Annotated in this window: 47 protein-coding genes (1 of these 47 running past the window's edge); 27 read left to right on the top strand and 20 right to left on the bottom strand. The window is 41.6% G+C overall.

Features of this window, described 5'->3' with window-relative positions:
• From hemH to Q0017_RS03085, 4 genes are all read right to left on the bottom strand, one after another.
• On the bottom strand, nucleotides 1-82 hold the 5' end (the start) of the coding sequence (hemH, locus tag Q0017_RS03100) for a ferrochelatase (RefSeq protein WP_298142534.1). It extends 938 nt beyond the left edge of the window; the window shows 82 of its 1,020 coding nt (coding positions 1-82); its start codon is at nucleotides 80-82; its stop codon lies off the left edge, out of view.
• A gap of 63 nt (nucleotides 83-145) precedes the next feature.
• Complete coding sequence (locus Q0017_RS03095) at nucleotides 146-1,174, bottom strand: DUF4062 domain-containing protein (protein ID WP_298142531.1); 1,029 nt, start codon at nucleotides 1,172-1,174, stop codon at nucleotides 146-148.
• Nucleotides 1,175-1,214: 40 nt separating this feature from the next.
• Nucleotides 1,215-2,081, bottom strand: coding sequence for a glutamate racemase (gene murI, locus Q0017_RS03090; protein WP_298142528.1), 867 nt, complete (start codon nucleotides 2,079-2,081; stop codon nucleotides 1,215-1,217).
• Nucleotides 2,082-2,121: 40 nt separating this feature from the next.
• The gene (locus tag Q0017_RS03085; RefSeq protein ID WP_298142525.1) at nucleotides 2,122-2,733 is read right to left on the bottom strand and encodes a DUF1285 domain-containing protein; all 612 of its coding nucleotides are present in this window, start codon (nucleotides 2,731-2,733) and stop codon (nucleotides 2,122-2,124) included.
• Between the two features lie 185 nt (nucleotides 2,734-2,918).
• On the opposite strand from Q0017_RS03085, the gene Q0017_RS03080 reads away from it, so the two are divergent.
• Nucleotides 2,919-4,631: an electron transfer flavoprotein-ubiquinone oxidoreductase gene (locus tag Q0017_RS03080; protein ID WP_298142522.1), complete on the top strand. Its 1,713-nt coding sequence runs from the start codon at nucleotides 2,919-2,921 to the stop codon at nucleotides 4,629-4,631.
• A 133-nt stretch (nucleotides 4,632-4,764) separates the two neighbouring features.
• Here Q0017_RS03080 and Q0017_RS03075 read toward each other — a convergent pair whose 3' ends face one another.
• Both Q0017_RS03075 and tusA read right to left on the bottom strand, forming a co-directional pair.
• Nucleotides 4,765-5,556, bottom strand: a complete 792-nt coding sequence (locus Q0017_RS03075; RefSeq protein ID WP_298142518.1) for a hypothetical protein — start codon at nucleotides 5,554-5,556, stop codon at nucleotides 4,765-4,767.
• Nucleotides 5,557-5,616: 60 nt separating this feature from the next.
• Entirely contained in the window at nucleotides 5,617-5,868 is a 252-nt protein-coding gene (gene tusA, locus Q0017_RS03070; RefSeq protein ID WP_298142515.1) for a sulfurtransferase TusA, read from the bottom strand.
• Nucleotides 5,869-6,024: 156 nt separating this feature from the next.
• Here tusA and Q0017_RS03065 point away from each other — a divergent pair, with 156 nt between their 5' ends.
• Both Q0017_RS03065 and lnt read left to right on the top strand, forming a co-directional pair.
• Entirely contained in the window at nucleotides 6,025-6,864 is an 840-nt protein-coding gene (locus tag Q0017_RS03065) for an HlyC/CorC family transporter (RefSeq protein ID WP_298142513.1), read from the top strand.
• Entirely contained in the window at nucleotides 6,861-8,420 is a 1,560-nt protein-coding gene (lnt, locus tag Q0017_RS03060; RefSeq protein ID WP_298142510.1) for an apolipoprotein N-acyltransferase, read from the top strand. Before Q0017_RS03065 ends, lnt begins: the two co-directional genes overlap by 4 nt.
• A 33-nt stretch (nucleotides 8,421-8,453) precedes the next feature.
• Here the strand turns inward: lnt and Q0017_RS03055 are convergent, their stop codons facing one another.
• The 3 genes from Q0017_RS03055 to gspF form a co-directional block, all read right to left on the bottom strand.
• Nucleotides 8,454-8,789, bottom strand: a complete 336-nt coding sequence (locus Q0017_RS03055) for a hypothetical protein (RefSeq protein WP_298142507.1) — start codon at nucleotides 8,787-8,789, stop codon at nucleotides 8,454-8,456.
• Nucleotides 8,790-9,072: 283 nt separating this feature from the next.
• The gene (gene gspG, locus Q0017_RS03050) at nucleotides 9,073-9,537 is read right to left on the bottom strand and encodes a type II secretion system major pseudopilin GspG (RefSeq protein WP_298142504.1); all 465 of its coding nucleotides are present in this window, start codon (nucleotides 9,535-9,537) and stop codon (nucleotides 9,073-9,075) included.
• Between the two features lie 10 nt (nucleotides 9,538-9,547).
• Entirely contained in the window at nucleotides 9,548-10,753 is a 1,206-nt protein-coding gene (gene gspF / locus Q0017_RS03045) for a type II secretion system inner membrane protein GspF (RefSeq protein WP_298142501.1), read from the bottom strand.
• A gap of 154 nt (nucleotides 10,754-10,907) precedes the next feature.
• On the opposite strand from gspF, the gene Q0017_RS03040 reads away from it, so the two are divergent.
• The 5 genes from Q0017_RS03040 to Q0017_RS03020 all read left to right on the top strand — a co-directional run bounded on the left by Q0017_RS03040 (nucleotide 10,908) and on the right by Q0017_RS03020 (nucleotide 16,802).
• Entirely contained in the window at nucleotides 10,908-13,112 is a 2,205-nt protein-coding gene (locus Q0017_RS03040) for a primosomal protein N' (RefSeq protein WP_298142497.1), read from the top strand.
• A 37-nt stretch (nucleotides 13,113-13,149) separates the two neighbouring features.
• Nucleotides 13,150-14,970, top strand: a complete 1,821-nt coding sequence (locus Q0017_RS03035; protein ID WP_298142494.1) for a cation:proton antiporter — start codon at nucleotides 13,150-13,152, stop codon at nucleotides 14,968-14,970.
• 42 nt (nucleotides 14,971-15,012) lie between these two features.
• The gene (locus Q0017_RS03030) at nucleotides 15,013-15,888 is read left to right on the top strand and encodes an Hsp33 family molecular chaperone HslO (RefSeq protein WP_298142489.1); all 876 of its coding nucleotides are present in this window, start codon (nucleotides 15,013-15,015) and stop codon (nucleotides 15,886-15,888) included.
• 273 nt (nucleotides 15,889-16,161) lie between these two features.
• On the top strand, nucleotides 16,162-16,479 hold the full coding sequence (locus tag Q0017_RS03025; RefSeq protein ID WP_298142486.1) for a chaperone modulator CbpM: 318 nt from the start codon (nucleotides 16,162-16,164) through the stop codon (nucleotides 16,477-16,479).
• Between the two features lie 68 nt (nucleotides 16,480-16,547).
• On the top strand, nucleotides 16,548-16,802 hold the full coding sequence (locus Q0017_RS03020) for a DUF465 domain-containing protein (protein WP_298142483.1): 255 nt from the start codon (nucleotides 16,548-16,550) through the stop codon (nucleotides 16,800-16,802).
• 45 nt (nucleotides 16,803-16,847) lie between these two features.
• On the opposite strand, the gene pnp is transcribed toward Q0017_RS03020, so the two are convergent.
• Nucleotides 16,848-18,935 carry a polyribonucleotide nucleotidyltransferase gene (gene pnp / locus Q0017_RS03015; protein WP_298142573.1) on the bottom strand — a complete coding sequence of 696 codons (2,088 nt, stop codon included), beginning with the start codon at nucleotides 18,933-18,935 and terminating at the stop codon, nucleotides 16,848-16,850.
• A 237-nt stretch (nucleotides 18,936-19,172) separates the two neighbouring features.
• On the bottom strand, nucleotides 19,173-19,442 hold the full coding sequence (gene rpsO, locus Q0017_RS03010) for a 30S ribosomal protein S15 (protein WP_004692669.1): 270 nt from the start codon (nucleotides 19,440-19,442) through the stop codon (nucleotides 19,173-19,175).
• A gap of 37 nt (nucleotides 19,443-19,479) precedes the next feature.
• Here rpsO and Q0017_RS03005 point away from each other — a divergent pair, with 37 nt between their 5' ends.
• On the top strand, nucleotides 19,480-19,749 hold the full coding sequence (locus tag Q0017_RS03005; RefSeq protein WP_298142480.1) for a hypothetical protein: 270 nt from the start codon (nucleotides 19,480-19,482) through the stop codon (nucleotides 19,747-19,749).
• A gap of 326 nt (nucleotides 19,750-20,075) precedes the next feature.
• Here Q0017_RS03005 and recD read toward each other — a convergent pair whose 3' ends face one another.
• Genes recD through Q0017_RS02990 form a run of 3 tightly spaced genes read right to left on the bottom strand, consistent with a single transcriptional unit; the run spans nucleotide 20,076 to nucleotide 29,148 of the window.
• Nucleotides 20,076-21,773: an exodeoxyribonuclease V subunit alpha gene (gene recD / locus Q0017_RS03000; protein ID WP_298142477.1), complete on the bottom strand. Its 1,698-nt coding sequence runs from the start codon at nucleotides 21,771-21,773 to the stop codon at nucleotides 20,076-20,078.
• Nucleotides 21,770-25,495 carry a UvrD-helicase domain-containing protein gene (locus Q0017_RS02995; RefSeq protein ID WP_298142474.1) on the bottom strand — a complete coding sequence of 1,242 codons (3,726 nt, stop codon included), beginning with the start codon at nucleotides 25,493-25,495 and terminating at the stop codon, nucleotides 21,770-21,772. The genes recD and Q0017_RS02995 overlap by 4 nt, the downstream gene beginning before the upstream one ends.
• Nucleotides 25,492-29,148, bottom strand: a complete 3,657-nt coding sequence (locus tag Q0017_RS02990; protein WP_298142471.1) for an exodeoxyribonuclease V subunit gamma — start codon at nucleotides 29,146-29,148, stop codon at nucleotides 25,492-25,494. The genes Q0017_RS02995 and Q0017_RS02990 overlap by 4 nt, the downstream gene beginning before the upstream one ends.
• A gap of 159 nt (nucleotides 29,149-29,307) precedes the next feature.
• Between Q0017_RS02990 and Q0017_RS02985 the strand changes: the two genes are divergently transcribed.
• A complete protein-coding gene (locus tag Q0017_RS02985) occupies nucleotides 29,308-29,877 on the top strand; it encodes a hypothetical protein (protein WP_298142570.1) in 570 nt (189 codons plus the stop codon).
• Between the two features lie 30 nt (nucleotides 29,878-29,907).
• On the opposite strand, the gene Q0017_RS02980 is transcribed toward Q0017_RS02985, so the two are convergent.
• Entirely contained in the window at nucleotides 29,908-31,314 is a 1,407-nt protein-coding gene (locus Q0017_RS02980) for a phosphate--AMP phosphotransferase (protein WP_298142470.1), read from the bottom strand.
• Between the two features lie 158 nt (nucleotides 31,315-31,472).
• Between Q0017_RS02980 and Q0017_RS02975 the strand changes: the two genes are divergently transcribed.
• The 8 genes from Q0017_RS02975 (at nucleotide 31,473) to Q0017_RS02940 (ending at nucleotide 41,561) form a co-directional block, all read left to right on the top strand.
• Nucleotides 31,473-32,177 carry a hypothetical protein gene (locus Q0017_RS02975; protein WP_298142467.1) on the top strand — a complete coding sequence of 235 codons (705 nt, stop codon included), beginning with the start codon at nucleotides 31,473-31,475 and terminating at the stop codon, nucleotides 32,175-32,177.
• Nucleotides 32,178-32,343: 166 nt separating this feature from the next.
• On the top strand, nucleotides 32,344-33,261 hold the full coding sequence (ubiE, locus tag Q0017_RS02970) for a bifunctional demethylmenaquinone methyltransferase/2-methoxy-6-polyprenyl-1,4-benzoquinol methylase UbiE (RefSeq protein WP_298142463.1): 918 nt from the start codon (nucleotides 32,344-32,346) through the stop codon (nucleotides 33,259-33,261).
• 10 nt (nucleotides 33,262-33,271) lie between these two features.
• Nucleotides 33,272-33,922: a hypothetical protein gene (locus Q0017_RS02965; protein WP_298142460.1), complete on the top strand. Its 651-nt coding sequence runs from the start codon at nucleotides 33,272-33,274 to the stop codon at nucleotides 33,920-33,922.
• Nucleotides 33,923-33,940: 18 nt separating this feature from the next.
• Complete coding sequence (locus tag Q0017_RS02960) at nucleotides 33,941-35,560, top strand: AarF/UbiB family protein (RefSeq protein WP_298142457.1); 1,620 nt, start codon at nucleotides 33,941-33,943, stop codon at nucleotides 35,558-35,560.
• A 209-nt stretch (nucleotides 35,561-35,769) separates the two neighbouring features.
• Nucleotides 35,770-37,326: a hypothetical protein gene (locus Q0017_RS02955; protein ID WP_298142454.1), complete on the top strand. Its 1,557-nt coding sequence runs from the start codon at nucleotides 35,770-35,772 to the stop codon at nucleotides 37,324-37,326.
• A gap of 65 nt (nucleotides 37,327-37,391) precedes the next feature.
• Nucleotides 37,392-38,489, top strand: a complete 1,098-nt coding sequence (locus Q0017_RS02950) for a hypothetical protein (RefSeq protein ID WP_298142451.1) — start codon at nucleotides 37,392-37,394, stop codon at nucleotides 38,487-38,489.
• 236 nt (nucleotides 38,490-38,725) lie between these two features.
• On the top strand, nucleotides 38,726-40,408 hold the full coding sequence (locus Q0017_RS02945) for a hypothetical protein (protein ID WP_298142448.1): 1,683 nt from the start codon (nucleotides 38,726-38,728) through the stop codon (nucleotides 40,406-40,408).
• Nucleotides 40,409-40,487: 79 nt separating this feature from the next.
• Nucleotides 40,488-41,561: a patatin-like phospholipase family protein gene (locus tag Q0017_RS02940; RefSeq protein WP_298142445.1), complete on the top strand. Its 1,074-nt coding sequence runs from the start codon at nucleotides 40,488-40,490 to the stop codon at nucleotides 41,559-41,561.
• On the opposite strand, the gene Q0017_RS02935 is transcribed toward Q0017_RS02940, so the two are convergent.
• Nucleotides 41,556-41,852, bottom strand: coding sequence for a hypothetical protein (locus Q0017_RS02935; protein ID WP_298142443.1), 297 nt, complete (start codon nucleotides 41,850-41,852; stop codon nucleotides 41,556-41,558). The genes Q0017_RS02940 and Q0017_RS02935 overlap by 6 nt on opposite strands.
• Nucleotides 41,853-42,014: 162 nt before the next feature.
• Here Q0017_RS02935 and hisIE point away from each other — a divergent pair, with 162 nt between their 5' ends.
• The 9 genes from hisIE (at nucleotide 42,015) to Q0017_RS02890 (ending at nucleotide 52,220) form a co-directional block, all read left to right on the top strand.
• On the top strand, nucleotides 42,015-42,797 hold the full coding sequence (gene hisIE, locus Q0017_RS02930) for a bifunctional phosphoribosyl-AMP cyclohydrolase/phosphoribosyl-ATP diphosphatase HisIE (RefSeq protein WP_298142440.1): 783 nt from the start codon (nucleotides 42,015-42,017) through the stop codon (nucleotides 42,795-42,797).
• A gap of 9 nt (nucleotides 42,798-42,806) precedes the next feature.
• Nucleotides 42,807-44,291: an AAA family ATPase gene (locus tag Q0017_RS02925; RefSeq protein ID WP_298142438.1), complete on the top strand. Its 1,485-nt coding sequence runs from the start codon at nucleotides 42,807-42,809 to the stop codon at nucleotides 44,289-44,291.
• A 20-nt stretch (nucleotides 44,292-44,311) separates the two neighbouring features.
• Nucleotides 44,312-45,649, top strand: a complete 1,338-nt coding sequence (locus tag Q0017_RS02920; RefSeq protein WP_298142435.1) for an AAA family ATPase — start codon at nucleotides 44,312-44,314, stop codon at nucleotides 45,647-45,649.
• Between the two features lie 341 nt (nucleotides 45,650-45,990).
• Complete coding sequence (locus tag Q0017_RS02915) at nucleotides 45,991-48,831, top strand: monovalent cation/H+ antiporter subunit A (protein WP_298142431.1); 2,841 nt, start codon at nucleotides 45,991-45,993, stop codon at nucleotides 48,829-48,831.
• 1 nt (nucleotide 48,832) lies between these two features.
• Nucleotides 48,833-49,198 (top strand): Na+/H+ antiporter subunit C, encoded by a 366-nt coding sequence (locus tag Q0017_RS02910; protein ID WP_297426153.1) that lies wholly within the window; start codon nucleotides 48,833-48,835, stop codon nucleotides 49,196-49,198.
• Nucleotides 49,198-51,009 (top strand): monovalent cation/H+ antiporter subunit D, encoded by a 1,812-nt coding sequence (locus Q0017_RS02905; protein WP_298142429.1) that lies wholly within the window; start codon nucleotides 49,198-49,200, stop codon nucleotides 51,007-51,009. Before Q0017_RS02910 ends, Q0017_RS02905 begins: the two co-directional genes overlap by 1 nt.
• Nucleotides 51,009-51,527 carry a Na+/H+ antiporter subunit E gene (locus Q0017_RS02900; protein ID WP_298142427.1) on the top strand — a complete coding sequence of 173 codons (519 nt, stop codon included), beginning with the start codon at nucleotides 51,009-51,011 and terminating at the stop codon, nucleotides 51,525-51,527. The genes Q0017_RS02905 and Q0017_RS02900 overlap by 1 nt, the downstream gene beginning before the upstream one ends.
• Complete coding sequence (locus Q0017_RS02895; RefSeq protein WP_298142423.1) at nucleotides 51,524-51,802, top strand: monovalent cation/H+ antiporter subunit F; 279 nt, start codon at nucleotides 51,524-51,526, stop codon at nucleotides 51,800-51,802. Before Q0017_RS02900 ends, Q0017_RS02895 begins: the two co-directional genes overlap by 4 nt.
• 10 nt (nucleotides 51,803-51,812) lie before the next feature.
• Nucleotides 51,813-52,220, top strand: coding sequence for a Na+/H+ antiporter subunit G (locus tag Q0017_RS02890; protein WP_298142420.1), 408 nt, complete (start codon nucleotides 51,813-51,815; stop codon nucleotides 52,218-52,220).
• Between the two features lie 40 nt (nucleotides 52,221-52,260).
• Here Q0017_RS02890 and Q0017_RS02885 read toward each other — a convergent pair whose 3' ends face one another.
• The 4 genes from Q0017_RS02885 to rimP are packed head-to-tail and all read right to left on the bottom strand — an operon-like array spanning nucleotide 52,261 to nucleotide 57,387.
• On the bottom strand, nucleotides 52,261-52,665 hold the full coding sequence (locus Q0017_RS02885) for a ribosome-binding factor A (protein WP_298142417.1): 405 nt from the start codon (nucleotides 52,663-52,665) through the stop codon (nucleotides 52,261-52,263).
• Complete coding sequence (gene infB, locus Q0017_RS02880) at nucleotides 52,665-55,343, bottom strand: translation initiation factor IF-2 (RefSeq protein WP_298142413.1); 2,679 nt, start codon at nucleotides 55,341-55,343, stop codon at nucleotides 52,665-52,667. Before infB ends, Q0017_RS02885 begins: the two co-directional genes overlap by 1 nt.
• 8 nt (nucleotides 55,344-55,351) lie before the next feature.
• Nucleotides 55,352-56,836, bottom strand: a complete 1,485-nt coding sequence (gene nusA, locus Q0017_RS02875) for a transcription termination factor NusA (protein ID WP_298142410.1) — start codon at nucleotides 56,834-56,836, stop codon at nucleotides 55,352-55,354.
• Between the two features lie 29 nt (nucleotides 56,837-56,865).
• Nucleotides 56,866-57,387: a ribosome maturation factor RimP gene (gene rimP / locus Q0017_RS02870; RefSeq protein ID WP_298142407.1), complete on the bottom strand. Its 522-nt coding sequence runs from the start codon at nucleotides 57,385-57,387 to the stop codon at nucleotides 56,866-56,868.
• Nucleotides 57,388-57,671 lie beyond the last annotated feature (284 nt).

Raw genomic sequence — 57,671 nt, 5'->3', positions numbered from 1 at the left:
GCACCCCAGCAACACTGGCTTCGTCTGGCGTACCTAAATTGGCAACAATAATGCTCACTTTTGGTTTTTTTACCGACGTCATACAACTGGCACCTTCATCAATATGCGCTTACTTTAACAGCTTTTTTAAGCTTGACTGCATGGATTAATTCGAGGATTTTAATTGAGAAACACGATGACTATCGAGCAAACGACTCTCTACCAACTTTTGTGCTTTTGGGGTCATTTTCCACAATAAGCGTTGCCGCTCATCACGAATTTGTGGGCAAATCCATTCATTTCGGCGCATTTGCGCTTTAATACTATGCAAAGCGCGAATATTAATTTGCGCGCGTGCCACTGCATGTACCCGTGGCATTTGTAAACGTGCTTGATCAATTGCGGTATCGTTTAAATAATCATTTAAACGCTTATTAAAATACTCCTCAGGCATAGCACGGCTAAAGGTGTCACTTAAGGTCAATAGTAACTGCGCCCAACTGATTTTTTTAATGAGTTTAAGCTCTTTAAAATTACCATCTTGATAAGCATGAATACGATATTCAAATTCAAAATCATCATGCATAGCAACTCGTTGAATATTCAGTACAGGATCAGCTTCGCGCTTGCCTTGATCCACTTCAAGTTGCGTCAGTTGATGTTTCAGTTTTTCAATTTCATCTAATAGCTTTTGGGTTTCCTCTGGTCGCACCCAACCTTGTGCAGGATAACGCTCAAGCATTTGTGGCATTTGACGGCGTAGCACCAACTCTAAATCACGCAAGCTGCGGTAGTAAAAAACATGCTCATTTTCATTGCACACTTGCTGACGAAATTCATAAAATTTTTGCTGTGATTCAAGTTTTTCATCTATCAAAGCTGCGCCACGCGTTTCGGGGGCTTCATGTAAGATGGCAATAATTGGTTTTTGCTTACTTTTGGCATACAAATATTCAAGATGTAAGTAGCTCACTCCCGAAACTGACAATTCACCATATTGACTACCCAACACTAAAATCAGGTAATCACTTTCATCAATTTGACGACGCGCAAAAGCAGTCGTAACTGGCGTACGTTGTGCTAAACCCCACGAGAAAAATCCCATACCAATCAATGTTTGGCTTAATGTCATGCGCTCAGGTAGCATGTCAAGCCCTGATGTTGCAATAAACACCTGATAACGTTTGTCTTGCATGCCTATTCCCCAAGTCATTTATGTCTTTATCCAAAAGTACTTAATTTAAATTAGCAATCGTCCATGACATCTGTGTTGTCATTAAATGATTTAAAATTGGTTTTAAGCTTAACGCATTACCACCACTCACATAGCAATCAATTTTAACGCTGCTGTCTTGCATTTGAGCACATAACAAACCATTTTTAATTAATATCCTTGCCGTTTGCCGTGCCACAGCTAAACCTGAATCCACCAAGCTCAATTGTGTTTGAAACAGATGTTCAATGGCAGGTTTTAAAAATGGATAATGCGTACAGCCCAACACCAGATGATCTACCCCTTGTTGAATCAGTGGTGCTAAAAGTTTGTGTAATGTGTCTAAACATGCTGCGCTCATCTGCTGACCTGCCTCGACAAAAGGCACTAAATCTAGACAGGTCACCGCAACAACCTCGACCTGAGCAGGTTCTGCAAAACGTGTAATGACATCTTGAATCAACTTCCCGCGAAAGGTTGCAGGTGTGGCTAAAACTGCTACTTTTTTAGTTTTGGTATTTAAAACAGCAGGTTTTAAGGCAGGCACTAACCCAATAATTGGAAAGTTATCGCCATAGTGATCACGTAAGTCATCTAAGCTAAAAGCGGATGCTGTATTACACGCCACCACTGCCACTTTACAGCCTTGACGATATAACCATTCAATGGCATGTGCGGTAAGTTCACGAATCTCTTGATCGGAGCGTGGACCATAGGGTACATGTGCTGTATCGGCAAAATATACAATGCGCTCATGCGGTAGGTAATGGGCAATCTCAAGCGCCACCGATAATCCCCCTATACCTGAATCAAAGATGCCAATCGGTGCATCGGCTTGTGCTTTGGGCATAGGATCAATTAAAGCAGGTAAAGGATAGCGCGTGCTCATAGCTATTAAAATGCGAAAAAGAATCTGACAAGCTTAACTCTCAGCTTTGTAATTGCAAGCAAAAATCGCCACTTTGTAGCTGTAAAATTGTAGCGCCTTGAGCGGTTTCTAGCAGTTGTCCCATCTCAATTAAATGGAAAAATGCCGCGCGCCCAATTAAAGCATTAATCCCAAAACGTACATGCACATAAGGTCGCAACTCGGCTTGATATTCACGCATAAAGATTTGATGTGCCTCATCTACAATCACAATATCGTCATGATCGGTGATGAGTTGAATGTAAAGTTTACCGTCAATTTCAATGTGTGCTGCCGATTGAATCAATAAAGGTTCATCTTCAACTTCGATTTCAATCATCTCTACTGGAGTTTTTAAATAAAATTTTTGATCTTGTTTCCAAAGTACACTGGCAAATAAATCGGTTAAGGCTTTACGCTGAATCAATTGCCCTTCATGCCACCATTCGCCATTGGCCAACACCTTTAAATCCATCTTGCCACAATGTTGTGGATTCCACTGCTGTAAAGGCGGTATAGATTTTTTGTGACCCACCTGTGCACTTTTTAAGTATTGTGCTATTGAGTTTAAGTTTTTATTATCAAGACTTGCTGAATTTTGCGTCGGATGATCAGCATTATTTTGATTTTGCATAGTTAAATACCCGTCAGACGTAAAAATAAAAGGAGTCTGCCGATTGGCTAGAACTCGGTTTAAAACTATACTAACCCACAATCGAGGTGTGATGCCAAATCATGCTGCGGTATTCAGAGCACTCATGGCAGCGCCGATTTCCAAAATCATCGGTTGCCACCCTTAAATAATATGAGGAGTCCTACATGGAACACATCGAACGTGAATCGATGGAGTTTGACGTTGTTATCGTTGGCGCAGGTCCTGCTGGCCTATCTGCTGCGATTAAAATTCGTCAACTTGCAATTGAAAATAACCTAAACGATTTGTCCGTTTGTGTCGTGGAAAAGGGCTCCGAAGTCGGTGCACACATTTTATCTGGTGCGGTGTTAGAACCACGTGCCATGAATGAATTGTTCCCAGATTGGAAAGAACAAGGCGCACCATTAAACGTGCCGGTGACAGAAGATAAAACCTACTTCTTAATGTCAGACACAGATGCCAAAGAAGTGCCGCATTGGATGGTGCCAAAAACCATGCACAATGATGGCAACTACGTGATTTCTTTAGGCAATGTGGTACGTTGGTTAAATACCAAAGCTGAAGAACTTGAAGTGTCGGTATTCCCAGGTTTTGCTGCTTCTGAAATTTTGTATCATGCCGATGGCACAGTCAAAGGTATTCAAACCAGCGACATGGGCATTGGTAAAGATGGTGAACCTACGCATAACTTTATGCCCGGTTATGAACTACATGCCAAATACACATTATTTGCTGAAGGCTGCCGTGGTCATTTAGGTAAGCGCCTAATCTCACAATTTAATCTTGATCAAGATGCCGACCCTCAACATTACGGTATTGGTATTAAAGAGTTATGGGAAATTGACCCTGCCAAGCATAAAGCCGGCACCGTAATGCATGGCGCAGGTTGGCCTTTAACTGAAACTGGTTCTTCAGGCGGTTGGTGGCTGTATCATGCCGAAAACAACCAAGTCACCTTGGGTATGATTGTGGATTTGTCTTATCAAAACCCACATATGTATCCATTTATGGAAATGCAGCGTTGGAAAACCCATCCTTTAATCAAGCAAGTATTAGAAGGCGGTAAACGCATTTCTTATGGCGCCCGTGCTGTAGTGAAAGGTGGTTTTAACGCGCTACCAAAATTTACCTTCCCAGGTGGTTGCCTGATTGGTGACGACGCAGGTTTCTTAAACTTTGCCAAAATCAAAGGCTCACACACTGCAATGAAATCAGGTATGTTGTGTGGTGAAGCAGTCTTTGAAGCCATTGCAGCTGGTGTAGAAAAAGGCGGTGATTTAGCCATTGCCCGTGTCACTGAAGGCGATGACGTATTTATTAAAGAAGTCACAGCCTACACCGACAAATTTAACAACAGCTGGCTCAAAGAAGAATTATACAACGCACGTAACTTCGGCCCTGCGATGCATAAATTTGGTACTTTTGGCGGTGGTGCCTTTAACTTTATCGACCAAAATGTCTTTAAAGTGCCATTTACCTTACATGACTTAGTACCTGACTTTAGTGCTTTAAAAACTGTCGATGCAGTCAACTTTAAGCCCAACTATCCAAAACCAGATGGCAAGCTGACCTTTGACCGTTTGTCTTCTGTGTTTGTATCCAATACCGTACATGAAGAGAATCAGCCGGCGCATTTAAAACTCACCGATGCTTCAATTCCTGTCAATGTCAACTTACCAAAATGGGATGAGCCTGCTCAGCGTTACTGCCCTGCAGGTGTCTATGAAATCATGGACAATGATGATGGTTCAAAGCGTTTCCAAATTAACGCAGCCAACTGTGTACATTGTAAGACCTGTGATATTAAAGACCCATCACAAAATATTACTTGGGTAACACCTGAGGGTGGCGGTGGTCCTAATTACCCTAACATGTAATGTCCTTGCGGCAGATAAAACGATGTTTTACTTGCCTCACCTTGCGAAGCATTGCTTCTCATATCCAAATATGTAATTTATATTGACACTATCAAAAGCAGTGATTCGTCACTGCTTTTCTTATCTCTTGATATTAAGAATTCTCAATTAGGAATTGATAATTGGCTGTTTCAATAGCCCATAAAGTACCAAACTCACGCCAATAAACATATGCTTCTTCTTTACCACCAGCAACAATATAACCCTCATCAAATGTGCTCGGTTTTGTATGTTTTTTCTTTTTTAACTCTTTCAATATATAAGGAAATTCTAAACGAGCTTTTTTTAACGCATCTTGTGCTGCCTCACTATCTTGCTGCAACAATGCCAGTAAAATCTGCCCATAATAAAATTCACTACTGTAATCATCGGGATACTTGTTAAAAAGTATTTCTATTGCTGGAATATTTTGATCCAATAGATATGTTTTCAACAAAAGATATCTAGCACCTAAATTATCATGAGGAGAAACGCAGATTAAGTTTTCTAAAATTTGTACAGCCTCATCTTTCATTTTCCCTGCAATCATATGCAGTGCTAAATTAAAACATGCACGCAAAAATGGCCGATTCTCATGGAATCCCCACTCCAACTTATCTTTATTCCAATTAAATTTTTTAGGCAATAAATTTAAGCAAATTCGGTAAGCTTCACGATTGGCTAAATAGGCTTCTCGTTTCCGACCTGTACTTTGATAAATAATTGCTAAATGAACCCAACCATCAATAAATTCAGGAAAATCTAATAAAAGTTTATCTATTTTTGTTTCTGCGGATAGAAAAGATTGGGCAGATAATTCATCCAAAATACGATCTAAAGCTTCTTCTGCAGCATAATTATTATTTTCAAAGACCCACGTATGGGAGGCAATCTTTTTGAGCATCATTTCTAATATTTCATATAAATTATATAAAAGAAATGATACTCAACTTTAGAGATTAAATAATCAGCCTTTTTGCACTAAATAATGAAATTCTTTATTGCCATTTTCATCTAAGCGTTCTTCTTGTAATAACAACTCATGCCCTAAATGCATACAAAACTTAGGAATATCCCAAGACGTTGAGTTATCTGTAGCAAACACTTCAACCACATCGCCCGATTTAGATTTACGAATGGCTTGATGCAACATCATCACCGGTTCAGGGCAACGTAAACCACGGGTATTAAGTTGAATACTTGGAACAATATCGGCCATGACCACGCTCAGAATAAAAAACCGCAATTATTTTAACATATCTTCAGCAAAGTTAAATTCTGCCTAAGCTCAGGCATGTTTATCCATAGACAAGTGCTTTTTCTGCGGTATGATTCAATTTACATTTTTTGATATTAAGAGTCTTTAGGAAAGATCATGCACGAGGAATCAGGCCCATCGTGGGGTATGCGCGGTTTACGCAAATGGTTAGGTACCGCGCCAGAAACCCGCGATGAATTGCTAAAATTAGTACAAGATTCACGTCGATTTTTAGAACCCGACACAGTGGCTATGTTAGAAGGTGTACTTGACCTTCCGGCTACTAAAATTCGTGAAGTGATGACCCAGCGTCCAGCTATGGTCAGTTTGCAAGAAGATGATCAACTGATTGATATTTTACCAATCTTGGTTGAATCGGCACATTCACGTTTTCCGGTGTTTTCGGTAGAACAGCCCGACAATGTGGTGGGGATTTTATTGGCCAAAGATTTATTGCCGTTTTTATTAAATCCCGGTCAAAGTATTCATGTCCATGCCTTAATGCGTCAGCCTTTGTTTGTGCCTGAAAGTGCACGTTCAGATCAAGTGCTACGGATGCTTAAAAATACCCAAACGCATATGGCGATTGTGGTGGATGAATATGGCTCAACTTCAGGTTTAGTGACCTTAGAAGATATTTTAGAAGAAATCGTTGGGGAAATTGAAGATGAGCACGATACAGCCGATGCCGAATCTGACTATATTGTTCCCGATCAAGACCCACAAACTACCAATACATGGTTAGTGCAAGCCCTAACCCCGATTGAATACTTTAATGACATGCTCAACACAAATTTCCCTGATGATGAAGTGGAAACCATGGGCGGTTTATTGCTGCAAGAGATTGGCTTGGTCAGTGATTTACAAGGTCAAACCGTAACCATTGACCATTGGCAGTTCACTATTTTAAAAGCCGATGCGCGTAGCATTCAATTGATTCAGGCTGTGCGTCAATGAGAGCGTACTTCAACAAATTAGCCCGTGATGTAGAGCAAAAAAAAGCCTTGCCGCTTATTTTTCCGCTGTTGTTGGCACTCATCGCAGGCGCAATTTTTAGTTTTAGCTTAGCACCCTTTGAGCAGTGGTATATTGCCCTGCTCTCACCGGCTTTACTGTATGCAGCACTGCATAAACGCTCACCTGTGCATGCGTTTGCCATTGGCTTAAGTTACGGTATTGGTTTATGGTTTGTGGGTGCATTTTGGCTGTATACCTCAATTCATGTCTATGGCGATACCGCAGCACCACTTGCCATTTTAATGATTGCAGTCATGGCACTGATCATGGGGTTGTTTAGTGCGTTTCAGGCATGGAGCTATCGTCGCTTTTTTCCCGAAACACCACTCACCTTTGCACCATTGTGGGTATTGTTTGAATGGGCAAAAACTTGGGTGTTTACCGGTTTCCCATGGCTGTTTGCAGGTTATGCCTTTACCGGTTATTTCTTAGATGGATATGCACCTTTGTTTGGGGTGTTTGGCGTCTCGTTTGTGGTGATTATCTTAGCCTGTGCTTTGGTCGAGTTATGCCGCAAACGCTTTATTTGGGCAGTGCCATCAGCAGTTTTACTCATTGGTGCATGGGCAGCCAGTCAAATTGAATTTGTTCAACAAAAAGCAACTGTTCCGCTTTCGGTGTCTTTGATTCAAGGTAACATTCCTCAAGATTTAAAATGGCTGACCGAATATCAAGGCAAAACCTTGAGTATTTATGCAGATTTAACCCGTAGCGAATGGGGACGCGATTTAATTGTCTGGCCTGAATCTTCCATTCCAATGTTCCAAACTGACATTCAGCCATTTTTAGATGCTATGCAACAGCAAGCGCAAAATACAGGCAGTGCATGGGTTACCGGTATTCCGTATTGGGATTTGGCCGAATCGCAACGTGAACAGCATCCCATGTTCTATAACAGTATTATGGCCAGTGGTACACAAGCTGAAGGCATTTATAAAAAGCAACGCTTAGTGCCTTTTGGTGAATATATTCCACTGTCGGGCTTTTTAAGTTGGGTATTGCCTGCCTTACAAAATGACCCATCGATGAGTGGCTTTAGTCGTGGTGCCAATGATCAAACACCACTTAAGGTTCATCAGCATAACTTAGGCGCGGCAATTTGTTATGAAGTGGCTTATCCGAATTTAACCCGTCGTAATGCCAGTCAAAGTGATTTCTTGGTGACCGTGTCTAATGATGCATGGTTTACCGGTACAGCAGGACCGTTACAACATTTGCAAATGGTACAAATGCGTGCCAAAGAAAATGGACGTTGGTTTGTTCGTGCCACCAATACCGGCGTGACGGCCATTATTAATCATGATGGGGAAATCGTAAAACGTGCCCCAATGGATCAAGCTGTGGTGTTACGTGGTGAGTTACCTGCTATGCAAGGACAGACCTTATATACGCGTTTAAGTGATTGGCCAATTATTGTGGTATCACTATTATTGCTGTTATTAGGTTGGTTCTTCCGACCAAAGAAAGTTGATGTGTCGTTTAAATCAAGACGCTAAACAAACAAAACCGAGGTCAATGCCTCGGTTTTTTTAAATCTGTAAACTTAAGTAAGACAACATACTGGCAAGCGATAGCATCGGCACATAACGATACAGCTGTATCACACGCTGCTCAAGCACCGTCATCTCTTGCTGCTGTAATTTGGCAACTGTGGCTTGTAAAGCAAAGTAAAAACTTAATAACGTGATGGCACTAAATAAACTAATGGCAAAAAAACCCACCATAATTTGGCTACTGCCTTCAGTGGCTTGCCAGCCATTTAAAAACATCTGACTCATCGGCAATAAGCTCAGTACCAATAGCACCGATTTCAACATAGACCAATGGAATTGGTTGATTTCATCCGACAAAATTAACGCTTTCATTCCATCCTCCTTCGTCAAAAACCTTGCGATGAGGACATTATGCGAGTTTGTTTTTTAAATAAAAAGCCTATTTCTCTACATATTTTTTGATTATTGTAATCATTAAATATGGGAATAATTCTTATTATAAGTCGCATCTATCAATTATTATTTTAATTTATATAAATCATATATTTAATATAATTTATGGTATTAAGATGTATTATCACTTCAGTCTAGATTGAAACAACCGATGCACTGAAGTGATATATTCAATCTATTAAAATTTTAGAATGATTCTCAATTAAGGCTGATAGTAAATATCGGCATCTGTGCCTTCACCACCTTCTTTACCATCGGCACCAAATGAGTATAAATCAAAGGCACGACCTTCACTGCCCGGCGCGATATATTGTAGGTCATTGTCCCAACTGTCTTTTGGATAACCACCTTTTACATAGCCGCCTGGCATCCAATTTTTGGCTGACTCAGGCTGCGTCACCAATGCTTCTAAACCACCATCTTGCATGCTTGGATAACGACTGTTGTCTAACTTATATTGATCCAATGCACCTGCCACACCTTTTAAGGTAATAGCAGTGGTATCCACTTTAGCTTTTTCACCACGTCCCATCACATTGGGTACGATTAAGGCAGCTAACACGCCTAAAATTACAATCACCACCATCACTTCAATCAGGGTAAAACCCGCGGCACGTTTTAGACGCGGCATGTTATGTTTTGCTGTATTCATGTTCATCTCGTTCATACACATTTTATTAAATCATATTATTCATATTGACAATCGGCAGCATCACGGCAATTACAATCACCAACACAATACTGGCCATCAGCACCAACATTAACGGCTCAAGCAAAGCCAATAAAGTGCTAATTAAACTGGTGACTTCGCGATCTTGCATGGTCGATGAGCGCTCTAACATGCGATCTAACTCCCCTGAGCTCTCACCACTTTTAATCATTTGTACCATCATGGGTGGAAAATAACCACTGCGCTCTAATTGCGTGCCTAAGTTGCCCCCTTCGGTGACTTTTTCTGCTGCCACATTAACAGCATCACGAATCACCCAATTATTACTCACCGCTGCGGCAATTTTAAGTGCATCAACAAGTGGTACACCCGATTGGGTCAAAATGGACAAAGTACTGGCAAAGCGTGCTGCATTAATGCCACGCGACAATTTTCCCAATAAGGGCAATTTTAAAATCAAACGGTCAAAGGCATAATGTCCTGCCTGGGTTTTTAAAAAGCGTAACCATAACAGCCCACCCACCACACCCATGACCAACATTGCAGGCCACGCCACACGAATCACATCACTGCTATACATTAATGCGACTGTAATCCACGGCAAGGCTTCAGGATTTTGGTCAAATGTTTTGACAATATCCGGCACCACATAGGTCATTAAACCCATGACAATAGCAAAAGACATCAGCATTAAAATGATCGGGTAAATCATGGCACCTTGAATCTTTTTTTGCATGGCAAAGCGATTTTCGGTGTAATCGGCAAGCTGTTCTAAAATTAAATCTAAATGCCCTGAGCGCTCACCTGCGGCAATGGTGGCAATATAAAGTTCGGGAAAACGTCCGGCTTGATCAAGGGCTTTGGCCAATGAATAGCCTTCAAGTACTTTAGAACGTACCGAAATTAAGACATTACGCACATGGGCTTTTTCACTTTGTTTACTGACCGCACGTAATGCTTCTTCTAAAGGAATCGACGCTGCAATTAACACAGACAACTGACGGGTCATTAAAGCTAAATCATAAGCACTGACTTTTTTATGCCACCATGCACGTTGGCTTGCATCTTGTTGTTGTTCTACCGGCTCTACACGAATGGGTTGTAACTGTTGATCGCGCAATTGCTGTCGAATTTGGCGTGCCGAGTCGGCTTCAAGTACGCCTTTATGCTGTTTTCCTGCAGCATCGAGCGCAGTAAATTGATATGCAGGCATGTTAATGCTCTAATTTTTCCAAAAAAAATCCCTGAACTTCAGTTGCGCCACAGACGCAAAATCATTCATAGTGAGGGCTATAAAATGTGTGATCACTCTAACATAACTCTTTATCACATACCCATTGCATTTACCTTGTCAAGTTGAGCGTACTATGTCCAATCTTAACTATCGTGTTCGTGTGGCCGTACCGGTTCACCTCTACGATTGCTTTGATTATTTGTTGTCTGAAAGTCAATATCAGCAAGCCCAAGTCGGTGCGCGTGTGGCCGTATCTTTTGGTCGACAAAACTTAGTGGGCATCATTATTGAAAAGCTCGAACCCGATGCACCGATTGCGCCACATATTAAACTAAAAAGTATTACCGAATTATTAGACGATGTGGCAATTTTTGATACCAACAGCTTAAAACTGCTCACTTGGGCTTCTAAATACTACCAATTTCCCTTAGGCGAAGTCTTGCATAGCGCGTTGCCAAGTTTATTGCGTCAAGGACGACCTTATAATTTGTTGGCTCGTATGTGGCGAGTGCTCGATTTAATCGCAGAAAATAAAATTAAACGCTCTGAAAAACAGCAAGAAGCGTACAAAATTTTAAAGCTACATCCGACTGGCACGGCGGAAAATATTCTGAATTTAGCCGGCATTGAAACCGCAACTTTAAAAGCGTTGGAAAAAAAAGGCATTATTGATTGTGTGTTGGAAGCTCAAGATTTTAGCCCCATCCCCATGACTTTGGCACACATGCCATTAACTGCCAACGATGAACAAAAAGTCGCCATTCAAAGTATTTTAAAAGCCAAAAACAAATATCACGCATTTTTGCTTGATGGTTTAACCGGCAGTGGCAAAACCGAAGTGTATTTGCAAGTCATGCAAGAAGTGCTCAAACAAGGCAAACAAGTCTTGGTATTGGTGCCTGAAATTGGTTTAACCCCACAAACCATTAGCCGCTTTCAATCACGCTTTCATTGCAATATTGTACTGATGCATTCAGGGCTAAATGACTCAAAACGCCTACAAGCATGGCAACACGCCCAGACGGGTAAAGCCTCAATTATTTTAGGCACACGTTCAGTAATTTTTGCGCCCATGCATAACCTAGGCTTAATTATCTTAGATGAAGAACATGATTTGTCTTTTAAACAGCAAGAAAGTTTTCGCTATCATGCCCGTGATGTGGCGTTATACCGCGCCTATTTACAACAGTGCCCCATTATTTTAGGTTCTGCCACCCCAAGCATCGACAGTTATGCCCTTGTGCAGCAAGGCAAAATGACCGCACTACAACTCAACCAACGTGCCGGTAGCGCCGTCATGCCTAAAATCCATGTTTTGGATTTAAAAGCTGAGCAAAAAGTGCAAGGCATTAGCCAAAGCTTAATCACTGAAATAGGCAAACGCTTAGAAAAACAAGAACAAGTCTTGGTGTTTTTAAACCGTCGTGGTTATGCACCTGTATTAATTTGTGATAGCTGTGCATGGCAAGCCAAATGCCCACATTGCGATGCCAATTTTACCGTACATCAGCAACCTTATTTACATTTGCATTGTCATCACTGTGGCACGATTCAACGTCAACCTGATCAATGCCCAAGTTGTCAGCACAAAGAACTCAAACCCATCGGTTTGGCCACTGCAAAAGTTGAAGAGCAACTCAAGCAGCTTTTTCCTGATTATCCTGTATTACGTGTCGATCGTGATTCGACAAGCCGTGTGGGCAGTTGGCAAAAGATTTATGACAAGATTCATAGTAGCGAGCCGCTGATTTTATTAGGCACACAAATGCTGGCTAAAGGTCATCATTTTCCTTATGTAACTTTGGTGGCCATCTTAGATATAGACTCAGGTTTGCTCAGTGTTGACTTTCGTGCCCCTGAACGTACCGCACAATTGATTATTCAAGTTGCAGGCCGTGCCGGTCGTGGGGAGCGTAAAGGTGATGTGTATTTACAAACACTACGGCCTGATCATCCGTTACTAAGTACTTTAGTCAATAATGACTATCGTGCATTTGCCAAACAAACCTTAAGCGAGCGTGAGATTGCCCAATTACCACCCTTTCGTTATGCCGCATTACTACGCTGTGAATCACGCTTACAAGAACAAAACTTAGATTTTCTACAACAACATGCCACTTTTTTACGTGAAATGTCTAATGATACCATCACCATTTGGGGTCCCATTCCCGCGCCTATGGAGCGTAAAGCCAACCGCTTTCATGCGCATATGGTGATGTTGGCACAAGATCGTGCACAATTGCATCTACAGTTACGTACATGGTGGCCAAATCTGTTGCAACAAAAACCCTCACAGATGAAACTGAGCCTTGATATTGACCCACAAGAATTAAGCTAAATTACCGCTTGAACTGCTGTTTACCACAGGACGCTGCATGTCTTTACTTATACAACTGACGATCATCTTGGCGTTTGCCTTGGTCTTGGTGCCTATGACCAAGTCTTTAGGACTCCCCTCCTTGCTCGGCTATGTCATTACAGGGATTATGCTTGGGCCTTTTGCTTTAAATCTAATTGATTTAAGTGTGGAACTCAAACAACTGCAACACTTAGGTCTGTTATTCTTATTATTTTTAGTGGGCATGCAACTGCATCCTTCGCGTTTAATCTCAATCCATAAACAAATGCTTCAATTGCCTGTTGCTGCATGGCTCATTTTAAGCAGTCTAGGCACCGTGCTTGGTGTTTTTGCCTTAGGTTTAACTGTGCTGCAAAGCTTAATCATTAGTGGCGCGTTAAGTTTGGTGAGTTTTAGCTTATTACAGCAGCAACTCAAAACTATCTTAAATTCTCGTATCACCCAAAAATTAACACAATTTGGCTTAGTGCAGAGCTTAATTGCTGCAATTTTTATGGCTGCGTTGCCACTATTTAATATGGCATCACCTCAACATGGCTTGGCCTATGTGATGAGTTTAGTGGCTGCAATCAGTGGTTTATATTTACTACAACGTTATGTGCTACAACCCGTATTTGATCTGTTAGAAAAAACACATACCCATGAACTCATCCTAGCCAGTGCGGTGTTTAGTGCCAGTTTAAGTTTTATTGCCTTAGATGCGTTAGGTATCCATGCAACTTTAGCTGCGATGCTTGCTGGTTTTTTAATTTCTGATTCACGTTTTGAGCAGCGTTTAAAACTGTATGTTCGCCCCTTGCAGGGTTTAGTTTTTGCTGCATTTTTTATTGTTTTGGGGCTCAGCCTGCCATTACAACTCATTGTTGAGCAGCCGTTGTTTTTAGGTGTAGGCTTAATCACGTTGTTATTGGTTAAGATGCTGCTTTATGTGGCACTTAGCCGTTATTTTAAGCTCTCTTGGCAAGACAGTACTTTAAGCGCAGCCGCTTTACTCAGTAGTGGCGAATTTGGTTTTATCTTGTTGTATATGGCCTTTGAAAAACAAATCGCCAATGCAGCCTTACTAGAGCCTTATCTAATTTTATTGATGTTGAATTTTTTACTGTCACCATTTTTATTCATTGTAGTCCAACGCTATTTGTTGCCGCGCCTCCAACCACAAGACACTAGCTCAGAACATCTGGTTAACGCTCCATTATTGATTATTGGGTTTGGGCGTTTTGGACAATTGGTGGCACGCGTGGCACATCTGCAACACACCCCATTTACAGCCATCGACAGTCATATCAAAGCAGATTTAGCACTAGAAGCCTATGGGGGGAGTTTGCATGTTTTAGATGCCACCGACGCCACACAATTAGAAAAACTAACCTTAGCACAGGTTAAAGTTGCAGTGATTGCAGTAGATGATGTAGAAGACAATATCAATATTGTGCGCTATTTACAGTTAAATTATCCTGAGATTGAGCTTTTTGTACGTGCTCGCGACCGCCATCATGCGCATTTGTTAAAAGATTTAGGCATTGCCCATATTTGGCGAGAAACCTATTTATCTGCTTTAGAATTAGCCCAAAAAAGTTTGGCATCTTTAAACAAGCAAGATGAACCTCTGATGACGAGTATAGAAGAGTTTCGAATTCACGACCAAACATTACAACGCCAACAACAGCATATCGAATATGATGATACTAAGCTGTATCAAACTCAAGAAGCAGCTTTAGATGAATTGGCTTACTTATTTCAACAAGATGCTGAGTTTAAAGCCAAGCGCCTTGCGAAACTCAAGCGTGATTTAAGCCCATCCACATCACAACAGATGAAGCTAGATGACTTGTGATTTACAATATAGCCACCATTAAGACAGGGTTTGGAGAATTTTATGTCTGATTTACGTCAACGCTTTTTTATTGAAGATAGCCCTGTTCGTGGCGAAGTTGTGCATCTTGAGCACACTTTAACCACAATTTTAGCGCAGCGTGATTACGCACCTGCGATTAAAGTTTTATTGGGCGAAATGCTCAGCGCTACAGCATTACTTGCTAGCACCTTAAAAATTAAAGGTCGCATTAGCTTACAAATTCAGGCGTCAGGTACCCTCAAGTGGGCGATGGCTGAATGTAACCATTTAGGTGAAGTACGTGCTTTGGCTGAATACGAACCTGATGCGCGTTTTAATCAAGCAGATGACTCAAGCACAGTACTTAAAAGCTTAGTTAAACCAGTGTTATTTATTAACATTGAGCCAGAGGTCGGTCAACGCTACCAAGGTGTGGTACCGCTTGAACATGACACCTTAGCAGAATGCTTAATGCAGTATTATGATTTATCTGCACAAATTGCAACGCGTATTATATTGGCAAGTAATGAGCAACGTTCGGGTGGTTTACTCATCCAATTGTTACCGCGTAACAGTGAAGAAGAACAGCAACGTGTTGATGAAGATTTATGGCCTCGTTTAACCATGCTCACCAGTACCTTAAAAGCTGAAGAGCTGACAGACCTCAGCGCTACCGACATTTTATATCGTTTATATAATGAAGAAGAGGTGCGTTTACCTGAAGCAGAACAGCTTAAATTTGGTTGCACTTGCTCTAAAGAACGCTGTGCCACTGCTTTAGAACAAATTGGCGTCGCAGGTGTGCGTGAAACCCTAGAACATCAAAATCCAATTGAGATTAGCTGCCAGTTCTGTAACACCAGCTATACCTTTAGTGCCGAAGAAGCTTTGGGTTTATTTGGTCAACATTTGAGTTAAATCAATCACTTAAAAGGCAGCTTAGCGCTGCCTTTTTTTTGGGTTCGCCGTTTATCTTTTTGCAACAAAGCTACACAAACTCCCCCTAGCCTTAATGGCTAAAACATACAATAATGATTAAATAATAGACAAATTAAGCATGAGCAAAATCCAATTTTTATGCTGTTAAAGCACCTCATCCTCTTCGTCCTAGCTTGCCAATGTCTACTCACTCATGCCTAAGCTTTGTCGCAAAAATTTTGCTTTGTGAACACCGACTACAAGGAGTTGTCCATGACTACCATCCATCATCGTGAAAGCCTAGAGAATATAGAAGACGGCGTGAGTTTTGATTTACACAGCTTTGCACAAACCTGTGGACAAAGCCCTGAATGGGTCTTGCAGCTTTTAGACTATGAAATTTTGCCACGCCGCCCAGAAGAGCGCATTCATCAGTTTTTTGCCGCTGACCTTTTACGTGCTCAACAAGCCTATCGTTTACAACGTGACTTTGATGCTAGTTTTTCTGCCGTCGCGATGATGCTTGATTTGATTGATGAAGTACAACAGCTACGTAAACAAGTCAAACACTGCAACTTTATCCATAGCTAATCATGGCATTGTTTAGGCAGCCTCTTGTTTGTATGTCAATCAAATTCAGTTGAGATTTTAAAAGTACTATGAAAACCAAAGAATGTAATAAAAAGACCAAGTTCATGTTTCCTGAGTTTCGTGATTTAATTCCGAAATTGCGTGAGAATAATCCACATTTTGCTAAGATGTTTGAAGAGCACGAGCAGCTAGATAAAACCGTAATGCAGTTAGAACTTGACCCTCTAAGTCAAATTCGGGATGACATTGAAATGTTAAAACGCAAAAAATTAAAGCTTAAAGATCAAATGTATTTGATGTTGCAAAAAGTACAAAGTCCATAAAAAAAGCCCGCTGATGCGGGCTTTTTTTCAATCAACACAAAGCAATTATGCTTGTTCGATTTCTTTCATCGTTAACTTGATACGACCACGGTTGTCGACATCAGCAACTTGTACTTTAATCTCTTGACCTTCTGTCAACACGTCTGCCACATTAGCAATACGTTCGTTAGAAATTTGTGAGATATGAAGTAAGCCATCAGTGCCCGGTAAGATATTTACAAACGCACCAAATTCAACGATACGAATTACTTTACCTGTGTAGATTGTGCCAGGCTCAATTTCAGCAGTTAAAGCTTGGATTTTTGCAATCGCAGCCATTGCAGCAGCTTTAGTTTCACCAAATACACGTACTGTACCGTTATCTTCGATATCAATTGCCGCTTTAGTTTCTTCAGTAATGGCACGGATAGTTGCACCACCTTTACCAATCACGTCACGGATCTTATCAGGGTTGATATTGATCACTTGGAATGTCGGCGCGTGCATAGAAATTTCTGGGCGTGCACGTGAAATCACTTGGTTCATCTCATTTAAGATGTGCATACGACCAGCATAAGCTTGGTTTAATGCAGATTCCATGATTTCTTCGTTGATACCTTCAATCTTGATGTCCATTTGAAGTGCAGTAATACCGTTGGCAGAACCTGCAACTTTAAAGTCCATATCACCTAAGTGATCTTCATCACCTAGGATGTCAGACAGAACTGCAAAACGCTCGCCTTCTTTTACTAAGCCCATTGCAATACCTGCAACTGGTGCTTTCAATGGCACACCTGCATCCATAAGTGACAATGATGCACCACATACAGACGCCATTGAAGATGAACCATTTGATTCAGTGATGTCAGATACAATACGAATCACATACGGGAAGCGGTCAGCTGCAGGAAGAACAGCTTGAACACCACGACGTGCTAAACGACCATGACCAATTTCACGACGTTTAGGACCTGATTCACGACCAGTTTCACCTACAGAATATGCAGGGAAGTTGTAATGAAGCATGAAGTTATCAGTTTTTGTACCTGCAAGGGTATCAACCATTAACGCATCACGCGTGTTACCCAAAGTCGTTGTTACCAACGCCTGAGTTTCACCACGTGTAAATAGTGCAGAACCGTGAGCACGACCTAATACGCCAACTTGCACATCAATTGCACGAACAGTTTTCGTGTCACGACCATCAATACGTGGCTTACCAGACAAGATATTGTCACGTACTGTACGGTATTTTAATTCTTCAAATAATTCGTCAACTTCAGCTGCAATACCTGTTTCGTCTTCTTCAGGAACAAACTGAGCAACAGCTTCAGTATGAAGTGCATCTAATGCTGCATAACGATCTTGCTTAACAGCAATGGTATACGCTTCAGAGATTTTCGCTTCAAATGCTGCTTTTAATTTAGCAAGAAGTTCTTCATTTTTAACCGGAGCAACCCAAGTTGATTCAACCGCACCTGCAGCAGTTGCAAATTCTTTGATCGCTTGAATTGCAATTTGCATTTCGTCGTGACCAAACAATACAGCTCCAAGCATTTGATCTTCTGAAAGCTCTTTCGCTTCAGACTCAACCATAAGTACCGCAGATTCAGTACCTGCAACCACTAAATCAAGATCTGACTCTTTTAATTGTTCAGTGGTTGGGTTAAGGATGTATTCGCCATTGATCAAACCAACGCGCGCACCACCAATTGGACCACGGAATGGAACACCGGCAATTGACATTGCAGCAGACGTACCCAACATTGCAGCAATATCAGCTTCCATCGTTTTATCAGAAGAAACCACTGTTGCAGTTACTTGGATTTCGTTATAGAAACCTTCTGGGAACAATGGACGAATTGGACGGTCAATTAAACGTGAAATTAAAGTTTCAGATTCTGATTGACGACCTTCACGCTTACCATAACCACCTGGAATACGACCCGCAGCATATTGCTTTTCTTGGTAGTTTACAGTGAGTGGGAAGAAATCTTGACCCGCTTTTGCTTTTGGTTGTGCAACAATTGCAACAAGTACAGTCACGCCACCCATGGTAATCACCACAGTATTTGCTTGACGTGCAACGCGACCTGTTTCTAGTGTTACGGTATGTTGACCGTATTGGAATTCTTTACGAACAATATTAAACATCGACATATATTTTTCTTTCCTGATTTTATTCTAGTGGAGACCCCTAAGGTTTGGCATTCACAATCATGATATTGTGTAAATGACAAAGCTTAGAAGCCGACCTCACTAGATTTTAAACACAAAGAAGGAGCGAACATTCGCCCCTTCCCCATTATCTAACCAAAGTTAGATATGCTTTTGTTTTTAGTCCTACAGCACTCAACATGCAATAATCCGAAAAACAAAGTTTAAATCGAATTAACGACGTAAACCTAAAGCAGCAATCAAATCGCTGTAACGAGTAGCGTCTTTACCTTTAAGGTAGTCAAGAAGCTTACGACGTTGGTTAACCATACGGATAAGACCGCGACGGCTATGGTGATCGTGCTTGTGCTCTTTAAAGTGACCTTGTAAGTCATTGATTTGAGCAGTTAAAAGTGCTACTTGAACTTCTGGAGAACCAGTGTCATTTTCAGCACGAGCAAATTTAGCGATGATCTCTGCGCGATCTGCGTTTGTTAAAGCCATTCGATTTCTCCGAGATGCTTCTATAAAAAATTTCGATATGAATCAATTTAAAAAATTGACTGCCGTGCATCACTACAGCAAGGCTGCTATTTTAAGCCATATTAGTACAGATTGCAAAAATGCTTTTGCTCAAATCGCGATTGAAGGTGAAATAGCAGTCAATTTTTTCCCAAGAAAAGACCTATACAAAGAAGCCCAAGTTAAACTTGGGCTTGAGGCATTTGTAATAACATTCGGTTTTATAAGGATATGGCTTAGCAATATTTTTAAAAAACTAGCTGTCTTTATTTATGTACTGTGCAGTTAAAAGATGAAATTAGCGGGTATTTTGCCTAGGATCTTATGTATTTTGAATGACGTCATGTGTAGCCATTTTAAAAATAAAAAGCCCTGTAGTCTCTCCCAAAACTACAAGGCTTAGCGGCTGTAAGTTTCCTCTGTGACTTACTTTCCTGTAAGTTCGCTGCCATGTCGGCTTATCGTTATCATTGTGCGATTATTCTCAACATTCCGTGTTGAGCTTTTGTTAAAGCTATATTCGCAGAAAGTGCAGCAAAGCTCTATGCGTCAATTTCTCGAATCTTTGTAAGCCATGGCGTACAAAATTCATTTTTTGACTATTCAATCAAAAAATCACGTTGTTTTTAGCTTATTTTTTAAACCACTTTGGCGTGTGGTTTTTACAGTTAAGGCCTGCTGCAAGCTCTTTGGGTCGGCTAAAATACTCACCACCGACTTAGCACGGGTAATCGCTGTATAAAGCAATTCCTGGCTTAATAGGTTGGCAGCAGCACCATCTAACACCACAGCGGTGTGTTTAAATTCGGAACCTTGCGATTTATGAATCGTCAAAGCAAAAGCTGTTTCAATATTTTTAGGTAAACGTGCTGCCGGCAACCATTTTTCTAAACTTGGAAAATACACCTCAAACTGCCACTGCCCGTCTTTAAAACGTTGTAAACATACACCAATATCACCGTTAGACAGCACAAGTTGATAATCGTTATAGGTCATCATTACCGCACGTCCGACATACCAATCACCTTGTTGAGTGGTATAGCTTGCCAACTGTTGCAATAAACGTTTTTCAATCTGCTGATTAAGCTGTTTTAAACCCAAAGGCCCATGACGAATCGCCGTTAAAATACGATAGTCGTCAAAACGTGCTAAAACTTCTGCCAATAAAGTGTCAGGTCCATCGCTGCTTAAATAAGCCTGTAATGCAGCCACATAGCCACTAAACCCAAACATTAAGCGATCATAATAGCTGTGGTACTGCTGTGTTTGCAGATGCTCAGGCAGATATTCAAGCTGTACCACATCGCTCATGTGTGTTGTCAGTTCAATGGCTTGTAAAGTAGATGCTGCAATCAACTGTTCTAGCTCATGCAGCACTGAATTTTGCATATGTGGAGCTTGGATGAAACCTGCCAACTCACCAATGGCTGCACCCGCTTTAAAACGACGACTGGTATGTAAATGCACCCGATGTTGATCTAGACATTCTACCTGCTGTAAATCTGCCAAGACTGACCCTACATCCACGGATGCCAATTGCTGTGCATCGCCCAATAAAATTAAGCGGGTACCATTGGCAATGGCGTTAAACAATAAAGCAGCTAAATTTAAATCTAGCATGGAAGCTTCATCAACCACCACCACATCAAATGGCAAGGGCTGCTTGGCAGAAAAACGCGGTTTATGTTGTGTGCCTAAGCCCAATAAACGATGTAAAGTAATCGGTTGTAAATGCTTTAAATCATCGCTAACCAAATGCTCAAGTTTTGGGTCATTAAATGCACTTTGTAAAGCTTCTTTCATACGCTGTGCCGCTTTACCTGTAGGTGCTGCCATAGCAATGCGTAAGTTGGGTAAAGCTTGATTTAAAGCAGCAATAATACGTGCCAAAGTGTAGGTTTTACCTGTACCCGGACCTCCGGTAATGATGCTTAAACCCTGCTGTGCCACGGCGTGTAAAGCCGCTTTTTGATGAACATCAGTTAATAGCTCTTGATCATCTGCAACAGCCACTTGGGTGACTTTCGCTTCAATTAAGCGTTGAACATCTTGGGTCAATTGTTGTTCTAATTGCCAATAACGATATAAATATAAGTCACTTTGATCATAAATAAACGGCGCAATTGCATGTGGTGCGGCCACCAATGTGCCTAAACTACTGACTTGTTCAGGTAAAGCTTGCAAGCAACTGTGCCCACTTTGCATAGCAAGCAACAGTTCTTGAATTAATTTTTGTGCCTCAAGTGATGTATCTGCAAAATAGCCACTCCATGCTTTCATCCATGCTACGTCGTTGTCAGTGCTGATGTTCATAGCGTGTCCCCTTGCATACGACCTAACAATGCATCTAAACGCAAAATAAATTCATCCTCAGGTTTAAAATAATATAGACCTTGCTCAGTTTGCCCATTCATACCACGCAAATACAAATAACTTGCGCCACCTAAATGGGTGTGGATGTCGTAGTCTTGCAGTTGCACACTTAAATAACGATGCAAGGCCACCAAATACAAACCTGCTTGTAACCAATAACTTGCTTGTGACATATTGGCTTGAATATGGGCGTTGCTATAGTCAACTTGATTTTGACCTAAAAAGTTACTCTTATAGTCGGCAATGTGATAGCGCTGTCCATCATAAAACACCAAGTCAATTGAACCTGTGAGATAACGCGCTGAATTGGCGTGATTGAGTGGCAACATATGAATGCCATATTCTTGAAATAAATCACTTATACGTTGCACGCCAAAGATGCGATCGGCGAGCGCCAAATAAAATGGAAATTCGGCAATATGCGCATCTGCACTTAACTGACTTAAACAGAAATCGGCAAATAATGGTGTATTTAAAATCTCAGCTAACCACTCGCCCAACATGGCATATAGGTGCTCGTCATTGACCAGCTCAAACTCTGCCACATATTTTTCTTTTAATTCTTTCCATAGGCTTGGATAACTGTTTTTAAAACGTCGATGTAGCTCTAAACCCCAGTCACTTTGATCTTGAAAATCAATATGTTCAAAGATTTCATGTAAGAAGTTACCCGCCAATGTGCCCATCGGGAAATTACGTTTAATCCAAGATAAACTTTGCTCGCTTGGATGACTGTCTGCAACCACATGGATTTCATCAGCAGCATTGTTGTGCTGTTCATGCTGTGCAGCCAAAACATCCATGGCTTGTTTACGGCTTAAATGCTGCGCTAAAGCACTAAAACTGGTTTTACTGCGCGGATAAAAACGTTGTTTAGGTAAATCTAACGCATGCAGCACAGGCGTTTGAATCTGTTGCGGCGGACGAATCCAGATCGGACACTCCGCCAACAATGGCTCGTCCTGACAATGAGCATGACAAAACCCTTCACCAACATTTTTCCAAAACAATACACCATGTGCTTTATCTAATAGTTTTTTACTCAACATGGCATACACCCGATGACTGGCACGGGTGAGTGCCACATACCACAAACGGTGCTGTTCGGCTTCTAATCTGGCGTCATGTTCGGCAATGGCTTGTGTATCTAATAAATGTTTATCGTTAATTGCCACTACACGTTGGATTTCAGTTTGCCCAGTCTCACTGTGATTGATCACTTGAGTCGAGAAATTCAAGGTTTTATTGATCTCACGCCCAGCCGAGCTTGCCCCAAGCAAAAATACAATTTTAAATTCAAGCCCTTTAGATTGATGCACTGTCATCAGTTGCACACCTGCTGTGTTACTTAAACTGCGCTCCATTTCCCAATCACGTTGCCCCGGTGACTGAATTTGTTTTAAATACCATGTATATAAGGTTTGCGCACCTTGATAGCTTTCGCTGTGCTGGGTCAGACTTTCAGTTAAATGACGTAAATTGACCACTAGGCGTTCATTATCACGGCTTTGGTAACGCACTAAATTTTCCCACACCGCAAAAATATTTAAGGTGTATTGCCATGCAGTTAAAAAGCCTTTAGCCAACCACATTTCACGAATATGCTCAAAGTCGTTCATATAACGACTTAAACCCTCAGGCTGACCTTGCATCGCAATCAGGTCATTAAGTTGCAGTCCAATTAAATGACTGAGTAAAGCCCGTTTGACTTTAGCTTCATCAAAAGGATGCAAAATTGCAGTTAAGATCGCCCCAACATCTTGGGCAATACTGCTGTCAAATACACTGCGTTTTGAGGCACGATTAACGCGAATATTTAAACGATTTAGCTCATATTGAACTTTATCTAAGCCATCATGATTACGTGATAAAACAGCAATATCATCGGCTTGCAAAGGCTGTTGCTGTTCTTTATGTTGAAAATATAATTGCTGTTGTGCGCTTAAATTTAACAGATGGCGAATTTGCCAAGCCACTTGTAAAGGCTCTTGATCGGCATCTTCTAAAGTGATAAAACGCAGCGGCTTTGGATTGGCGATACCTTGTTCATAACAGATCGGATGCGGACGTAGACCTGCTTCTACAGGACTATAAATCACCTGTTCACCAAAATTGGTCTGCTGCTGAAACAAAGCATCAACCACTTGCACCAACTCAGGTACAGAACGCTGATTATATTTAAGGCTATACAGTTTACCGTGTTTGGCTAAAACATCTTGACGGGCTTTGCTATAGGTCAACATATCGCCACCACGAAAGCCATAAATGGCCTGTTTAGGGTCACCCACCATAATCATACAACCTTGGCTATACCATTTGGGGTTACGCCAAATTTGCGCCAACATATTGTCTTGATCTTGGTTGGTATCTTGAAATTCATCGACCAAAATTAACGGATAACGACTCTGCACATATTGGGCAAACCGCTGTCCCTGCTCTCCCATTAAGGCATCGCTTAAACTGCGCATTTGTTGGGTAAAGGTGGTTTCGCCTTGTTGTTGTAAACGCTGTGGTAAACGACGTTTGACTTCTTGGGTTAAAAAATATTTAAGCTGTGTATCAATCGCGCCAAGTTGCTGCTCAAATTGTTGGGTGGCCAGCAATAGCTCTTGTAGTTTTTGTATGACCCGATGCTGTAAAAAGGCTACTTGATCTTCGGCGCTACAAGTTTTACTCGGTTTATTAAATAAACTTTTACGTGGCAAGCCTTTACTGTCTAAAAATAAATTAAAAATTTGTTTCAGCTGTTTTTGAAACTGTGGATTAAAAAATACTGTTAAAGGTTCGTTTTGCTTTAACGTGTTGATGAGATTCGGTAAAATCACCGTAAAGGTTTGTAGCAGGTTTTTTCCAGGTTTTTCTAAGACATGTGCAGAAAAATTAGATGTAAATTCTCCTGCATAATAGGCCTGTAATTCTTGTAAATCCTCTACAGTAAAACTCGCAAGTTGATTTAGACAAGCTGATAAAACCTCAGTGTCTAAAGGTTGTGGCTTCACGGTTTGCATTTTGGCTGAGGCAAAATCAAGACTTTTTTGCACCACATCCACATAAGCCAAAGGGGCTTTTAAAATTCCTTTTAGCAGCAAAAAATCAATATTGGCTTGTGGCTGTAATTGAATCCACTCACGTAATACATCGTGAATAATTTGTTGGGTGTATTGCTTGGCTTGATCACTAATGGCCACATGCTCAATTCTGCCACTTTCAAAAGAAAATTCTGTGAGCAATTTTTGACTAAAGCTGTCTAGCGTTCCAACAAACAATTCATCAAATTGGTCTAAAACCAACTTTAAACGTTCGCAAGCATAGCCAATTTTATCTGCATAATCGTGCAAGATTTTTTGGAATAAGACGTCTTGTTCAAGTTGCGCTTGCGCTAAAATTTCTGTGCTGCTTAGAGCTTGATAAGGCTGTAAAAAATGCAAAGTATCTTGCAAACGTTTACGAATACGGGTTTTTAATTCTGCCGCTGCTGCACGGGTAAAAGTGGTGGCAATCACTTGATGCGGTAAATAATCATGCAACAACACACGCACCATTAAGCTTGATAGCGTATAGGTTTTACCTGTGCCCGCCGAAGCTTCAATCCAATGTAAGCCGCGAAATTGCATATCAACAATAGGCGCATAAGAAGGTTCAATCTGACAAAAACTGTTCATGCGTCATCCTGTATCGTTTGATGCCAAAAGATCGGCTGATAAAGTCGGTAAGAGAAGGTTAAACACGCCTGTTCAAGCAAGCTATTGCTATCGGCATCACGTAAAATAAACTGCCAATCGCGGTGTTTAATATTCCACTCTTCATTGTCATAACGATAGCCGGCAAAACCATCCGATTTACGCCACTCTTTAATCAGTCTGTCTAAATCTTTAACTTGCATATCACCATTTTTAACATCTACCCACTCAACTTTGGCTTCGTCTTTGAGGAGTAATTCTGCCGGCAATAATAAGACATTTTGCTTAGCGTATTGCCATGCCTCAAGCCAATCGTGTAACCAAATTTTGGCTTGATCTGAGCTGACCCCTTGGCAAATTAAGGTTTTATCACTGCATACAACAATACGGCGTAAATTTCTTCCTGCATCACCTAAATCTAAATAGGCAAGCCACAGTAAATATTCAAGCCACACCCGACCACGGCGTTTGGGCTTAGCACTGGCTGCCATTAAACTGACCCACGTTTCGCTCATACTTTCTGGCACTTGAATACTGATATGTAATTGATCTTGAAGTTTTAAAACCTGTCGTGTGGTGGCAGTGCTGGTTTCAGCAAATTGGTATAAGCGCTGCTGCAAATGCCTGTGCTCAACCAAGCTTTGCTGCCATGTGGCATACTGAGTTTTGCCTACCGGCAACACATCTTGTAAAACATCTGCATTGGCGCTTTGTTGATGCAATAAAAACTCACGCACTTGATATTTTTTTAAACCATCTAACAACAATGGTTCTTGATCTTCTATCACATCACTTGGGCTTAAATTTTTCACCCCTAAAGTTTTAAGATACGTGCGCGCCGGAAATAGAATGTCTTGCATCCATTGTTCACTGTCTAATAATTCAAAGGCTTGCTCTAATGCCGGCAATGTATATACGCCTGTACTCCATGCTTGACGTGGTTGCTGCGCACCAACCAATTGACGCGCCACTTTAAACCATTGGTTTTGATAGCGTATAGCATGCGCTTGACTAAAGCCTACAGGATCAAAGGGTTGTAAAGGATGAATATGATAGAGGCTGAGCAATTGGCTCGGTACTTCAACCCCATGCATATCGGTATGTAGGGCAAGGGTTGGATCTTGATACACAATCAAATTTAAGTGCTGTATAAACTCTTGTAACACGCTGGATGGATCACGTACTTCGCTGTCGTTTAAGTCAAACGCATTATAAAACAGCCATACATTGTCTTTGGCCAATAACATGGCATCTAAAAATGCACCTTGATCATCTTCTAAACGTGAACAATCACCCAATTGTGGACGTAACATTTGCATAAGATCAAAAGGAATATGCTGATCGCGATTTGGGAACTTGCCACTGTCTAAATTAAGCATCACCACCAATTTATATGGCACAGGACGGATCTGCCCCATTTGGCTAAAAGTGATTTGTCCTGTAGGTTCGGCTTGCTCTAACTGACTGCCTAAACTTTTTTCAATTTCTGCTAAAATATAAGGCAAAGGCAGGGTCAAACTGCGTAAAGCATCTTGTTCATCGTCATCATAAAAACTGGTTAAAGTCAGCATACGTTCTTGTTTTTTAACCAACAGATATACGCTGTCTAACACATCTACGCCTGCGGCTTTAAACTCATTAATTTCATCCATTAAACAGTTTAGCCAATATTCAGCGCTGCGTTGTTCTTGGGTTTCATGCTCAATCAGCCATGTACGCCGTGTCGCAATATCTTGATAAATTTCAATTAAGGTACCAATTAAAGCAAAATCACTTGGGCGAACTTCGGCATAACTTAAGGTGTTTTCAAATACACAATGTTCAGGAATGGCAATGCCAAGTGCCAAACGATCTAAAGCAAATTTAAAGCTAAAACGATAATCTAGATCGCCCTCAATTAAGCTTTCTTGTAAATGCTGCGCATCGAAACCACGTTTAAAACCCGCCGCTTGGAGTAGTTCATAAATACGTTCAAGGGCATTGGCATCTAAATTGTAGCGTTGTTGGGTGGCAAATAAACTCAGCCAATCGGCAAATGCTTCTAAAGTAAAACGACCTTTTAATAACTCAATACGCCCGAGTACAGCACGCCATGCGTTTTGTGCATCGAGTGGTGTAACACCGGCAATTTGAATGGGCAGATACACGCTATCTTGCAGCATGCGTTCGCGCTCAGACAAAGGCGCGGCAAAGGTACTGCGAATTTGTGGTTCAATGTCTTTAAGGTTAGGACATAACACCAAAATATCACTGGCACGGCGCGGTGCATCAGGTGTGCCGTGGCTTAACCAATGTAAAATTTGTTCTTTTAACACCTCAAGTTGGCGCAAACTTGAATGACACACATGAATTTGAATCGAGCCATCATCTGGCTGTAAATGGTATTGCTTTGCCTCAGGTTTACGTAAATGTAAAATATCGCTTTGGATTTTGCCTAATAAGGTGTTTGGATAATCTTCAGGGAATAAATCAAACCATTGCCCCTCTTCGTTAGAAGATAAACTCGACAACAACGAAAAATGGTCACGCGCTTGCTTACCAAAACGCGTGAGTAGCGGATGATGCGAATCGCGTTTTTCGGCATGAAACTCTAGACTAAATTTTTCAATATAGGCATTAATGGCTTGGTCATCGACGCTACGCCCTTGCGCTTGCTCACGTTCAATAAATCTTTGGCGTAACTGTGCGTCATAGCGGGCTTTCCAATGTGGGTCGACCATATCGGCCCAATATTCTTGTGAGGGGTTGTAATGCATCACAAAAATATCAAGGTACTGTCCTAAACGACGTAAAAATTGCAGTTGTACGGGCGGTAAATCCAATAAGCTAAACACCACAATTTGATTAGGTAAACGTTTTAGGGCATCTTGGCGTGTGTTTGGGTCATCAAGGCGTTGCCAAAACAGCGCATCAATCCGTGCCACGTTTTTAAAATCTTCAGCAAAAACGCTTTGCCATAACCAACGTTGCCATGCTTCAAGCTCATAGGCTTGCTCAAGCTTAAATTGCTCAATTTCAGTGCCGACCTTAAAAAACAATTGCTCGACATTTAAAGCATGTTGCTTGCCCCATGTTTGCAGCCAATTATTGCCACAAACACACAACTGAGCCCCACAACGTGCACAATGGCTACGGTATTCCATATAATTGGAAAATAAACGCGACACTTGTTCGGACACCCAATACAACATGCTTTGTTTTTTATTAAGTTGTTCAAACCCCTCTAAACGGTCGGCACTGGCATAAATACGTTGAATGATGGGATATAACGGATGTTGCTGACTTAAGGTATTGTGTGGTGCTTGGACAAAATCTTTTAGACTTTGATAAATGCGCCATTTGATCATTAAACGCGGCAAGTTGGCTTTACGCACTTCATCGCGTTGATCATGCAGCACTTCTTGATATGCCCACCACTGAAAACCACGCATACGCTGATGAAATTGATTATTGGCACTAATGCCGCGCTGTTCGGCCAAACGTTGGGTAAGCCATGTTTCAATGGCTAAGGATGGCACAATAAAATGTTGGGCTTTTAACACCATCAAAGGATGCGCTTTGCTTTGTTGCACCGCGCGCAGCATGGCTTCAAATAACACTTCAATTCGCTGACTTTGCATTACATGAATGGCCATACTGCTCCTAACACCTGAATAAAAATAAAAATTTATCTACAAAATCACAAAGATTCTGTACTAGACCCACGCCAATGGCTATGTCAAATTAAGCTTAAGTTGGCTTAAACCACACGATCAGACATAGAAAAAATTCATATTAGTTTAAGGTATTTCATGATGAAAATTGACAATATTCCACAAACAATTGACCCTACATTAAATTTAGAACAAGTCCGTGAAGAGTGTTTAGAGTTGGTCAAAAAACGTGCCTATATGTCGGCAGGTGTTGCCATTATTCCTATTCCTTTTTTAGATGTTTTAATTGATGTGGGGATTTTATCGCAACTAATTCCTGAGGTGAATGCCCGCTTTGGTTTAGCACCTGAACAAGTGACTGTGTTTGATCCAAAAACCAAGCAAATTCATTGGAGTGAGCTCAAAAAACGTGGGGTTGAGTTCTCAGGTTTAGTGGTTGCGCGTACTGCCATGAAAAAATCATTTAATAACATGGCCGCCAAATACTTAACCAAACAAGTGACCAAGTTTATTCCACTTGGCGGACAAATGATTGCTGCCAGCTTAGGTTATATTGTGATGAAAAAAGTCGCCGAAGCGCATGTTGAAGAAAGCTACAAATTGGCCAAAGGCATTCAGCTTAAACAAGGTGTTGATCGTGGCCAACCTGTAGCACCACCTGTGACCAATGTACCGACCCTTGAGCAGCAACAAGATGCTGCTCAAAAGTAAGTGATTAAAACGCTCGTAAAAGGGCGTTTTTTATGTGGCTTTGAGCTGCTTTAAAATGGTTTCTAGCACCTCAATTCGTGCGGTGTTTTTGTCATCCGTGGCAATAACATGCCACGGCGCAGCCTGAGTACTGGTATGAGCAAACGTATCGGCAGCTGCTTGTAAATAATCATCCCAACGCTCACGATTACGCCAATCTTCTTCGGTAATTTTAAAGCGCTTATGCGGGGTTTCTTCACGTGCCTTAAAACGTGCCTCTTGCTCATCTTTAGAAATCGCCAACCAAATTTTGACAATCACACCATTGTTTTCAATCAAGTCTTGTTCAAAGCGGTTAATTTCTGCATAAGCGCGTTGCCATTCGGCTGGATGCGCAAAACCTTCAACACGCTCGACCAACACCCGCCCATACCAGCTACGATCAAAAATACTAATATCGCCTTCGGTTTGTAAACGTCGCCAAAAGCGCCATAAATACGGGCGGCGCAACTCATACGGCTCAGGTGCAGCAATGCTATGAATTTGGTATTCACGCGGATCAAGCTTTTGCACAATGCGTTTAATTGCACCACCTTTGCCGGCTGCGTCCATGCCTTCAAAGCACACTATCACATCGCGTGGATCAAAACGTAAAGCGTCGGCAACTTCACGGGTTAGGGTTTTTAGTTTGTCTTTATACTCAGATTTATCTAATACGTTTTGTTCAGGTGCTTGTAAGGCTTGAGGAATAGAATTGTTTTTCCATTTTTTAGCACTGGTTTTGATATGCTCAGGGCAGTCTTTTAAAGCACTTAAAATATGCTGGGCAAAAATTTGATCACGGTTTTTATCTGCCCCATCAATGACTAACCAATCTTGGGTAAAGCGCGATCTTAAACGCTGCAAAGTCTTGTATTTATTTTGATTACGCCAATCACTACTTTGTAATTTATGCCAACGGGCTTCACTCGGTTCCATCTCATCAATACGTTGTTGCAAAGTATCCCATGACAAATCAAACCAAACTTTAATGACATCCACATTATTATTTCTTAAATCTTGTTCGTACTGCGCCATTTTGGCGATGTAATCGTCATATAAACTGTCATCAATGGGATTAGATACATGCATGGCGGTGCTCAGTAAGTCGGTATACCAATTGCCAAATAAAATGGTGATTTGACCTTCTTTGGGCATAAACGGCACATACGGCAGCCAATAAGGTTGCTCGCGCTCAAGTACCAAAGCTTTATCAGCTTTTACCTTTAAATAACGCGGATCGACCCATTCACGTAATTGTTTAACCGCCTCACCTTTTCCGGCTAAATCAATCCCATTGACCAAGATCAGTAAACTTTTGGCATTTTTTTGGTCACGGCTTTGGCGTAAAGCAAATTGTGCCTCAATTAAATCTAAGGACAGTTGATCTTCATCCATTGCTTTAAATTTTTCTGCCATATTGTGTTGCCCTTATCATTTTTTATGGTTGTAGCTTCTATGTTTACAAAGATTTAGTGCAGCTTGCAATCAACAAATCGCTTTTTTTGGATTTAAAGATAGCTGTTTGAGGTGTAAATCTTTAAGCTTAAGGCACAGTGGCAAGCAATGGAGCCGATATGTCAAAACTTGCGGTTTTAAACGATTTATTTATGACGTATCAACAATTAAACTATCACCAAAATCCGCAGTTATTACAACGATTACGTGATGTGCAAAATTGGCAAAAAAAGCGCATTATTCGTAGCCATGCGCCACAATTTAAACAAAAACAAAATGTATTAATGGCCGAATATTTTATGAATCGCCTATATGGTGGTCCAGATTTTGATGCCCTTGCTGCACAGATTCAGCGCTTAATTCCTAAAATTAACAAAGCTGAAAAACTGATTCCTGAAAATGCCGTTAAAACCGGAACTGCAGGTATTCAATTGGCTTTGCTTGCGGTACAACTTGATGAACAAGTGGCTGCTCAATTATTGCAAGATTACCCTGAAAATACCCCATTAACCGACGAAATCATGCGTGTGACCTATTTAAAACTAGACCAAGGCACACAGCGTTTAGAACAATTACGTCAACTAGATCAATTGGGTTTAAGTTTAGATAAATATTTGCGTTCTTTTGTGGTGCATACTGCATTTAAAATGTGTAAAAGCACTGCCTATAAACATAAATTTGATGTGATGTATGATTTTATGCAAGATGGTTTTGCTGCCATGAAACCACTTAAATCGGCTGAGCAATTTGTGCGTGACTTTACCGCTCAAGAACGTGAAATTGTTGCTAAAGTGCATGCCGGTGATCCACAACCGTTTGCATAAGCGAAAAGCCATCGCTTGCACTTTGGTTGCGTTATAAATACAACAAATGCAGTGTTTTTTCTGTATATTATGCAACACATTCAAGTCTGCATCGCTATAAGGCTTTAGAATCTGTCATGATGCATGCACTGTTTTTAACTCTATTTCCCTGTTAGGAGTGAGACTCATGTCTAACGAAAATCAAACGCCTACAAATGCACAAAACACAGACAAAGTGAGCCCATTCTTAACCGAGCCACTACCACAAGGTGCGCCACAAGGTCAGCAACAAAGCGTTGAAGCCACTACAACACGCGCCATTCCTAAATATAATTTACCGCGTGGTGCCAATACCGGCAATGTGGGTGAAAAAACTCACTTTGGTTATCAAACGGTAAATAGCGAAGAAAAAGCGCAAAAAGTTGCTGAAGTATTTCACTCGGTTGCAGCTAAATACGACATTATGAATGACTTAATGTCGTTTGGTATTCACCGTCTATGGAAACGCTTTGCAATTAATATGTCGGGTGTACGTCGTGGTCAGCACGTGCTAGATATTGCAGGCGGTACAGGTGATTTAGCCAAAGTCTTTAGCCGTGAAGTGGGTCCAACAGGTCATGTAGTGTTATCTGATATTAACGAATCAATGCTCAATGTCGGTCGTGATCGTTTAATTGATGCAGGCTGTGCCAACGTTGATTTTGTACTTGCCAATGCAGAAACCTTAGAACCTTTTGCCGACAACAGCTTTGATTTAGTGACTATTTCTTTTGGTTTACGTAACGTAACCGATAAAGATGCTGCACTAGAAGCCATGTATCGCGTGTTAAAGCCGGGCGGTCGTTTATTGGTGTTAGAATTTTCTAAACCTGTGTTTGAACCATTCTCAAAGCTTTACGATTTATACTCGTTTACAGCATTACCAGTCATGGGCAAAATCATTGCCAATGACGCAGAAAGCTATAAATACCTAGCCGAATCAATCCGTATGCACCCAGACCAACGTACCTTAAAAGGCATGATGGAAAATGCAGGCTTTAGCAACTGCGACTACCACAACTTAACCGGTGGTATTGTGGCAGTGCATCGTGGCTTTAAACTTTAAGGTTTAAATTATGTGGTCGATTCTTGCCTTAGGTGCAATCGAACGCTTTATGCATCATGTAATTGATCTGGATGCGATTACCCGCATTCAGCTCAATAGCTTACAAGGCAAAGTGTTGCGCGTGGTGATTGACACACCGCAACTGTCTGTTGATGTTTGCTTTGATGAGGGTAAAGTGCGCCTAGAACCCACCCCCACAGGACACAGTCAAACGCCGTCTATTTTTGAGCAGCGTCCCTTTGACCCAAGCCATGTACCTATTGTCGCAACGGCAACTTTACATGTTGGCAATGTCGTAGATTTGCTGAAACTTTTACTCAGCGATGAAGTGGGCACGATTCCTTTGCAAGGCGATTATCGTGTGTTGCAAGATCTACAACGTATTATGCAAAATAGTGAGCTCGACCTAGCGGCACATTTAAGTCCGTGGATTGGGGCAAATTTAGCGCATGAAATTGGCAAATTACAATACATCCCTCGCCTCATGAAAGATCAACTGCACAGCCAAGCCTTTATTGCAGAAGATTATTTAAAAGAAGATTCCGGTTTATTTGCCCCACGTTGGCAAATGGACGAACTGCAACAAGCGACCCGTCGTTTGCTGCAAAACCTTGATCGTGCTGAAGCGAAAATTTTAGCGCTCAAACAAAAAATTTCTTAACTTTAGGTAATGGCATTTATGATTCCGCATGTTTCACGTTTACTCGAACTTTGGCGCATCGCCGCGCACTATAGACTCGACACGTTGTTTCCTGCCGAAGAACTCCCTGCCAAAGCCCGCCCGATTTTAAAGTTGATTCGTCTGCATCCTGCGGCATGGTCAAGTAAAGAAAAAGACAACCCTTTAAAGCTCAAACAAGCTTTAGAAGATATGGGACCATTGGCAATTAAATTAGGTCAATTGCTCTCAACCCGCCGTGACTTAATTCCACCTGAAGTTCTTGAACAATTAGTTTTACTACAAGATCGCGTAAAACCTTTTGCTTCAGATGTAGCAACAATGCGTATTCAAAGCGCCTTAAAAGCTGACATTGCCACCTTGTTTGCCCGCTTTGATGAGCAACCACTTGCCGCAGCATCCATTGCTCAAGTTCATACCGCAGCTTTACATGATGGTCGTGAAGTGGTGGTTAAAGTCACACGTCCTGATATTAAACGTCAGCTACTCCAAGACTTTGAAATCTTGCAATGGTTAGGTACCGCTTTAGAAAAACGGCTTGAAGCTGCTCGTGCTTTGCATTTATCGGAAATTATTCAAAGCTATCGTCAAACCATTTTAAATGAGTTGGATCTGACCTTAGAAGCCGACAATACCCGTCGTATGCGCCATTACTTTACCGGCTCTAGCATGATGTATGTGCCTGAAGTATATATGGATAGCGTAGATGTTATGGTGGCCGAGCGCATCACAGGTGTGCCGATTTCTGAAACGCATGTCTTTGATGAAATGGGCATGGATCGTGCTGATTTGGCAGAAAAAGGCTTAACCATTTTCTTCACCCAAGTGTTTCGTGATAACTTTTTCCATGCCGACATGCATCCGGGCAACGTCTTTGTTGAAACCATTAATCCAAGCAATCCGCGTTATATCGCACTCGATTGCGCCATTATGGGTGAGCTGTCTAAAAGCGACCAAATGACTGTAGCACGTATGCTGCTTGCGGTGATGAACAGCAACTTCTTACAACTGATTCAAATTGTGCATCAAGCTGGATGGATTCCACCGGGCACAAATCAAGACGAATTAGCGCGTGAAATGCGTCGCACCGTTGGCCCAATGGTGTCTAAACCCATGGATCAATTGGATTTTGCCGGAATTTTATTACAAGTCATGGACATTGCGCGACGTTTCCATTTGGAAATTCCACCGCAACTGATGTTATTGCTCAAAACCTTAGTCCATGTTGAAGGCCTAGGCACCGACCTGTATCCGCAGCTTGATATTTGGAAATTAGCCAAACCCATTCTCACCGATTGGGTTAAAGCCCAAATGAATCCACAAAAAAATCTTAAAGAATTAGGTGAGAAAATTCCAGATTTACTCTTAGGCGCTCAAGATTTACCGACCCTACTGATTGATAGCTTAAATGGCTTAAAAAATCAGTCGGCTTGGCATGAAAAACAATTGCGTGAATTACAACATTTACGCTTACAGATGGAACAACAGCAAAAGCGCTCATGGTTTTTTGGCAGCTTGATCGCCGTATTATTGGTTATTGCCGTAATTACGCCTTGGTATATTTCTGCAATTTTAATTGGCTTGAGCAGTATTTTAGCCATTTGGCGTGTAGCCAAATAAAATACAAAAAGGGAGCATCATGGTGATGTTCCCTTTTTTTGTGACAGCATTCAACTTTTTAAAATGACTACAAAATCAGCATATAAAAACTCGTAATTTTTGAAATTTTACCTATAATTCATTCTTAGTGTGACACATGTAATATTTTACTGTCTTTCTTTATAAAAAACCCGTTAAAAACTATTACTTTATTCAGGATCGGTCTACGTATGTTTAGCAAAACTTTAAAAATTTCTATGCTGAGCGCTGCAATCACAACCTTGGCTGCATGTGGCGGCGGTGGTGGTGGTAGTGATAGCGCTGCACCAGGGTATAAAGGCAACACAGTGAATGGTGTAGCTGTAGATTTTTACTTAAAAGATGCACTCATTAGCTTTAGTAACCCTAATTGTGCGCCTATAAGAACCAATGACCAAGGTCAGTTTAGCTTTACAACTACAGCCAATTGCCAAGATTCAGAGATGGTAATTAGCAGTGGTATAGATCTAGGTACAGGCTTACCATTTACGGGTCGATTACAATTAAAAAACACGAATTTCAATCAAGCCACTCAACTTGCAGTGACGCCATTAACCACACTAGAAAAACATTTAGTTGATGCAGGTCAACAAGCGCTATTGCCTCGCATTTTGCAAAATTTAGGCATGAGTGATGTACCTCAAGATCTAAGCAGCTTTAACCCTGTTACCGATGCCAATGCTCAAACTGCTGCCGCAGTATTTGCTTTACAACAGTTGGTCAACAAAATTGAAGATCATTTAGAAAGCCTGCAAACTAATGGCACATCAGCTTTTGCTGCTGATCAAGCCGCACAAATTGCGTTCTTAGCAGTCATTGACGTTGTAAAAGAGCAACCTTTATTTAACGATAGTGCAGTAAGTTTTGATGAAAACACCTTAGATGCTGTACTTATTGAAGCATTTAGCGTTGCTGAAAAACAACTCCAAGCTCAAGATCCAGATACAATGATTCCAGCGAGTTTGATCAGTGATATCGCCGCTGATTCTGTTAAATTATCAACATTATTAGATACCTTGGTTCAACAAGGCGGTGATGGAGAGCAATTACTGTCAGAACTGCAAAAACCAGAAAATCAAGCTGTTCTTGAAGAAATTTTACAACCACCTGCTGAGATTATTACTCAACCCATCTATGGCAATTTCTCTGTCGCCAATTACAGTGTCATGGATTTGAAAAATTCAAGCCAACTACAACCAATTGAACTTGATCTTAAAGAGATTGATACAGTACTTGAATTTAATTTTGGGATTCAAAATACCCAAAAAGCACTACAAGATAACTTCCGACTTGGTTTTAGCATTCAAGCACAAACCAATGATCGTACAGAAACACTAGATGTAATCTTAGATGAAGTGCAGGTCACTTTTGATAAGACCGGTCGTATTGAAACAGCAAGCATCAATAAAGATACTCTACTTACAGTAACATCGAGTTTAAATTTCCCAATACCAGGTACAAGTGCAAGCACTTCATATGCTTCGTTTGAGCTACCACGTGCTTTTAGCATAAGCAATAACCGGACTATTTCTTTAAGCCAACTGCTGAATAGCGATCAGCGTTTAAAATCTGCATACGATACCTATAAAGGTAACTTGGTATCCGGCAACAGCTTGCGCGCTAACATCTTCGTGGCACCAACGAACTATCAAATTGATGCCAATTTAGGTTTAGAAGTGTCCACTATGACCATTCGAGACATCAACTTCTCAGCGCCTAGTATAGCAGCTTACTTTAAACTGAAATAATTGAGACTTAAGGTCAGCACACGTGCTGACCTTTTTTTATCATTCTTAAATGTATGTATAACTCTATGAAATTAAAATATCTGATTATTAGTTTAGTTGGTCTAAGTGGCTACAGTGTTGCAGCACCAAACGACTTATTTTTACAAGCAGATGACTTTAAAGCACAAGATGCAGCGCTTAAGGTTACAGTTGCCATTGATGCTGTCAATGACACTATTGATGTGTTTGACATGCGCCAAAGTGAAGGCATCAGTGGTGATCGTGGCGACTATATTGGTGGCAATATTGCAGCTGAATATCAACTCAATCAGCAATGGAGCCTTGAAGGCCGCTACCACTATCGCGATATTGATTTAGCACCAGATACCAACACCATTCACACAGCGTTGCTAGGCGTACGCTATCAGCCGGAATTTTCATTCTTAAACAAGAACGATGCGCTTGCATTTCGTGCCAGTGTTTGGGGAAACACAAGTGATGAGCTCACAAAATCTACCCCAACACGGGTAAATCAAAATACCTTTGATCAAATTAGCGTTGAACAGCCTCAAGATCTACAAGTGCAATTTGATGCCATGTTTTCACGTAAAATTGACCACATGAATCAAATTAATGCGTTTGCAAGTTTAGGCTATAGCAAAGTAGAGATGGAAGGTCTTAACCTAACCACCCATTATCGCGATTGCCTGACCAATATTCAGATTAACAGTAACAACCAATATGTGGGTCAGCTACTAGAGCGTTGTAATATTGATGGCGTTATGGTCAATGATCTTGAAATTGTCGGTGATGCCAAAGACTACGGTTTAGAGGTAGATAAAGACCTCAACTACGACAGCTATTTTGCAAGTTTGGGTGGTTCATGGAATTGGCGCTATCAGAAATTTGAAAGCCAAGTGGCTTATCAATACCAACGTTTATGGCGCAAAGATATAGATGATCGCGTAACGCAATTTGGCAGTCGTGCAATTAAAGACAATCACAACTTAGGTTTAAAGCTCAGCTATGATCTAACGCCACGTATGAGCGCATTTGTACAAGGTGAAATTTACCAACATAACTTTGTCGGTAATATTCCATTTTTATACAATGGCGTGACAGCCTCACGCTTAGATCGCCGTTATGGCTTGGCATCATTAGGGCTGAAACTACATAGCTTTTAAGTGCCTCACAAAGTAAAGGACGTTTAAATTGGATTTTAATCGTCCTTTTTTTGTGACTCAATTCACGTTAAACTTAAAATAAATAACATTGATTAAACAAAACTTTATAAAAATAAAACACCTTAAAATGCAATAGACTTATTTAAAGCAAAAAAAAATGGACTTAAAATTTGCTTTTTTTTGTATGTTTTTTTGATATAACTACAAAAAACATAGCGACAATTAAGGATATAATAATGTTAAAAACGCGTTTTTATAGCTCAATATTAGCAGTTTCTATTGCAGCTGCCTTAGCGGCATGTGGCGGTGGGGGTGGAAGTAGTGGTGGTGGCAATAACCCTGTCATTGAAAAAAATGGTCGTGCCGTAGATGGCCCTTTAGCAGGTTCTTTGGTTGTTTTTGAAGACTGCCAAAATCAAACTACACAAACCGACGCACAAGGCTACTTTAAGTTTCCAGAAAACTGTGTTGCAAGTAGCATTCAGATTTCAGGTGGTCTAGACACAGCCACTAACTTGGCTTTTAGTTCTACTTTAAAAGCACCAAAATCAGATTCTAATGATGTTATTGTGTCACCTATCACGACCCTCATTCAAACTCAAGTGGAAGCAGGTCAAAGTGTCACTGAAGCAACTGCTCAGATTGCACGTGTATTGGGTTTACAAGGCACAAATCTATTGACTGCCGATCCTATGGACAGCCAAGATTTGTACACCAAGACAGTGGTGGTACAACAATTGGTTGAACAAATTAAATCGAGTATTGCACCACTTGGCGCATCGTTATCAGAAGAAGCTTTTACATCTGCAACATTTGCAGCTTTAAGTCAGGCACTCACAGCAGATACTTCGATTAGTTCTTTACAAGACCCAGCCATTATTCAAGCCACCATTAGCCAAACTTTAACTGCAATTGAAGACAGCTTAGCACCTGAATACCAAGGTAAGCTTGATGAGGTGAGTGCAAACTTAGCTGCACTTGCCACCCCTGCAATTATTGCCAACGTACAAAGTGTACAAGAGACTTTAGAAAGTTTACCAAGCAGTACCTTTAACGCAGGCGTAGATGCAATTCAACAATCGACCGCGGCAGATATGCAAACAGCCAAAGAGTCTATTGTGACCCATAAATTAGTCAGCACTTTAAGCGAAGCACTGACACTCCCTGCTGAAGAAGCCAGCAGTATTCTTGCAAATGTAGGCAGTGCAGCTGCTTCATCCAGCCAAGAAAACCTGACAGATTCTTTAACACAATTGGCTGAAATTGATAGTTCTATTAATGTAGAAGCCTTAGAAGAAAGTTTAACGGCAGAGTTTTATGCCGATTATATTAAGTTGGCTAGCTTTAGTATTTTAAATACAAGCTACACTTATCAAGAATTTAATGATTCTTTACAAAACCCAATCGCTTTATCTGAACTCAATGGTTTACTGCTTGGTGTTGAAAGCTATGGCAAATTAACTGATCAAGCCTTAGAGTTCTCTGCTGGTCTGAGTCTTAATACGCTGAGCAACAAACAAGTCACGATTAGCATTGATCGTTTAAATTTAACATTTAATACCACTGGTGGCCTACAAGCAGCACAATTACCAAGTGGTGCTAAACTCAATTTAAGCTCAACATTAAACTCAGTACCTAATGCTGATATCACCTTAGGCACATCCATTGATGTGTTAGAAAATGGAAAAGTGGCGTTAAATGGTGATGTATTGGCTCAAATTGCACCACAGTTTGCCAATTTGGCCAAGTTGCCATTAAAGGGTGAAACAGTGCTGTTAACAGCTGTACTACAACCCAAAAACAACCAATACGTTGCCCATACCAATGCTCAGCAAAAACCTGTGTTAAGCAACAAGTATCAAATTAATACACAAAGCTTTGGCTCTGGTGTCAGCGCGAAGTTTAAGATCGCGCCATAACACACCTTGCCTTAAATAACCAGATCAACAGGCTTATGCTAAGCTTGTTGGTCTTTTTTATTGTATTCGCTTTTTGATCATGCACCATATTTTAAAAAAATCTGCATACCCATTAACCTTAAAAGCCGGTCACATTGCCAAAGCGCATATTCTACAACAGGGCTTATCTGCCCAAGACGTTGATACTCTTCCCGGTGCGGCAGGTGGTCCTAAAGGTATTGGTATTTTGGGTTTAGACCAAGCTATTTTTAATGAGTTTTTACCAAAAGCACCTAAGCGGCGTACTTTAATTGGCTCCTCCATTGGAGCTTGGCGTTTTGCCAGTATTACAGCTTGGGGCGCCACACTAGGTTTAAGCCGTTTAGCTGATCTATATACCCACTTATATTTTGATCAACATATGAAGATGCAAGACATTGCAGCAATTTGTCAAAATATGTTGTTTGAATTGGTGCAAGGTCGTGAACGACACATGATTGAACATCCCGATTATCACCTGACGGTTATTTCAGTTAAAGCGCGGCATATGTTTAAAAGTGATCGTGCTGTGCCTTTACTGGCATCCATTGCCGGCATTGTGGGCTGCAATGCCCTATCGCGTAAACATAATCGCTTTTTTATGCAACGCGTGATTAGTCAGCCCAAGCAAGGGCAACAATTCCAAGTCAGTGATGATTTTGTTACCCATTATCATGCTCTTGAGCAAGACAATATCTTACCTTGGCTGATGGCTTCTGCCTCGATTCCGGGAGTCATGCATGCGGTGAAAAACATTCCCCATGCTCAAGGCAGTTATCGTGACGGCGGTTTAATTGACTACCATATTGATTTACCGTTTAGCAGCCAAGGCATTGTGTTATATCCACATTTTACCGACTCTATTACACCCGGATGGTTTGACAAAAGCCTTAAACGCCGCGCCAATCCTCATTATCAAGCACGAACCTTGTTAATCTCACCCTCAGCTGAATACTTAGCCAACCTCCCTTTAGGTCGTTTGCCCGATCGTAAAGACTTTGCCTTAAAAGGTTTAGATCAGGCAACCCGAATTAAATATTGGCAACAAAGCGTGAGTGAAAGTCAGCGTTTAGGCGATGCCTTTTTAGAGTTAGTTCTCAAGCAAAATTTTGCTGAGCATCTACAAGATTTATAAAGCTTGCTGTGCTGCTTTGCGTTGTAAAAATTCTTTTTCGCGTGCCAGTGCATCTGAGTGGTCAAAATTTTTTAAGGTCTCGCTGTGGCTGGCTTGAATGGTTTGCCATTCTTTTTGGCTTAAACGTCGATCTTGGTCAGCATTTTTAATCAATTGCAAGGTCTGTTGATCTCGATTGATCATCGCCATTTTATAAATACGCGCAAGCTCGCGCTGTACCTGTAGATTTTTGCCTAAATCTTGTTGCTGCCATGTCCAATAAGCTCCCCCACTGAGCAATACCACCAGCACACATCCAAACCCTATATATTTCAAACTCTCCCCCTTTACGACATACAATGTCGTGATCTATGATTTTTTTAAACGATGCCGTGCCAAAACCTAGCGGTTTTAGGCTAATATGACGGATGCAAAATTCTGCACTTTTCTTTTTTAAACCTTTAGGTGAATCCAATGAACAATCTGCAATGGCTCGATGAAGTAAAATTTAACGAACACGGTCTTGTACCTGCTATTGCACAGCATCATCAAACTGGACGTGTGATGATGGTGGCTTGGATGAACCGTGACGCTTTAGCATTAACGGCTGAGAAAAACCAAGCGGTATATTTTTCACGTTCGCGTCAAAAATTATGGCATAAAGGTGAAGAGTCAGGTCATTTTCAAACCGTACATGAAATCCGTTTAGACTGTGATGCCGATGTAATTGTGTTACAAATTGAGCAACACGGCGGGATTGCTTGCCATACCGGTCGTGAATCTTGTTTTTATCGCAAACTCACCGCAAATGGTTGGGAAATTGTCGACGCGCAACTTAAAGATCCAAACGCGATCTATGGCGAAAAATCAAGCAACCCACATAGCCTTGCTATGAACGCTTCAAAGGCTCAAGCTGAGCAAGTCGAAGTGTTGTCATATTTAGGTCAAATGATGGCAGAGCGTAAAGCTGCCGACCCTGATTCATCTTATGTAGCCAAGCTTTATCATAAAGGTTTAAACAAAATCTTAGAAAAAGTCGGTGAAGAAAGCGTTGAAGCGATTATTGCAGCTAAAGACTTTAAAGCAGATGCCACTGAAGACAATAAAAACGATTTAATTTATGAAGTGGCTGATCTTTGGTTCCATACTATTGTGATGCTAGGTTACTTTGATCTTGATGTGCAACTTGTACTCAATGAATTGGCACGTCGTCAAGGTTTATCAGGTTTGGTTGAAAAAGCCAATCGAGACCACTAAATTTTGTCTGTGTCTGCACATCAGCCCACCCCCGAACAAGCGGTTGCGATTGAAAAAGCCTGCCAAGGCAACTCTTTAAAAGTTGTGGCTTATGCCGGCACAGGTAAAACCACAACCTTACAAATGATGAGTGCTGCCATGCCCAAACGGCGTGGTATGTACTTGGCATTTAATAAAGCCATTGCCACCGAAGCACAAAGCAAATTTGGTAGCAATGTGGATTGTCGTACCTTTCACTCGCTTGCTTATCGCAATGTGGCACGCGGCATTACCGACAAACTGCGTTTACCGCGGTTAAGTCCAAGCTTTTTAGCCAAAGAGTATCACTTAACCCCCATTACCTTACGCCGCCTCATGGGTGGACGTTATGAAAAATACGTGCTCATGCCCTCGCGCTTGGCAAGCTTAGTGGCAGATGCCGTTGGCTTTTTTTGCTCTACTAGCTCGCAATATCCTGCACCCAGACATTTACAAGCCCCAAGTTGGCTCCATCCCGATGATATCGAAAGCTTACAACAGCATTTGTATCCTGCGCTTGAACGACGTTGGTTAGAGTCGATTGATCCTAACCATCAGGCGGGTATTGGGCATGACATTTATTTAAAACTGTGGGCACTGTCTGAACCCAATATTCCTGCCGACTATATTTTATTTGATGAAGCCCAAGATGCCGACCCTTTAATGCTCGGGATTTTGCTACGTCAACAACGCTCACAAGTGATTTATGTTGGCGATGCACATCAGCAAATTTATGCATGGCGTGGTGCCATTAATGCCATGCAAAAACTGCCTTTGCCTGAATCACGTTTGACCACATCGTTTCGTTTTGGTCCCGACATTGCAGCCAATGCCAACGCTATTTTAAGTGCTTTAAATGAAACCGTACCTTTACTGGGTTACCAAGCGCTTGATTCAAAATTAATTCGTACACAAGATCATCGTGCGCGTGATGCGATTTTGTGCCGCACCAATGCCCGCGCCATGGAATTGTTACTGGCAGGTTTAGTCAAAGGCGATAAAGTCAGTCTGCAAGCTGACCATGTTAAATTGGCGCGCTTTGTTGATGCAGCGAGTATGCTTAAACAAGGGCGTCGTCCTCATGATGTGCCTGAACTGGCTTGGTTTAATTCATGGCATGACGTGCATGAATATTGTGAAACCAATGAAGGCAGTGACATTAAGCCTTTGGTTAAATTGGTGGATGATCACGGTACCGATGCACTTAAACGCGCTTTAGTCAAAATCACCCCGATTGCCCAAGCCGACTATATTATTTCTACAGCACATAAAGCTAAAGGCTTAGAATGGAATCGGGTACAGATTGAAGATGACTACCAATTTAAGCTTAATCAAAAAGATTATAAAATAAGTGATGAAGAGTTACGTTTACTGTATGTTGCCTGTACTCGTGCTAAAGTTAGTCTAAATATTCACCACATTTATGACTTGATGCAATTACTCAACAAGAAGATGCCGGCATCAATGCGTAGATAAATACATCATTTAGGTGCTCAATGAAGCTCTCTACGTTTATCTTAAAAAATACTGGTCCATTTGCCACACTCAATTTAAATATTAAAAAAGACTGCTTAGTCACTGTGATTGCCGGTGAGCAAGGTTCAGGCAAAACTACTCTTTTAAAACATCTGTATCACAGCCTAACTTGGTTTCAAGGACGCTCACGCGATGTACGTAGCGCAGGTGTGGTGATGAATGAGCAAGATATTTACCATTTGGCTCAAATCTCACAACTACACATTCGCGTGCAAATCAATGAGGCACTACAGCAATTTACACAACAGCCAGATTCTGAGGCTGTGCCTTGTGTATATAGTTGGCAATTACAAAAATCTAAAAATAGTAAATCGGCCATTAATACAGCCGAAACTGTAGCTTTAGATCATTTAGTCAAACTGTATCAACAAGCCAATCATCACGACCCTGATTATGGTTTCCCTTTGCTGGCTTATTATCCAACAGAGCGTTTTATTCACGAGGTCAATTTATTAAGTAAAAACAATCCATTGGTTTTACAAGCGCAGTATGCTTATGATTTGGTGAGTATTCCTTACACCACGTTTAGTCGTTTTTTTGAATGGCTGCGTGAAATTCATGATATTGAAAATGCCCAAGCTGCTGCGTATTTGGCCGGTTTACAACAGCTTGAGCTGACCGACGTGCAACAGCACTTAAACACTCAACCACCACGTCCTCATCTAACAGCGCTCAAAACTGCGCTACAAATAGTATTGCCTGAAATTGAAGATTTGTTTTTAGACTATCAACCCAAGATTCAGCTTAAAGTCAAAATCAATGGTGAAGTCATGCTATATCAACAATTGGGCAGCAGTTTTAAAATTTGGATTGCTTTAGTGGGTGATATAGTACGCCGTTTATGTGTATTAAATCCCACTCAGCTACAACCGTGTTGCGTTGGGGATGGTATTTTACTGATTGATCAAATTGAACAACAGCTCGATGAGCCACATATCAGTACATTATTGCCACGTCTGCAACAGGCTTTTCCAAAGCTACAGATGATTGTGACCACATCTAATCCTGAATTACTTAATCTGCAACCTGAATATCAATGCTTAAAATTCTATGATGAAAAATTACAGCCCTTAATTACGCAAAGTATGATTTTTGATGAAAATTACCGTAATTTATACACCCCATCCCTTGAGATTACAGAAACTACACCTGTTGAAGCGCTCACCCTGCCTGAACAGCGTTATGACGAGTTACTCACCCAGATTCAGCAACAATTGAATTTAGAACAACAACAGCAATTCATTTTGGATTTACAAAATTTACATGCCCAACAGTTACACAGTAAAACGCTTGAATAAGCTTTGTAATATAAGCTGTGCTTAGTTAAGCAACACAGCATGATGCTGCTTTGAGTACGATTTAAATACGTTAAACTCAGCAGATTTTATGTTTTGATGGTCTCTGCACAAAAGTGTTTGAAGTTGTGTTGTTCGTGTAATAAGATCAAATAAAATCAACACTTTTATAGTAAAATCCGATTTTACTGTCGTTTTTTTCATCAAGTTGTGCAACACAACTTGTTAGTGACACCTGTAAACACCTTTGGTTTTCAAACTTGAGCCTTTTTTGGATCATTCTTTGTGGTCCTGTAAGTTTGAAAAAATAAGATTCACCCTTAGGTTTTTAACCTATCACGACAATGGATATCAGTGTGCTACCGATTATTATCTTATTACCGCTAGTACTAGGCACCACCCTTGTCTCGTGGCTGAAGCAATTTTCGCGCGGGGTAACAGCTTTAGCGGCTATTGGCATCAGTTTAAGCAGTTTAGTTTTACTGCTTTTACATGCCCCTGATGTATTCAATGGTCAGGTTATTCAACAAACATGGCGTTGGCTACCTGAATTGGGCTTAAATTTAAGCTTTAGGCTTGACGCTTTGGGTTTGCTCTTTGCGCTGCTCATTAGTGGGATTGGCACATTAATTTTTATTTATGCCTATTACTATTTGGGCCCCAAAAACTCGCTCAGTAAGCTGTATATGCTTTTAATGTTGTTTATGGCAGCAATGCTTGGGATTGCGCTGTCCAACAACTTGATTTTACTGCTGACGTTTTGGGAGTTGACCAGTATTTCATCATTTTTATTGGTGGGTTATTGGAGCAATTACGATGCTGCACAACGCGGCTCACGCATGGCTCTCACCATTACCGGTATGGGCGGTCTTGGCATGCTCGGTGGTTTTATTTTATTAGGACAAATCACCGGCACCTATGAAATTGATCAGATTTTAACAATGACGGATCAAATCCAAAGTCATGCTTTATTTGTGCCTATGTTGTTATTGGTATTGTTGGGTGCTTTTACCAAAAGTGCACAATTTCCTTTTCACTTTTGGCTGCCCAATGCCATGGCTGCGCCAACACCGGTGTCGGCTTACTTGCATTCTGCCACCATGGTCAAAGCCGGTATTTTCTTAGTGGCGCGTTTATTGCCAATTTTTGCCGGCGCTGCGTTATTTCATAACATTGTGACCTTTGTAGGTTTGTTGACCTTATGTATGGCTGCATTTTTTGCCATTTTCAAGGAAGATTTAAAAGGCTTATTGGCTTATTCCACCATCAGTCATTTAGGCTTAATTATGTGTTTATTGGGCATTGGATCATCGCTTGCGGTGGCCGCTGCCATGTTCCACATTATTAACCATGCCACGTTTAAAGCGGCACTGTTTATGATTGCCGGCATTATTGACCATGAATCAGGCACCCGTGATTTACGTAAGTTATCGGGTCTATGGCAACTGTTGCCATTTACCGCCACACTGACCATGATTACTGCCGCATCTATGGCGGGTGTACCACTGACCAATGGCTTTTTATCTAAAGAGATGTTCTTCACCGAATTATTGGCGAACTTAACTGGCCCAATCATGATTGCTTCGGCAGTGGTGGCAACTTTAGCCGGTATTTTTGCCGTGGCCTATTCAACACGTTTGGTGCATGGGGTATTTTTTGATGGTCCTCTGGGTAAAAACGTACCCAATAAAGACGCGCATGAACCACCTTTTGGTATGCGTGCACCTGCCACGTTGCTTGCTATTTTATGTATTTTAGTCGGAATTTTACCAAGTTTATTGCTTGAACATATCGTCAATGCCACGACCCGCGCCAGTACGCAAAACTTCGCTTTTGAAGGCACTCACCTTGCTATTTGGCATGGGATTAATGCACCGCTATTGATGAGTGTGATTGCCCTAGTGGGTGGTTTACTGTTTTATTTTGCTTTGGCAAAAGGTGGACGTTTGCGTGACATCGACCTTGATCCTTACTTAGGTAAACTGCAAGGCAAGTTACTCTTTGAAGATGCGCTTAAACATTTATTACAATGGGCACGTAAGCTTAAAGTCCATACTGAAACAGGTTCACTACAAAGCTATTTATTTTACATTATTGTGTTTACCTTGGTGTTGGTGGCCATGCCACTGTTGTTCCAAGGTTTAACCACAGGCACGCGTATCTTAACTCCGGCACCTATTTTAGCCATTGTGTTGTGGCTGTTATTGTTCTCAGCTTGCTGGATGATGTTGTGGTTCCACCATGAACGTATCAAAGCTGTGTTGATTAGTGGTGCCGTGGGCTTAGTGGTCACCATGATGTTTGTAGCATTGTCGGCACCCGATTTGGCTTTAACCCAAATTACGGTAGATGTAGTCACCACGGTGTTGTTGCTGATGAGCTTGTCTTTATTGCCGCAACTTACGCCTTATGAATCAAGTCGTTCACGTCGTTGGCGTGATGCTTTAATTGCCATTGGTGGCGGTTTGTCGATTGGTTGGATTGCTTGGCTGATTATGACCCGGGATCACAACTCGATTTCGTGGTTCTTTATGCAGCAATCTATTCCACTGGGTGGCGGTACCAACGTGGTGAACGTAATTTTAGTAGATTTCCGTGGCTTTGATACCTTTGGTGAAATCACCGTTCTTGGCATCGCGGCAATTGGCGCGTTATGCATGATGGATGGTATGCGTGCGCATGGTACCACCATTACCCAAGGCTTAACTTATCGCTTTAACCCATCACCTTTAATGCTACGCATGACCGCCTCATGGATTTTACCGCTGGCTTTAGTGGTCAGCGTGTATATCTTCTTACGTGGTCATAACTTACCAGGTGGTGGCTTTATTGCAGGTTTAGTCACGGCTATGGCATTGGTCATTCAATATATTGCTTTAGGTCAAGATCGCACTGAACAAATGCTAAAAGCTAAGTCTGGACGCTTATATGAAATTTGGATTGGCGCAGGTTTAGTCATCGCAGGCCTATCTGGAATTGGGGCGTGGTTTTGGGGTCGTCCGTTCTTAACCAGTGCACATATTTATGTATCGCCTCCTGTGTTGGGCGAGATGCATTTGGCTTCAGCAGCACTGTTTGATTTAGGGGTGTATATCACGGTGGTAGGTGCAAGTATGTTACTGATCTCGGTGCTGGGCGACTCACGTCATTCAAGCATGTCAGGTCCAGTACCAAAGGGGAAATAAGATGATCAGCTTAGAATTTTTATTGGCCTCTGCCATTGGTTTATTAATCGCCACAGGCATTTATTTGGTGCTACGTGCGCGTACTTTTCCGGTGGTATTGGGCTTGGCCATGATTGGTTATGCGGTCAATATTTTCTTGTTTACCATGGGACGCGTGCAGATTAATTCACCTGCCGTCCTCACCAATACCACACAAGCCACCGACCCACTACCACAAGCATTGGTACTTACTGCTATTGTGATTGGTTTTGCCACCACCGCCTTTATTGTGCAATTGGCACTACGCAGCCGCTTTGAATCAGGGACAGATCACGTTGACTCTAAAGAAGATCTACCTGCCATTGACCCACGCGAGGATGAGCCCTAATGACTGATCTTCTGCATTTTTGGCAGCAACACGCACCTATTTTTAGTATTTTAATTCCAGCTTTAACTGCTTTCATTTTGCTGTTATTGGGCAATCCGGGTTCGGGTTCATTGGCCTATGATTGGCGTCAACCATGGCGTCGTGGTATTAGCTATATTTCTGCAACATTAGGTTTAGCCACAGCCCTTTGCTATTTAAGTTATGCCAGTAGTGGGCAAATTATCATTTATAACTTAAGTGAATGGGCTGCACCTTTTGGCATTATTTTAGTGCTTGATCAGCTTTCGGCCTTAATGTTGGTGCTGACCTATACCCTTGCTGTTCCAATTTTATGGTACGCCAGCCGACAATGGGATGAACGCGGTCGTTATTTCCATGCCATGCTGCACTTTCTGATTATGGGTCTGTGCGGAGCATTTTTAACGGGCGATTTATTTAACCTATTTGTGTTTTTTGAAATCTTGCTGATGGCATCTTATGTATTGCTATTACATGGTCAGGGCAAGGTGCGTTTTCAGCTAGGCATTCATTATGTCACCATTAATTTATTAGCATCTGCGCTATTTTTAATTGGTTTGGGCATGATTTATGGCAGCGTTGGTAGTTTAAATATGACCGACGTGGCACGTTTAATGCCGCTGCTTGAACCTGCTGAGCATCGCTTGGCGGTGGCTGGTGGTCTCATGCTATTTGTGGTGTTTGGGATTAAAGCTGCCATGTTACCCGTAGGTTTTTGGCTACCAAAAACTTACGCTGTGGCAGCCACACCCGTTGCTGCATTCTTTACCATTATGACCAAGGTCGGGATTTATGCCATCTTACGGATTAATGGGACAGTCTTTGATGACCCCTTAAGCCATAGCATTTTGGCGCCATGGTTACTCACGATTGGTCTGATCACGTCACTGTATGGTGCCATTGCAGCATTGGGTGCTGAGCGCTTACGCCGTTTTGTTGGCTTTATGATTTTGTCTTCTGTGGGCACAATTTTAGTGGCAATTGCCATGCTAAACCCACAAGCATGGGCCGGTGCATTGTATTACATGTTACACAGTACCTTGATTGCAGCTGCACTGTATTTAATGGGCGGTTGGATCACCTCACAACGGGGTGAGTTTAAAGACCACCTCAAAGTTGCCCCACAGATCAAACAACAAAAAATTGCTTCAATCACCTTTTTTATCATTGCTTTAATGATGGCAGGTTTGCCGCCTTTTAGTGGCTTTTTAGGTAAAGTATTTATTTTACAAGCCACAGCAGGACATGCTTATCAAGCTTGGATTATTGCCACTTTACTGTTGGTGAGCTTACTGAGCATTATTGGCTTTACCCGCGTTGGTTTTATTCTGTTTTGGCGTGCCACAAAACCTGAAGACGATGTCACCAGCGACGCCTATCTTGCTTATCAAGTGCTACCTGCAAAGGCACCGCCACGCAATGACACAGCCATTTATATACTGTTAGCCCTACTAATAGGCTATGTGCTATTGACCAGTCCCATTCAGCGTTATATGCACAGCACAGCCGTGCAAATTCAACATAATGAATTGTATGAAGCCACCATTTTAAAACATGATGCTGACAACCAAGCCATTAGCGTGCAGCCCTATGATCCAGAAAATCTTCCACAAACCAAATATGGTGGTGAAAGCATTGATCCAAACGCGCACCTTATTCCATATGTGATATCTGAAAACACCTTACAAGGTGAGCATATTTCAGATTTTAAACAGCGCCAAATCCTCAAACAGCAACAACAATTGAGTGATCCTAGCGGTGATAAACTACAACCCGTACAGGAGGGCTACTAATGCAATACAGCTTTTTCCAACGCTGGCTGCCGCATCCTTTTGTTTCGGTATTGGTTGGTGTCAGTTGGATCATGTTAGCGCAGAGTTTGGAAGCGGGTACTTTGGTCATGGCCTTAATTCTTGCCATTGCCATCCCACGCTTAATTCGGCCTTTTGTAGAGCGCACCCCCGACATTCATTGGCTACCGTCTTTTAAACTATTTTTAGTGGTGCTGTGGGACATTGTGATTTCTAATTTGCGCGTGGCTAAATTGGTGTTAGGTCCTACCGACAAATTGCAACCTAAATGGTTTCGTGTACCACTAGAAACCAAACATGAGCAAGTCAATACCTTATTAGCGATGATCATTACCACCACGCCGGGTACGGTCACAGCGGGTATTGACCAAGATCGTGGTGATATTTTGGTACATGCTTTAAGTACAGACGATGTAGATGAAGAAATTCGTCTCATCAAAGCACGCTATGAAAAACCACTCATGGAAATTTTTGACGTACAGACAGGAGATGTTGCATGAACACCATTTTGCCTTATGCACTGGGCATTAGCTTGCTTGCCATTACCCTGTCGATGCTGATGTGCTTGTATCGCCTTGTGATTGGTCCATCAATTGTAGATCGCTTATTAGCACTTGATACCTTATTTTTAAATGCAACAGGCTTAGTCATTGTACTCGGGATTTATTGGGCAAGCACTTCACTGTTTGAAGGTGCCTTGTTGGTGGCGATGCTAGGCTTTGTCTCCACTGCTGCCTTAGCACGTTACTTTACCACCGGTCACGTGATCGACTAGGAGCGACTGTATGTCTTTAGTTTTAGAAATATTGGTGTCGATTTTTTTGGTCATGGGTGGTTTATTTATGTTGGTTGGCGGCATTGGCATGGTGCGTCTGCCCGATTTATTTATGCGCCTCCATGCCCCAACTAAATCAAGCACTTTAGGTTTAGGTGGCTTTTTAATGGCCGCTATTATTTTTTCAGCAGCACATGGCCGTTTTGGCTTTGCCGAAATCTTAATTACCTTGTTTGCCTTTATTACCGCGCCGGTATCGGCCAACTTAATGGCACAGGCTGCCCTACACTTACGTTTACGCTCGATGAGTGGCGATGTACCTGAGAGTTTAGAGCGACCATTACCGTGGCAAAAACATCGTCGTAGTTTTAAACGCTATCAAAAGCAAGTCAAACACGACAATAATGACATTGCCTAAATCAAAAAAGCCACCCGAAGGTGGCTTTTTTTATGACAACTTATTCGTCGTCTTTCTTGTCATCGGCTGTAGGTAAATCCTTCACAGCTTCTGCAATCAGACCAAACATATAGTTACCATACGCATTGGTTTTGTCATAGTGGAAACGCAAACGTGGCGTAATACGTGTCTTAATACGACGGCTCAGTTCATGGCGCAAGAAACCAGAGGCTTTGTTTAACACCTCTAAAGTTTCTTTATTTGCCGTTTCACTTTGCTCATCGCCAAGCTCACGACCCATCACGGTCACATACACTTCAGCATAACCTAAGTCTGGGCTAACTTTGACCGCAGAGATGGTCACAAGACCACCTAAACGCGGATCTTTTAGCTCCTGACGGATCAGTTCAGACAACTCGCGCTGTACTGTGTCCGCCATACGCTTCAGACGTTGACTACCGGCCATTAAAGACTCCGTTTAATCAATTGTACGTCGTATACTTCGATCTTATCCAATGCCTTAATGTCTTTGTAGCCTTTAACTGCAAGACCACATTCCATACCGGCACGAACTTCTTCAACCACTTCTTTATAACGACGAAGCGATTCAAGTTCACCTTGGAATACCACCACGTCATCACGTAATACGCGAATTGGTTTGTTACGATGTAATACGCCTTCAAGAACCATACAGCCTGCAGCTGCACCAAATTTGCTTGAGTGGAATACTTCACGTACTTGCGCCACACCAAGAATGGTTTCACGGTGTTCAGGAGCAAGCTTACCGCTCATCGCAGCTTTCACATCATCAATCAATTGATAGATGATTGAGTAGTAACGAATGTCAATGCTATCTGCATCTGCTTTTTGACGCGCAGTTGCATCGGCACGTACGTTAAAGCCAAGTAATACTGCTTCAGAAGATTCAGCAAGTGTTACGTCAGATTCAGTGATTGCACCAACACCTGAACCAATAATACGTACTTTCACTTCGTCTGTTGCAAGATCAGCAAGTGCAACGTGTAGCGCTTCTAAGGTACCACGTACGTCAGTTTTCAATACAACGTTCACGATAGGCACATCTTTTTTGCCCATAGACGCCATAATGTTTTCAAGACGCATTGCAGATTGACGCTCAAGACGTTTTTGACGTTCACGATCCATACGGGCATCGGCAACTTCACGCGCTTTTTTCTCATCGCTTACAACAAGAACTTCGTCACCCGCCATTGGCGCTTCAGGAAGACCTAAGATTTCAACAGGAATCGAAGGACCTGCAGATTGAATACGTTTACCGTTTTCATCTGTCATTGCACGAACGCGGCCGTAAGATGCACCTGCAAGAACAAGGTCACCTACTTTTAATGTACCGTTTTGAACAAGAATAGACGTTACCGCACCACGGCTGTTGTCTACACGTGCTTCAATCACTACACCTTGAGCCGCACCTTCTTCAGACGCTTTCAATTCAAGCAATTCAGCTTGAAGTGAAATCAAATCAAGAAGTTCATCAATACCTTGACCAGAATGCGCAGAAACCATCGCTACTGGTACGTCACCGCCCCATTGCTCAGGCACGATTTCTTTCACAGTCAATTCGTTTAATACGCGATCTGGATCAGCAGATTCTTTATCCATTTTGTTGATTGCAACAATGATCGGCGTACCCGCAGCACGCGCATGATCAATTGCTTCTGCAGTTTGTGGCATTACACCATCATCTGCTGCAACAACTAAAACAACGATATCAGTCGCTTTGGCACCACGTGAACGCATAGCAGTAAATGCTGCGTGTCCCGGAGTATCAAGGAATGTGATCATACCTTTATCAGTGGTTACATGGTAAGCACCGATATGCTGGGTAATACCACCTGCCTCGCCTTGTGCCACTTTCGCACGACGAATACGGTCAAGAAGCGATGTTTTACCATGGTCAACGTGACCCATGATAGTCACAACAGGCGCACGCGTTGATTGAACACCACGCGCTTCTTCTGCTGCTTCTAGTAAGTTATCTTCAGCTTGTGTATCTGATACAAGAACTGGGTTATGGCCCATTTCTTCTACGATTAACGCTGCAATTTCTTGATCAATGGCTTGGTTTTGAGTCACAAGCTCACCCATTTTCATGAGTGATTTGATCACTTCACGCACCTTGATTGCCATCTTAACTGCAAGATCAGCAACAATGATGGTTGAACCAATTTCAACATCATAAACTTGTTTTTTAACAGGTTTTTCAAAGCCATGTTTGTTTGAAGAGCTAGTTTTTAAACCGCGTTTAGGCTGTTTGCTAAAGCTTTGCTCTTCTTGACCACGACGACCACCTTTTTTAGGTGCACGTGCAGTTGGCGTATTGGTACCACGTTTGATTTCGCGGTCTTCTTTGTTAAATGAATCTTCGTATGCTTGACCTACAAGGCCTGCAGCAAGTGGAGAATCATCTACAACACGAATCGTTGGCGCATTGTCTTCAGCTGAATACTTAGACGCCATTTGACGCATTTGCTCAAGCGTACGTTGTTGCGCTTCTTCTGCTGCGCGACGACGTGCTGCTTCTTCCACTGCTTTTAATTTAGCAGCTTCAGCTTCACGCGCACGTTTTTGCTCAGGTGTTTCAATCGCTTTAATTTGCGATTTAACCACTGGCTTATTCGTCGATTTGCGTTTTACCACAACCGCAGCTTTAGACACTTCTTGCTTTTCACTGCTTTGTTTTGCAGCGGCACGCATGGCTTCTAAAGCTTTGTTTGCATTGTTTACGCCAGATACTGGAGCATCAGATTGAGCTTTAGCTTTGTCAGCTTCAGCTTTAGCCAATGCTTCTGCTTTGATCTGCTCTGGATCTGGTTTAACAAAAGTATGTTTTTTGCGAACTTCTACGTTAATAGTTTTCGCCTTACCTGAGGTACTTGCTACCTTAGCGGTGCTGGTTGTTTTACGTTTCAACGTGATTTGTCCTGCTTGACCCACGTCTTGACCATGAATTTTCTTCAAATGGTTCACGAGGGTATCTTGTTGTTCTGTGGAAATAATATCTTCAGGCTGACGTTGCGGTAAGCCTGCATCACGAACTTGCTCTAAAAGTGTTTCAACCGAGCGATTAACGCTCACTGCCAAATCTTTAATCGACTTGTCCGCCATATTACCTCCTAGTTAAACCATGATTCGCGCGCTTTCATAATGAGTTGACCCGCTTTCTCAGCACCTAAAGCTTCGATATCTGCGATATCATCCGTAGCTTGGTCTGCCAAATCATCGACAGTCACCACGCCACGAGCAGCAAGCGCGTAGGCAATCTCTTGTGTCATTCCTTCCATTGCTAGAAGTTCAGCACTTGGATCTTGGATATTTTCCTGTTGTTTCAATGCGTCAGCTAAAGCAATTTCTTTAGCACGACCTTGTAACATTTCTACTGTTTCAGCATCTAATTCGATTTCATCGAATGTTTCAGCCGGAACATATGCAATTTCTTCTAACGAAGTGAAGCCCATTTCCACTAAAGCCATTGCTAAGTCTTCAGCAATATCAAGACGCGACACAAACATGTCTAAATATTGTTGTGCTTCATTTTGTTGACGTGCTTGGTATTCTGATTCAAGCATCATGTCGAGTTTAAAGCCAGTTAATTCTGACGCTAAACGGACGTTTTGACCTTGTGAACCGATGGCACGTGCAAGTTGATCACTGGTTGCAAAGATGATATCTGCAGTGCGTGCATCTTCATCAATCACAATGCTTGATACATCAGCAGGCTCTAAAGCACTTGCGATATATTGCGCTGGATCATCTGACCATACCACAACATCAATACGCTCACCATTTAATTCAGATTGTACCGCTTGGATACGTGTACCACGCATACCAATACAAGCACCCACTGGATCAATACGATGATCGTTAGTTTTCACTGCAATTTTAGCACGAACACCCGGTTGACGTGCAGCTGCTTTAATTTCAATGATTTCTTCAGAAATTTCTGGAATTTCCTTTTTCATCAAAGCAATCAGCATGTCAGGTTTAGCGCGTGACAATTGTAATTGTGCACCACGACCTTCACGGTTAACATTAAACAAAATTGCATTAACACGTTGTTTAGGACGCAAAATTTCTTTTGCAATCATTTCTTCACGTGCTAAATATGCTTCTGCATTTTCGCCAAGATCAATGATAAAGCCATCTTTAGTTTGCTTTTTCACTTCGCCGTAAATCAGCTCACCAACTTTAGATTCATAAGCATCAGCAATTAAAGCACGCTCTGCTTCACGAATCTTTTGTACAATCACTTGCTTTGCAATTTGTGCTGCAATACGACCAAAATCAATCGATTCAACTTCAAGCTCGCGAATGTCACCCAATGACCATTGTGCTGGATCAACATCAGAAATCGCATCTTGACACGCTGGCATTTCATGATCTTCATCAGCCACAACTTCCCATTGACGGAAAGTACGGTAGTCACCTGTTTTACGATCGATTTCTACACGTAATTGTGCTTCTTCCGAGTGTGTGCCTTCGTAAAATTTCTTTTTCGTTGCTGCAACTAACGCTTGTTCAAGCGCTTCAAAGATTGCTTCACGAGGTACACCTTTTTCGTTACTAACCGTTTCTACTACGGTAAGAATTTCACGTGCCATAAGTCACCTATTCTCTGATTCTTTTTCAATTAGTCTTGGTAAACTAAATTTGCTTTATCAATGTTGTGACTGTCGATTTCCAACACTTGTTGTTTTTCAACTTCCACTTGAATCATTTCGCTTTCAAGATCAACTGAAACAAGTTTCGCCTGAAATTTACGACGGTTGTCTACAGCACTAATCAGGCGCAATGCAACTTGCTGACCTACATAAGCCGGCATCTGGTGTAATTGGAAAAATGGACGATCCCAACCCGGAGATGATACTTCAAGTGAATATTCGCCAGAGATTGGGTCATGTACGTCGAGCATTGCGCCAACTTGTTGTGTTACGCGAACACAATCTTGTACGCCAATACCGCGACCTTGCTCTTCTTCACCATCTTCATTTAAGACTGGCGTGGTTTGATCAATATCTTTATCAATATAAATGCGTAATAAAGAACGTTTTCCTTGCGGCAAAAATTCAATGCCCCAAAGGTCAACACCACAAGCTTGCACAGCAGGAGCGATTAGGTCTTGGAGTGCTTGAGTTTTATTTGATAGCTTCATTTACTCTCGTCAATTTTGTGCGATTCAATGGTCAGAACGACCATAAGATTGGACAGGACTATAATAGTAGTGAAACATGACTATTTGACCAATTGATGTCGGCACTACACGATAGCCAATAAAAAAGGGCGTTAATCGCCCTCATTATTACACAGAAAAACAAATGTCCACTGTGCAAAAAGGCCCACCTTGTTGTGAGCCTTTAGAAAACTTGGTAGCGGGAGCTGGATTTGAACCAACGACCTTCGGGTTATGAGCCCGACGAGCTACCAGACTGCTCCATC

This window comes from uncultured Acinetobacter sp. (assembly GCF_947624825.1).
In the GTDB taxonomy this organism is placed as follows: Bacteria; Pseudomonadota; Gammaproteobacteria; order Pseudomonadales; family Moraxellaceae; genus Acinetobacter.
Note: the sequence above shows the minus strand (reverse complement) of the source record. Positions and strands in the feature narration are given on the sequence as shown.

Coding starts and splice junctions, on each gene's coding strand:
- Q0017_RS03095 (WP_298142531.1), bottom strand. CDS start 1,174: ATGCAAGACAAACGTTATCAGGTGTTTATTGCAACATCAGGGCTTGAC.
- murI (WP_298142528.1), bottom strand. CDS start 2,081: ATGAGCACGCGCTATCCTTTACCTGCTTTAATTGATCCTATGCCCAAA.
- Q0017_RS03085 (WP_298142525.1), bottom strand. CDS start 2,733: ATGCAAAATCAAAATAATGCTGATCATCCGACGCAAAATTCAGCAAGT.
- Q0017_RS03080 (WP_298142522.1), top strand. CDS start 2,919: ATGGAACACATCGAACGTGAATCGATGGAGTTTGACGTTGTTATCGTT.
- Q0017_RS03075 (WP_298142518.1), bottom strand. CDS start 5,556: ATGATGCTCAAAAAGATTGCCTCCCATACGTGGGTCTTTGAAAATAAT.
- tusA (WP_298142515.1), bottom strand. CDS start 5,868: ATGGCCGATATTGTTCCAAGTATTCAACTTAATACCCGTGGTTTACGT.
- Q0017_RS03065 (WP_298142513.1), top strand. CDS start 6,025: ATGCACGAGGAATCAGGCCCATCGTGGGGTATGCGCGGTTTACGCAAA.
- lnt (WP_298142510.1), top strand. CDS start 6,861: ATGAGAGCGTACTTCAACAAATTAGCCCGTGATGTAGAGCAAAAAAAA.
- Q0017_RS03055 (WP_298142507.1), bottom strand. CDS start 8,789: ATGAAAGCGTTAATTTTGTCGGATGAAATCAACCAATTCCATTGGTCT.
- gspG (WP_298142504.1), bottom strand. CDS start 9,537: ATGAACGAGATGAACATGAATACAGCAAAACATAACATGCCGCGTCTA.
- gspF (WP_298142501.1), bottom strand. CDS start 10,753: ATGCCTGCATATCAATTTACTGCGCTCGATGCTGCAGGAAAACAGCAT.
- Q0017_RS03040 (WP_298142497.1), top strand. CDS start 10,908: ATGTCCAATCTTAACTATCGTGTTCGTGTGGCCGTACCGGTTCACCTC.
- Q0017_RS03035 (WP_298142494.1), top strand. CDS start 13,150: ATGTCTTTACTTATACAACTGACGATCATCTTGGCGTTTGCCTTGGTC.
- Q0017_RS03030 (WP_298142489.1), top strand. CDS start 15,013: ATGTCTGATTTACGTCAACGCTTTTTTATTGAAGATAGCCCTGTTCGT.
- Q0017_RS03025 (WP_298142486.1), top strand. CDS start 16,162: ATGACTACCATCCATCATCGTGAAAGCCTAGAGAATATAGAAGACGGC.
- Q0017_RS03020 (WP_298142483.1), top strand. CDS start 16,548: ATGAAAACCAAAGAATGTAATAAAAAGACCAAGTTCATGTTTCCTGAG.
- pnp (WP_298142573.1), bottom strand. CDS start 18,935: ATGTTTAATATTGTTCGTAAAGAATTCCAATACGGTCAACATACCGTA.
- rpsO (WP_004692669.1), bottom strand. CDS start 19,442: ATGGCTTTAACAAACGCAGATCGCGCAGAGATCATCGCTAAATTTGCT.
- Q0017_RS03005 (WP_298142480.1), top strand. CDS start 19,480: ATGAATCAATTTAAAAAATTGACTGCCGTGCATCACTACAGCAAGGCT.
- recD (WP_298142477.1), bottom strand. CDS start 21,773: ATGAACATCAGCACTGACAACGACGTAGCATGGATGAAAGCATGGAGT.
- Q0017_RS02995 (WP_298142474.1), bottom strand. CDS start 25,495: ATGAACAGTTTTTGTCAGATTGAACCTTCTTATGCGCCTATTGTTGAT.
- Q0017_RS02990 (WP_298142471.1), bottom strand. CDS start 29,148: ATGGCCATTCATGTAATGCAAAGTCAGCGAATTGAAGTGTTATTTGAA.
- Q0017_RS02985 (WP_298142570.1), top strand. CDS start 29,308: ATGAAAATTGACAATATTCCACAAACAATTGACCCTACATTAAATTTA.
- Q0017_RS02980 (WP_298142470.1), bottom strand. CDS start 31,314: ATGGCAGAAAAATTTAAAGCAATGGATGAAGATCAACTGTCCTTAGAT.
- Q0017_RS02975 (WP_298142467.1), top strand. CDS start 31,473: ATGTCAAAACTTGCGGTTTTAAACGATTTATTTATGACGTATCAACAA.
- ubiE (WP_298142463.1), top strand. CDS start 32,344: ATGTCTAACGAAAATCAAACGCCTACAAATGCACAAAACACAGACAAA.
- Q0017_RS02965 (WP_298142460.1), top strand. CDS start 33,272: ATGTGGTCGATTCTTGCCTTAGGTGCAATCGAACGCTTTATGCATCAT.
- Q0017_RS02960 (WP_298142457.1), top strand. CDS start 33,941: ATGATTCCGCATGTTTCACGTTTACTCGAACTTTGGCGCATCGCCGCG.
- Q0017_RS02955 (WP_298142454.1), top strand. CDS start 35,770: ATGTTTAGCAAAACTTTAAAAATTTCTATGCTGAGCGCTGCAATCACA.
- Q0017_RS02950 (WP_298142451.1), top strand. CDS start 37,392: ATGAAATTAAAATATCTGATTATTAGTTTAGTTGGTCTAAGTGGCTAC.
- Q0017_RS02945 (WP_298142448.1), top strand. CDS start 38,726: ATGTTAAAAACGCGTTTTTATAGCTCAATATTAGCAGTTTCTATTGCA.
- Q0017_RS02940 (WP_298142445.1), top strand. CDS start 40,488: ATGCACCATATTTTAAAAAAATCTGCATACCCATTAACCTTAAAAGCC.
- hisIE (WP_298142440.1), top strand. CDS start 42,015: ATGAACAATCTGCAATGGCTCGATGAAGTAAAATTTAACGAACACGGT.
- Q0017_RS02920 (WP_298142435.1), top strand. CDS start 44,312: ATGAAGCTCTCTACGTTTATCTTAAAAAATACTGGTCCATTTGCCACA.
- Q0017_RS02915 (WP_298142431.1), top strand. CDS start 45,991: ATGGATATCAGTGTGCTACCGATTATTATCTTATTACCGCTAGTACTA.
- Q0017_RS02910 (WP_297426153.1), top strand. CDS start 48,833: ATGATCAGCTTAGAATTTTTATTGGCCTCTGCCATTGGTTTATTAATC.
- Q0017_RS02905 (WP_298142429.1), top strand. CDS start 49,198: ATGACTGATCTTCTGCATTTTTGGCAGCAACACGCACCTATTTTTAGT.
- Q0017_RS02900 (WP_298142427.1), top strand. CDS start 51,009: ATGCAATACAGCTTTTTCCAACGCTGGCTGCCGCATCCTTTTGTTTCG.
- Q0017_RS02895 (WP_298142423.1), top strand. CDS start 51,524: ATGAACACCATTTTGCCTTATGCACTGGGCATTAGCTTGCTTGCCATT.
- Q0017_RS02890 (WP_298142420.1), top strand. CDS start 51,813: ATGTCTTTAGTTTTAGAAATATTGGTGTCGATTTTTTTGGTCATGGGT.
- Q0017_RS02885 (WP_298142417.1), bottom strand. CDS start 52,665: ATGGCCGGTAGTCAACGTCTGAAGCGTATGGCGGACACAGTACAGCGC.
- infB (WP_298142413.1), bottom strand. CDS start 55,343: ATGGCGGACAAGTCGATTAAAGATTTGGCAGTGAGCGTTAATCGCTCG.
- nusA (WP_298142410.1), bottom strand. CDS start 56,836: ATGGCACGTGAAATTCTTACCGTAGTAGAAACGGTTAGTAACGAAAAA.
- rimP (WP_298142407.1), bottom strand. CDS start 57,387: ATGAAGCTATCAAATAAAACTCAAGCACTCCAAGACCTAATCGCTCCT.